This window comes from Chengkuizengella sp. SCS-71B, from assembly GCF_040100845.1.
Lineage (GTDB): Bacteria > Bacillota > Bacilli > Paenibacillales > KCTC-33759 > Chengkuizengella.
Window position 1 is genome coordinate 2,092,501 of sequence record NZ_JAZHSH010000001.1, and the last position, 57,671, is coordinate 2,150,171.

Sequence of the window (57,671 nt, forward strand, 5' to 3'; positions counted from 1 at the left end):
AATGTGATGAAGAGGGATTCCTTTAGTTGATGAGGAATATTGACGTTATGAATGTGGAGATCACTTTAGATAAAATTCCGCTTATAATTTTGGGTTAGTAATCATCTTCATAATGTTTTCACAGTTTAATTTTTAAACGCTTAATTATATGAGGGAGTTTTGAAAGCAGAAGGGGGCAGCAAAAAACTTCACAAGGATTACTTAAATTTAAAAATAGAGGTTGTTCTTTTTTTCTTTTAAATATTTTAATAATAGCAGATGCCCCCATAAACAGGTTTTTGTTTATAAAGGCATCTTTAGTTTAAATTACTGGTTTTTGTCCCAGCCCCTTTAAAATAATTCCAGATTTATCTTATCTTGGAACTATTTTTTAAAAGATTAATTTCAAATATATCCAATGATTTGTAATACATTTAGACGCTCACCTATAGGTGGTTTCTCCTTAATAAGCTGGAGTAGAGTCTCCATCTGGTTACACGATGTTTAAGCTTTGCTTAAACGTGTTCACTCTTGTTTGTTTCTATATTTGCGAATGAAAAAGATTACTGCTATTGTGATTAGTCCTAAAATGATTAAAACAGGTGAGTTGCCTATAACTAGTATAAATAAATTTGCAAAAAAGTGTATCAAACCATTCATAGAGTTGACAAATTGTTCTTTGGTTTTAGCCAATACATTTAAATCTTCATTATTTAATTCGGGGACAATGACTTTATCTTCATTGATGGAAATAGACACACTTGCCAAGGCACTATGATTTTGCAAATAAATCATTCTGCCCTTTATTTGCTCAATTTCTTCTTGAATTCTTGCTAAATCATTCGATATTTTTAACAAATCTTCTGTTTTATCTGCATTTTCCATGAAACCTAAAAGTCTTTCTTCAACGATTTCTTTTGATTTAATTCTTGATTCTAAATCTACATATTCTTCAGTAACATCTCTTCCAGATATGTTTCGATTTCTCACTTTTATACTCAGAGCTTCTACTTCTTCTAAAAATTTAGTAAATTGAGCTTGAGGAATTCTTACATCAAGATGTGCACTTATATTTTGTTCTGAATATCGATATACTGATGAATTTACGATATAGCCATTCATATGTAATAATATTTGTTCTATTTTTTGTTGAGTTTGCAAATAATCCTCTACATCTATAGATAAGTCTGCATTGTAAATAATCATTCTTTGTGTATCTTTTTGAATAGATTCTGACTGAATTTCTTCAATACTCTTATTGGATTCATTAGTTAGAGCTGCATCAGTATCAAATGAAATTGCTTCTTCAAATGCTGCTTCTTCTGACGGTGCTTCATCAGTCAATGCATATCCATCTGCTTCTTCAACACTACTTTCTTTGTATTCAGCACTACTACAAGAAACAAGAAGTACTGAAACTACACCAATTACAAAAATAAACAATATTTTCTTTTTCATCTATATTTCCCCCTTTTTTATAAAGAACGTAGCTAATATATAAAATGTTTCACCCTAAGGAATATTTTCTCAGATGTTAATTCTACGGAATATTTATTTTTCTTAAAATTAAAAACCCAGAAAATGAAACTTAAAATGTAGTTTCATTTTCTGGGTTTGTTTCCATTGCTATGAACACTGAAAAATTACAATTATGAGAGGTAGTATAAGCCAAGAAAATTATTCATCTTCTCTTGGACTTGTAATAACTCTGTAATACCGATCTCCATTTTTTGAATTGTAGTAAACTTGTTTCCGTTCCTTTGAAATAGGATCAATAAAGATCTCATTTGTTTCTTCGTAACCAGCTGGAATTCTATCTCCGTCTCCGTCATCTGCTCTTTTGTCTAAAAGGGGTTGGAGAAGAAGTGCTCCAATGATAATTATAATGGGTGCAAAAGCAAATAGATAGAAAAAGGATTCCATTATTCTTCAGCTACCTTTTCAACTATGACAGCCGTACCATAAGCAGCAACCTCACTTAATTGTCCGTTTGAACCGGAGTCAAAACGCATCATGATGATGGCGTTAGCACCCATTACACTTGCATTTTCTACCATACGATCAATAGCTTGTTTTCTTGAATCCTCGAGTAATACAGTATATTCTTTTATTTCTCCTCCTACCAATGAGCGTAAACCTGCTACAATGTCATTTCCTATTCCTCTTGCACGTACAACAACGCCAAATACAGGACCTTTTGTCTCCTTCACTTCATAACCTTTTAAATTTTCTGTTGTTACAACAATCATGTTATTACCTCATTTCTTTCTCAAAGTGAATGCATTAAAAAAGTACATATGATTTCTTACTATTTATACGATTAGATTCTGTATTGTGTTTCAAATTATTCTTTCCAGTTTATGAATTGAGAAAGTGTTTTCTTTTTTGTGAAATAGGGGTTTTTACCACCCCTTTTCAGGGAGTTCCCCGAATTACATATCTTACCTTTGGAACTACAATAAAAGTATAACAAAAGCTCTTATCGGACCTTTCAAAGAAGTAGTCGAATACTTCATTAGCTTAAGCTTTTGTTGAGGAAGAAAGTATAACAATATTTTATACTTTACTATCCTTTAAATTAATTCTTTTATTTATATTAAAAGATCTGGAGGAGATTAGGATGCAGAGTACAATAAAAAATTGGGAACCAGAAAATAAAACTTTCTGGACACAGTCAGGAAAAAGAGTAGCCACCAGAAATTTATGGATATCAATTCCAGCATTATTACTAGCATTTTGTGTGTGGATGGTTTGGTCAGCAGTAGCAGTTAACTTAAATAGTATTGGATTTAATTTTACTGACAATCAATTATTTACATTAGCAGCATTACCTGGATTAGTTGGTGCAACATTGAGAGTATTTTATAGTTTTATGGTTCCTATATTTGGAGGTAGGAACTGGACGATTATAACAACAGCATCATTACTAATTCCAGCAATTGGAATAGGGATAGCAGTTCAAGATCCATCAACATCTTTTATGACAATGGCTATTTTATCTGCATTATGCGGATTTGGTGGAGGTAACTTTGCTTCTTCCATGGCGAATATCAGTTTCTTTTATCCGAAAGAGGTAAAAGGAGCAGCGTTAGGATTAAATGCAGGTTTAGGTAATTTAGGTGTAAGTGTTGTTCAATTTCTAGTGCCTGTGGTTATAGGACTAAGCATGTTCGGTGTTTTTGGTGGGGAACCTCAAACGATGATAACGGATAGCGGGACGAGAGAAGTTTGGATGCAAAATGCGGCTTACGTTTGGGTTATACCTATTGTAATTACTTGTATCGCAGCCTTTTTCGGAATGAATAATTTAGCTTCAGCTCAAGCTTCTTTTAGAGAACAGGCTGTTGTTTTTAAAAGAAAACATACTTGGATTATGAGCTGGTTATATACGATGTGTTTCGGTTCTTTTATTGGTTATTCCGCAGCATTTCCATTATTAATCAAAACACAATTTCCTGAAGTAAATCCATTACAATTTGCTTTCCTCGGACCATTAGTGGGAGCACTGATTCGTCCTGTAGGAGGTTGGTTGGCTGATAAATTGGGTGGTGCACGTGTTACATTTTGGGATGTTATTGTCATGATATTAGCAACTGGTGGAGTTGTTTACTTCTTAAATGCCGATAACTTCTGGGGATTCTTCCTCATGTTTATGGTCTTATTTGTAACAACTGGTGTAGCTAATGGCTCTACGTTCCGTATGATTCCAGTAATATTTGAACCAAAAGAAGCTGCTCCTGTGTTAGGTTTCACTTCAGCAATCGCAGCATATGGTGCCTTCTTTATTCCCAAAGCATTTGGTACATCAATTTCTGCAACGGGTTCACCAAATGCAGCCTTATACGCTTTTATAGCATATTACGTGATTAGTTTGTTCGTAACATGGTATTGGTATTCTCGAAAAAATGCAGAAATTAAATGTTAAGATGGGGGAATTCCCTGATCTAGGATAAATGAAACATCATAAAAGATTTAAGAATTGAAATTTAAGTGGGGGTTCTATGGTTCTACCCTCACTTAAATTCACAAGAAAGGAGGTTTTCCCAATGGGCAGCTTGCAACCAGAGATTGAGAAGCATTTGGAAGGTATTCGTTTACTAAGCTCAAGTGATTTTGCAGGATTTGCTATCCTAGATCATCAAGAATATATCATTCGTTGGAAATACGTTTCTGGCAATCGAAACGAGCGTTATAAACGAATAAGACTTCGTCCAGGAAAAGGAATTGCTGGGCAAGTCATTAAGCATGGTCGCCCTGTTATATTTGATTCACAATATGATAAAAGGTTAATTGATCTTCGTGAATACCCCATATTACTCGCTGAAAGTTTGGAAGCTGTTGCCGCTGTACCTGTTACTTTGAAACATGCTGTTACTGGAGTATTGATGATAGGCAGCAGAATCCTAAGAGATTTTGATAAACAAACCATTGAATTATTAGAGAGCATAGCGGAACAGTTAGGTTCTATGATTCAAAATTATAACTCAAACGATAGAGAAATATTTCAATCACTTAGAAAACCAAAATCAAATAAAACAAATAGAAAGTTAGGAGGTTAACCCAGAATGAATACGAAAGTAAATCAAAATCAACCCTCCATTCAAAGAGCCTTCGCTTCTAGGTTTGCGATGCATATGTTTTTTACAATACTGATTCTATTCATTATGACGTATGTTGGTTCAAGAATGTTTACGCATATGGATTTAAATCTATATGGTTACATGGTGGGGACGTTAGTGTTTTTAATCGGTTTATTTTATCGCTTTTTAAGTTGGAGTGAAAGACCACCTGCAAAATTAATGATCAAAAAAGGAAAGAAGCTAATTTTTCGCAAAAAAACGGTTAAAACCACAACTACTGATATCGGAATGCAACGTTTCATATGGAATAGAGGTATTTACAGATGGTTCCAACATATGATGATGGGATGGGGAGTGATTATCTCTTGTTTGGTAACTTTCCCATTAGTGTTTGGATGGATGTATTTTACAATGGATGATAATGGAGTTTATACGGTCGTTTTTATGGGGTTAAATTTGATTAAAATTAGTGCGGATGGGTTTTTAGCTTTCCTCTTTTATAACTCCTTAAACATTACAGCAATTATGGTTATTACTGGTGCAAGCATGGCTATATATAGACGTTTGAAAAATATGCAAGCTAGAGCTGAACAAACTGTTATTTTTGATTTTATGCCCTTATATATGCTTCTTTTTGTTAGTATTTCGGGATTATTACTTACAGTTAGCAATGTGTTTTTTCATGGGTTTCTCCAACCTGAATTATCACTAGTACATCAATTTTCAGTAATTGTGACTTTAATTTACTTACCTTTTGGTAAACTTGCCCATATTCCTATGCGACCTTTAGGTATCTATGTCAAAAACTATAGAGAACATTATGCGAAACAGTCCATGAAAAAATGTAAAGTTTGTAGTAGCGAATTTGTATCTACTGAACAATCTAACGATGTTATCGATGTATTAAATCAAAACGCGATTCAATTTAAAAAAGAAGAAGGTTTCCACTTAGCGGAGTTATGTTTACCTTGTCGACGAAATTATCGGATTTCAAAATTTAGTGGTGTAAAAACTCATCTAACAAAAGCAAAGGAGGCGAATCAAGATGCAAGAGGTTAAAGCTCTAAAAGAGATTCCGAAGAATGTCAATCATCCAAATGAAGAACTAATTAAAACTCATTGTAGTTATTGCGGCATGCAGTGTGGGATGAATCTTCGTGTAAATACAAAAACGAATAAAATCATCGGCGTTGAACCTCGCTATGAGTGGCCTGTAACAGAAGGTAAAATGTGTCCTAAGGGAGTCACTGCATATCAACAAACAAATCATAAAGATCGCCTTTTAAAACCATTAATACGTGATGATGCTTCTAAAAAAGGAACGAAAGAGGGATTTCGTGAGGCTAGTTGGGATGAGGCTCTTGATCTTATTGTAAAGAACTTTAAAGCACTGCAAGAGAAACATGGTGATGATACCTTATCAGTATACAGCGGTGTATCAATGACAAATGAAAAATGTTACTTAACAGGTAAATTTGCTAGAGTTGCCTTAAAAACAAAATATATTGATTATAATGGTCGATTTTGTATGGCGAGTGCCGCAGGTGGTTCTTTAAGATCACTAGGGGTGGATCGTGGTTCCAGTTTACCTTGGACAGATTTACATCAAACAGACTGTTTATTCATTGCTGGTAGTAATACCGCTGAATGCCACCCAACATCCATGTATCGAGTTTGGGAGGTACAGAATCGTGGAGGATATCTAATTGTTGTTGACCCTCGTGAAACACCGATTGCTAGACGTGCTGATCTTCATTTAGATTTAAAACCTGGTACGGATTTAGCCTTGGCGAATTGTATGGTCCATTTATTAATTAAAAACGGGCACATTGATGAAGAGTTTATTAATCAACATACTAACGGTTTTGAAGAAACAAAAGAATTAGTAGCATTGTTTACTCCTGAATATACCAGTGAAATCACAGGTGTAAGTCCAGAAAAACTAATAAGAGCTGCAGAAATTTATGGTAAAGCACCAAATGCTATTGTTATGTTTGCTAGAGGAGTTGAGCAGCAATCTAAAGGTGTAGATAACGTTTCAGCTTATATTAATATGGCTTTAGTCTCAGGTAAAATTGGAAGACCTAAATCAGGTGTGGCAACATTTACTGGACAAGGGAATGGACAGGGTGGAAGAGAACATGGTCAAAAATCAGATTTGCTTCCTGGATATAGAAAAATTACGAATCCTCAGCATGTAAAAGAAGTGTGTGAAGTGTGGGGAATTAAACCAGAGGAAATGCCTGGGCCTGGAGTTTCAGCTTATGAATTGTTTGAATTAATGGATAAAAAAGAAATTCGTGGGATGTATTTATTATGTTCAAATCCAGCCGTATCCGCTCCAAATTTAAATTTTGTGAAAAACGCAATGAAAAATTTAGATTTTATGGTTTGTTCAGATTTTTATATGTCTGAATCTGCTGAATTTGCAGATGTTGTGTTGCCTTCTACAACTTGGTCGGAGGATGAAGGAACGGTTACAAATTTAGAAGGAAGAATCATTAAAATCAATAGAGCCCAAAAACCATTAGGTGAGTGTAAAACGGACTGGGAGATACAAATCGAAATTGCCAAACGTTATGGAAAAGGAAAATATTTTGAACATTTGAAAACGGCAAAAGATGTAGCAGACGAATTTAGATTAGCAACTAAAGGTGGAAATGCAGATTATTCGGGGGCAACGTGGGAAAAAATTGAAAAACAAAATGGAGTGTTTTGGCCTTGTAATGAGGAGAGTGTAGATGGAACCCCACATATGTTTTTAGATAAGAAATTTTACCATCCTGATGGGAAAGCCAAAATTTGTGCGCTTCCATACAGACCTCCTGGAGAAGAACCTGATGAACAATATCCACTTAGATTAACTACAGGTAGGGTGGTATATCATTATTTATCAGGAAATCAGACTAGAAGAATACCATTTTTGAAAGATATGTGTCCTGAACCTTATGTAGAAGTTCATCCTGAACTGGCTGCTAAGTATAAGATCGAACATGATCAAGTCATACGTTTATTCACAAGACGTGGAGAAGCAAACTATAAAGTGAAAATAACAGAGGCGATTCGTAAAGATACTGTATTTGTTCCCTATCATTTTGGTCATGAACAATCTATCAACCTATTAACAAATGCAGCTTTAGATCCGATGTCTCGAATGCCTGAATTTAAAGTATGTGCAGCTCAAATAGAAAAACTGTGAGGTGTGAACAATGAAAAAAGTTTTATATATTGAACTCGAAAATTGTATAGGTTGTCGTTCGTGCCTTGCTGCTTGTACACAGTGTGGAGGACATGAACAAAGAAACCGAAATTATGTCATTGATGTAAATCCATTTGTAGACCGTCAAACGATGCCAATGATGTGTTTACACTGCGAAAATCCACCTTGTGCAAGAAGTTGTCCAGTTCAAGCGATTCAAGTGCACGAGACAGGTGCAGTTTTATCAGCAATGACGGAAAAATGCCTTGGTTGTCAAAATTGTACAATCGCCTGCCCATATGGAATTCCAAAATTTGATGTAGAGCAAAACTTAATGTATAAATGTGATTTATGTATAGATCGTACGAAGGATGGTATTCCTCCGATGTGCGCTAGTGTGTGTCCTACCAATACTTTACAATGGGTAACTGAAGAAGAGTTAGCAGTTAAGAAAAGTCAATTTAGATTAAACAATGGAATGATGGCTAGTATGGAAGATCCATATTTAGAAAATAAAACGAATGTACATGTCAGTTTGCCGGGTATATTAGAAGGTAAAGAAAAACTATTCTAATTTACCCCAAAAAGTGAACAAAAATCAAAGTTGTAAATTCCGAATACTTTTCGGGGACCCCAAGCAAGAGTTAACAATAAAAGTGAAGTGAAGCTTTAGTAGATTATACCTAATACTTTTTCGGGGCCCATCAACCGTTTATGAAGTGACTTGTTAAACATTTTGAATAATAAACTCAAATAATCGTTAGGGAGTGAAAAAAATGGATAAGAATAATAAAATCCCTTTTGACGAAGATAATTATACTCATAATATTAATAAAAGTAATGAACGTAAATTAGATCGAAGAGGATTCATGAAAACGATGGTTGGAGCTGCAGGGTTATTTGCTGTTTCTACACTGCCATGGGGTTCTATTGCTGCTACAGAGTTAATGGGTTTAAGAGAGAAAAAATATCCAAAAAAAGAAATTATCGATGTAAAAAAATTAAACATTGGGGATGCATTTGAGTTTGCTTATCCAACGGATCATGATTCAGCATTGTTGGTCCGATTAGGTGAAAATGAATATAAAGCATATCAAAATGCATGTACACATCTTCGTTGCCCAGTTTTTTGGGAACAAAGTAAAAGTGAGCTTGTATGTCCATGTCACCATGGCTTCTTCGATGTAAAAACAGGTTCACCAACGGCTGGACCACCAAGAAGACCACTTCCTGAAATTACAATTCAAGTTGAAGCGGGTAAAATCGTAGCAACAGGGGTGAAACGATATGAAACGTAGTTATAGAGGTGTAATCTTACTTTGTGTCGTACTTTTTTTAAACATTATATTTACTCAAAAAGCAATTCATCAATATTATTTTGAAAATTATACAGCGACAGTTATTTATGCAGTATTAAATCTGGTCTTATTTCCAATAGCACTATTCATCTACCACAAAGAAAAGAATGTTTAAGCTGTGTTCCAAAAAATGAAGGTATGCTTCGCAGTAGTCCGTAATATTTAACTATTTTTGAAGAGGAAGGTGGACTAGGTGAATGATTTTCGTATGGAGATATGTTTCATTCAAAAAAAAGGATTAGCATTATCGGATAAAGTAAAGGGACAGATGAGTCAGTTATTTGGTAAACAAGCAGATTTTTTTATAGATACGAAAGAAAAGGATAACATGGAAATTGCCACAATAGAGATTAGAGGCAAAGGAACCTGGGAAAATGAAGAGCAATTAATTTCCTATATTGAGGAACATTTAGAATTGGAGATATTAACCTCGATATACGGATATAGTGTTCAAGTGTATCCTAACAAAAAAGGCTGTTCTCATTGCGGTTAACCAATTTTAACATTTATGATAAACTGATATAATACCCACAAAAGTGAAGTGAATTTGCATTGAAGATATCCAATTCATGGATGAACTGGTGTCGGAATTGTAGGTGGCAGTTTATGATCGACTTATTACTTTTGCGGGCCCTAAGCTTTTTAAAATATCTATATTCATGGAAGTAGGGATATGATATGACAAAAATTCTCATCGTAGACGATCATGCAGTTGTCAGGACAGGTCTAATGATGTTGTTAGATGCTAATCCACATGTTGAAGTCATTGGTGAAGCTGCCGAAGGTAATGAGGCAATTCAAAAATCTCTTGATTTAAAACCTGATGTTGTACTAATGGATCTTAGTATGCCACAGGGAAAAGATGGCTTGTCAGCTACCACTGAACTTAAAAAATTAATGCCAGAAACAAACATATTGATTCTTACCATGCACGATGATGAAGAGTATTTGTTTCGAGTAATTCAAGCTGGGGCTTCTGGATACATTCTTAAAAGCGCTCCTCATGAAGAATTATTAAATGCCATTCACTGTGTGGCTTCAGGATCTGCTTATTTATACCCTTCAGCGATCAAAACATTAATGGAAGAATATCTTGAGAAAGTAAAACAAGGGGAGAATTTTGATACTTTTGATTTATTATCTGATCGTGAAAAAGAAGTATTAACTTGGGTAGCTAAAGGGTATGCCAATAAGGACATTGGTGAACAATTAAACATTAGTGTGAAAACAGTTGAAACACATAAAAGCAAATTAATGGAGAAATTGAATTTAAGAACAAGGCCGGAATTAGTGAAATATGCTTTAAAAAAGGGGCTGCTTCATTTTGAATAGAAATAATCAATATCCTGATATTAATCAAAATGTAAAACATCTTCTTTCCAATATAGATGCTAGTATCGTTTCTTCAAAAACAAAGGAAAAATTACAAGAAACATTAAACCAATTAGTGGATCTTAAAACCGCACTAGATGAATCGTCTATTGTGGCAGTAACGGATCAGCATGGCATCATTAATTATGTTAATGATAAGTTCTGTGAAATATCAAAATATTCAAGAGAAGAATTAATAGGACGAAATCATCGTATTGTTAATTCTGGACATCATTCTGAAAAATTCATGAGCAATCTATGGAATACGATATTGAACGGCGAAGTATGGAAAGGTGAGATTAGAAATAAAGCGAAGGATGGTTCGCTTTATTGGGTGAATACAACAATAGTCCCTTTTTTAAACGAAGCAAACCAACCTTATCAGTTTTTATCTATTCGTACGGAAATTACAAAACTAAAACAAGCTGAAAAAGAACTTAAAAATATGATGACTAAACTTATGAATGTACAAGAGGACGAAAGAAGGAAAATATCTAGAGAACTACACGATGGAATTGGCCAGCGATTATTTTCTCTACTCATTCAAATTGATCAGATCTCTCATGACATTGAACATGATAACTTAGAAATAATGCGGAATGATGTTTCAAATATCATACAAGAAATTCGCGATATGTCTTGGGAGCTTAGACCTTCTGTTTTAGATGATTTAGGTGTAGTTCCAGCCATTCGTTCTTATTTGAAAGAATATTCACAGCATTATGGTATTGAGGTGCAACTAGACACAAACATAAAAAAACGTTTACAAATAGATATAGAAACTACCATTTATCGTGTAATTCAAGAAGCTTTGACGAACATTGGAAAATATGCAGATGTTTCAGAAGCATTTGTAAAAATGATAGAGGATGAGAACGGGATTGAAGTTAGTATTATGGATTACGGTCACGGATTTGTAAGACAAAGGGATATGAAGGGCGTAGGTTTGTTTAGTATGGAAGAGAGGGCTAGGGCAGTGAATGGTCACTTAGAAATTGATTCTGAGCCTGAAAAAGGTACTCATATTAAACTGACCATAAATAAGTCTCAATTGAATAGTTCTTTGTGAGAGGAAGATGATACATGATAGGAAATAAAGATATTCCTTCAAAATTTAAGAGAAACATAGTACAAGTTCCAGTAGCACAAAAGCTTATATTTAAACATATTCAAGATGTTAATATTGAGAAGGTTTCTTTGAATGAATCGTTTGGGAGGCGATTGGCGCAAGATTTTATTGCACCAATTGACCTCCCTCATTTTCGAAGATCAGGTATGGATGGTTATGCGATCCGATCAATCGATACAAAGGATATCTCCTCCTCAAATCCAACGATTTTTGAAGTTACAGAAACAATTCCATCTGGAAAAGTACCTTCACAATCTATTTCATCAAAACAAGCTGCGAGAATTATGACAGGTGCAATGTTGCCTGACGGAGCGGATGCAGTCATTATGTTTGAAATGACCGAAGAATTCATTGAAAATGATAAAAAATACATTCGTATAAAAAGAGAGATAAACAAAAAACAAAATGTAACTAACATTGGAGAAGAAATCAAATCAGGAACTCCATTAATGAACAAAGGAAGGAAAATTGGTGCTGGGGAAATAACGCTGCTTGCAACTTATGGCTTTCATTCAGTAGATGTATATAAAAAACCTACAGTTGCCATCATTGCCACTGGATCAGAACTTCAAGATATTCAGGAACCTTTAAAGTTGGGAAAAATTAGAAATAGCAATTCTAGTATGATTACCTCTCTTGTATTAGAAGCAGGTGGAAATCCAGTATGTATTGATAAATTGCCTGATGATTTAAATATTGCTAAAAATAAAATATTAGAATTGATTGAAACGGTTGATGTAGTGATTACCACTGGAGGTGTTTCTGTTGGTGATTATGATATCATGTTTGATTTTTTTCAGCAGTGGAATGAAGGGGAAATGATATTCAATAAAGTAGCTATGCGCCCCGGCAGTCCCACAACAGTTGGTGTTTTTCAAAATCACTTTCTATTTGCATTATCAGGTAATCCAGGTGCATGTTTTGTAGGTTTTGAACTGTTTATTCGACCTGTTATTAAAGGAATGCAGGGAAGCGATCAGTTATATCCGAATACTTTCAAGGCGTATCTTGAGGAGGACTTTACTAAAGTGAACGCATTCCAAAGGTTTATCAGGGCAAAGAGTAGGATTGATCAGGGTTCTGTGTATGTTAAACCTATTGGTGAAGATAAATCAAGCATTATGGTTTCCATTAAAGATGCGAACTGCTTAATCGTAATTCCAGCTGGTGGACAAGGATTAAGTAAAGGAGATTTAGTTACAGTTATACGGTTAAAGGAATTGGAGTGATATCATGAACAAACAAAAAGTCATTCAAGTTGTTGGATACAAAAATACTGGGAAAACGACATTAATATGCAGATTAATTGAAAAGTTACAAGCAGATGGATTTACGGTTGGAGCAATTAAACATGATGCACATGAGTTTGAGCTGGATATGGAAGGCAGGGATACTTGGATGTATCAGAAAGCTGGTGCTGAAAGTATTGCGATTACATCTGATAAAGGACACGAAACCTGCATCATACATAAAAAATATACACCACTAAATAAATTATTAACTAATATGAAAGACAAAGATTTGATCTTTGTGGAAGGTTTTAAACTTGAAAAATATCAGAAAATTGTTATGATCAAATCTGAAGAAGATATCGAACTTCTTTCAAGTTTGGAAAATGTCATTGCTGCCGTTACATGGATTCCTGTTAGATGTAATGATCATCCAGTATTTTCTATAGATGATATCAATTCAATTTTGTCCTTAATTTACTCGAAGAAGTAAAGAAAAATCTAAAAAAGGAAGTGTTTTAATTGGTAAAAATATTATTATTTGCTGGTTTAGCTGATGCGGCAGGTGTTCGAGAAATTGAAATAGATATCATTAAACCGAGTATGACAGTTGAAAATGTCAAACAATTGTTAAAAAAACAATATACTTCAACAGCATTCATAAATGAATTGGATAAAAGCTTTGCTTCAATTAATCAGGAATATGTAGATCAAGATTCAGCTGTTACAGATCATGATGAAGTTGCTTTTATTCCACCTGTAAGTGGAGGATGATTGTCCATCCAGTTTAAGAGGCTTGACGTCCATTTACACTTAAACTTTTGATGTTAAGACATCTATCCACCATTACAAGTTAAAACGGGCTTAAACCGGAATCTATTCCATGATTTTAGCATTAAGACGCTCCCCTCTAAAGGTGGTTTCTCCTTAATCAGATGGAGAAGAGTCTCTAGCTAATTTCACGATGTTTAAGCTTTGCTTAAACGAGTTCACTCGTTTTACAACCCCACATTTCTATATTGGAATTGTTTTGCGTTACAATAAATCAGGTAATAAATATAAAACAGCAAAGAAATGGGACACACTTCCTGCAAGTACAAATAGATGCCATACTGCATGATGGTAAGGGAATTTTCTCCAAACGTAAAAAATGGTTCCAGCAGTATACAATATTCCTCCGAGTACTAGCCAAACAAAACCATTAAATATCATGTTTTCATACAAGGGTTTAATACCTATCACAATCATCCAACCCATTAAAACATAAAATATTGTAGATAGTATAATGAACCTTTTTACAAAAAATACTTTAAAGACAATTCCGATAATCGCGAGTCCCCAAATGATACCAAATATAGTCCAACCTAACGGACCTCTGAGTGTAACTAGTACAAAAGGTGTGTATGTTCCAGCAATTAACAAATAGATTGCGGAATGATCTAATATTTCAAATACATTTTTTGTAACCCCTTCTTTAAAACTGTGCAATAAGGTGGAAAATACATAAAGTAAAACCATAGTAGACCCGAATATTGTAAAACTAACAATATGCCAAGGAGATCCGTAGAGGCTTGAAAACACAATTAATAAAACAAGTGCTGCAATACTCAATAAAGCGCCGATGCCGTGTGTAATGGCATTTACTATTTCTTCTTTATGCGAATATTTCATAAAATAAACCCCTTCCATTATTATAATTTGCTACATAAATCATATCTTAATTTACATTCGTAAATCAATCTTTAAAGTTTTTGTTTTCAAATCCCTCACATCTAGGTATAATAATACAGGACGATTTTTGTCGAACAGTGTTTATAAATAAAATCAGGGGGATTTGAAGACTTATGGACTGGCAGGATTTGATTTTTAAATTTGTAGGTGGATTAGGAATCTTTTTATTCGGTTTAAAGTATATGTCAGAAGGCTTACAGAAAACTGCTGGCGACAAATTAAGAAGTTTGTTAGCTAAATACACTACGAATCCGTTGTTAGGTGTTCTAGTTGGGGTAGTAGTTACGATATTAATACAGTCTTCTTCAGGTACAACGGTATTAGCTGTTGGTTTAGTCAACGCAGGTTTAATGACATTAAGACAATCCATCGGAGTGATTATGGGTGCTAACATAGGAACTACGATGACAGCTTTTATCATCGCAGGTGTTAAAATTCAAAACTATGCACTCCCGATAATAGCAGTTGGGGTATTTCTTATCTTCTTTTTAAAGAAAAAATTGTACAATTACATAGGACAAGTCATTTTTGGATTTGGTATGTTGTTTTATGGATTGAAAACGATGGGGAGTGGGGTTAAGCCACTAAAAGACCTTGAAGTGTTTAAGGATTTTATTATTAATTTGGATAATCCAATATTAGGTGTAATTGTAGGAACAATATTTACGGTGATTGTTCAAAGTTCAAGTGCAACGATAGGTATATTACAAACTATAGCTTCGGAGGACTTGATCAATATTAGACAAGCATTACCTGTTTTGTTTGGAGATAATATTGGAACGACAATTACTGCTATCATTGCATCAATTGGTGCTTCAGTAGCGGCAAGACGTGCTGCCGCGGCACATGTAATTTTTAATATCATTGGAGCCACTTTATTTATAATTTTTCTATACCCAGTCACTCAATTAATCATATGGTTAGGGGACTTTACTGGCGCAAGTGTAAGTATGCAAATAGCTTATGGACATGGCTTCTTTAACATAACTAACACATTGATACAATTGCCGTTTGTAGGGTTGTTAGCTTATCTTGTTACAAAACTTGTTCCAGGTGAAATGAAGGAATTAGAGTTTGAAGCCAAATACTTAGACGAACGTTTATTGTCGAATCCATCTGTTGGATTAGGGCAAGCTCAACACGAAATCATTCGTATGGGTGAGCTTGCACGAGAAAGCTTACAGGAAGCCTCAAATTACTTCTTTAATAAAAATGATAAATCAAGAAATATGGTAGAACAAACAGAAGAGTTAATTAATGAACTTGATAAAAAAACAACTGAATATTTAGTGAAAATTCAACAAAATGAACTTAGTGAAAAAGAATCAGGTAAAGCATCAGTTCTAATGCAATCGATCAATGATATTGAAAGAATAGGTGATCATTCAGAAAACATTATGGAACTAGCTGATTTATCCATTCTAAAAAAAGCTGAGTTCTCGGATGAAGCATGTTCTGAATTGAAAAAAATGATTGAGCTTACGGACAAAACGATTCAACAATCCATTGAAAGTTTAGAGAATGATGATAAGAAATTAGCTGAGCAAGTATTAGAAAATGAAGCTGAATTAGATAATATGGAGAAACAATTCCGTAAAGCACATATTAAACGATTAAACCAAAATTTATGTAGTGGAACCTCAGGTGCTGTATTTTTGGATATCTTGAGTAATTTAGAAAGAATGGGAGATCATTCGAAAAATATAGCTCAGTATGTTATTTTCGGTGAGTAATTAGGTTGGTTTTATATATTCAAATTCTAAAAAGTGTGGGCTTGTTGTGACCCACACTTTTTTGTTATATTGATGTTAATAATACAAAAAATAAGAAGTGATGATTGTGAAAAATAAACAAAATTCTCAAAGTAGATCATATTATTTTGCTTATGGTTCTTGTATGAATCGAAGCTCATTTAAAGGAACAGTTCATGAATTTGAAGTATTGGGTAGAGCAGAACTAATGAATTATAAAGTAGCTTTTACTAGGGAATCAGATAAATGGGGTAAGGGAGGAATCGCTGATATTCTTTTTACACCTGACCATGTTATGGAAGGTATACTTTATTTGCTTCCAAATCATCTTATACCTGACCTAGATCGTAGAGAACGTGCTGGGGAAGAGTTTATACATCCTATGTATAGAAGAATCAATGTCAGTGTGTTATTTAATGGAGTTGAAATAAAAGCATTTACTTATGAAGTGATAAATAAAGAAGACTCAGAAATTGCACCAAGTGAGAAATATAAAAATGCCATCATTGCAGGTACAGACTTGTTAAGCAGCAATTATGCATCTAATTTGCGAGCACATATGAGTCAATTAATGAAATAATTGATTTTTAATCCTATTTATAAGGGTTTGTAACATGAAAAAGTGAATTCGTATTGAACTAAGGGTAATAAATGGACTTATTCCATCCTTTTTTGATGATTTTTAAAAAATAGCGGGAAATAAAGGTCTTATATCACTGTTTTTAGTCCAGATTTGATGAAATGATGCGAATTTGGAAATTATAAGACCATAAATTACCGCTATTTTTATTTTTAAGTTAATTTGATAAGAATAGGACCAAAATTTCCATTAGCGTTGCAAAAAAAGCAACATAGTTTGTAAAATAAGTAATTTAGAAAAATTTTACAATTTTCTTTTTGAGAAATTAGGAAAAAAGTGAAGAGGTCAGAAAATGACGCGTTAATCCATTTTTTGGATGTTATTTCTTTCCCTAATTTATCTTTTCTTTGGCTTGATGATACCTACCGATGTATTTAATCTCGGAGGTGGTTTCACCGATCGAGGCACTTTCTGTCTCCCCTTTGAGTTTCGAGTAGGTTTCAGATGAAGTTCACTCAACATAACGGACCACTTTTTATCCCAACAAGTTCGTAGACATTGTAGTACATCCCAGGTACTTAGTTTAGTTCTGCTTCCTAGCTCAATATACATGGCAATTGCATAGGCGATGAGTACAATAAAAATTTGATTCCAAATTCCTTGAGGTTCATAGCTGTATAGTTTTACAAGACGTAGGTGTTGCTTCAACCATTTAAAGAATAATTCAATAAGCCATCGTTGACGATAAATATCTGCAATCTCTGTTGCACTTAAGTCAAAACAAGAGGTAGCTATTCTATATTTACGTTCTTTTTCATCCATAAACTCTACAAGTCTTATGCTTTTTTCCGTTTGTGTATACGCACTTCCTAATTGGATGATCGCGTCCCGAATAATGTGGGTGTCCGGTGGAACAGGCAGTTCTTCCTCAACCCTTAAAACCCCATGCTTTTCATTAATACGCATCACGAAGCGAACATTGTCTTCGATCCACTGATCGAACTGTGCGTATTTTACATAACCACGATCCATAACGTATATGGTGTCGTGATCTTCCACTAGGATATCCATGGTTTCACAATCATTCACATTTCCTGTTGAAGGGATCGCTTTTTCTGGAATGACTCTTCCATTTGGAAGAGAAAGCACACGCATATGAATCTTGACTTGGGTCGATTTATGATTAATCTTCGCCCAATTAGCTAAAGTAGCAGGAAGCTTCAAGCTAGTAGAATCAAGAATCCGAAGTGGGCCGACTCTGCTACAAGCGATAGAAGTTTTAGACTTTACTTTACCGATCATTTCAAAGAATAACGCTTCTAACATTTCTGTAGGTAGTTCTCTTATTCGACGTGAGAGTTGAGACGGACTAATACTTGGTAGATCTAGACTTTGCTGAAGAGCTTCACTGGTACGTAATTCTCTTGAAATTTGTTTATAATTTTCCCAATTCGCAATTTGAGAGGCTAGAAATAACTTGATACTTTTTATCGTAGTTAACTTATGCGTACGATAGTCTGCAATAGGAAAAAGGAAATTTTCCTTCGAAATCAAAGAAAAACATTGACAAATGGTATGGAAATTGTGTATGTTACCCATGGTTGGCTCCTTTTGTTTAGATTATGGGTAACGCGTCCTTATCTTTACAATAGGAGTTTTTTTATGATAATTCCATGAAAATCACATCATAAATTCCATTTTTAGTAAATTATACTCATTTTATTTTCTATGTTATCTTTGATGCAACGCTAGTGCAAAATTTCCCGCTATTTCCGAGGATCACTTTGAAGTCAGACTTAATTCTTATCACATCCTGTGACAAATGTCTAAATCAAAACCTCCTGTTTTGATTTAGACACCTATTCATCCATAAACTAGAAATCCATGTACTCTTTACCTTGGTTTATTAAATCCGGTCCCGCAAAAGTATTAGGATTAATCTTAAAATCATTATTATTTCACTTTCAGGGAATTTATTTTATGATTATGGGGCCCCCGAACCCTACTTAAATTCAGCCACATCCTTGTGACCAACGTAGGATCAGCACTTCCTGTGCTGAAAGAATATTTTTGGGGTGTATTTTGTTATGGGTCCCGCAAAAGTATTAATTTAATCTTCAAAACATTATTACTTCACTTTCAGGGAATTTATTTTATGATTGTGGGGCCCCCAAACACTACTTAAATTCAGTCACATCCTTGTGACCAACGTAGGATCAGCAATTCCTGTGCTGAAAGCAATTTTTGGGGTGTATTTTGTTATGGCCCCGCAAAAGTATTAGGATTAATCTTCAAAGCATTATTACTTCACTTTTGTGGGTATCTTAGTAATAAGGTGAAATCAATAAATAAACGAGTACACCTGTTAAACTAACATATAGCCAAATCGGCATCGTCCATCGTGAAATTTTACGATGACGTTCAATTTGCATATTAAAACCTCGCGTGATGGAGATGAGTGCTAGTGGTACAATCACGATGGACAATAATATGTGTGATAATAAAACAAAATAATAAATATAACGTAAAAGACCTTCTCCACCGTACAATGTAGATTCACTTAAAGAATGATAAGTTACATATGATATCAAGAATAAAAATGTAGTTGAAAAAGCCATTATAATAAAATTACGATGTACTTTAATGTTTTTCTTCTTTATTGAAATTAAAGCTAACAATAAAAAGATAAATGTAAAGCTGTTAAATATAGCATTAAGCATTGGCAGCAAAGTGATATCAAATCCAACTTCAACTTCAAACGAAGGTAGGAAGTATAATAGTGCGACAACAGTCACTAGGATAATGGATAAAGCAATAATGAACGGTGTGAAATTTCGTTGTTTCACAGGTGAATGGTTTGACATAGGTTCCTCCTAATTCATTAATTCATTTCTAATTTCATTGGTCTATAACATGATTGAAATTCCTAATTTAGGATAAACGATTTTGATTTTAAACACAATGATACCTCAACAATAAACATGACATTTTTATGAACTTAGTTTGGGGTGAAATTGTTAACTCTATCCACCAATATGAGACATTTCAACTTTTTTTCTATTCAGTCCCTTTGTTTCTTTCAATCTAACTTCTGAATAACGGTCATCTCGTATATTCCAAATATTAAGAATGTTTTGTTCTATTTCTTTATCTGTAGCTCCGTCTCTTAAAGGAGTTCGCAAATCATGACTTTTATTTGCAAATAAACAAGTGTATAAAAAACCTTCTGCAGATAATCTTGCTCTGGTGCATGAGGAGCAAAATGCTTGGGTAACGGATGAAATAAATCCAATCTCCGTATTAGATCCTTTATATCTATACCTTTTGGCTACTTCTCCAAAATAATTCGCTTCTACAGATTCTAACGGCATTTCTTTATGGATCATATCTAAAATTTGTTTACTTGGAACAACTTCATCTAATTTCCACCCATTGCTATTTCCTACATCCATAAATTCAATAAATCTTAACGTGTGTCCTTTATTTTTAAAATATTTAGCCATTGGTAAAATATCTTGCTCATTTATTCCCTTTTTTACAACCATATTGATTTTTATTGGAAAACCCGCCTCATGAGCATAGTCTATAGCTTCTAAAATAGGCTCTACATTATGCCCTACTCCGTTCATTTGTTTAAAACGTTCTTGATTTAAACTGTCAATACTTACTGTTATTCGATTTAAACCAGCATCTTTTAAAGCAGGTGTGAATTTTTTTAATAATGAGCCATTTGTAGTTAATGCAATATCCTTAATTCCATTTACTTGAGAAATTTGATGGATTAAAGCAGGCAGCTGTTTTCTTAAGAGGGGCTCTCCTCCAGTAATCCGGATCTTTTCAACGCCTATACTTGCAAAGATTTTAACTAGTCTTTCCAATTCCTCGAAAGATAAAAGCTTGTTTTTAGGTAAAAATTCAAAATCAGGCCCAAATATCTCTGCCGGCATACAATAGGAGCATCGGAAATTACATCGATCAGTAACCGAAATTCTTAAATCACGTAAAGGTCTCTGATATGAATCTAATATATTTGAACAATTATTTGTATTTATCATCAATGATTCCTCCAAGTTGAGAGAACGTTTTAATTTAAAGTTAGATTTTTCATAACTTAGTATATCTATTATAATACATTAAAAGGACTTCATGTAGAAATTGTAAAGGATAATGAATATGCATAAATGGGTTACATTGATATTAGCAGGGGGACAAAGTAGAAGAATGGGAACTTCAAAAACTTTTCTCCCTCGTAGAGATCAATTGATGATTGAACACTTAGTATATATATCACAAAAGGTTTCTGAGCACACGATTATTATAAGCCATGAAAATGATGTGCTAAGACTAAATAAATTATTCATACAAAATAAAAATATTTCAGTTTTACAGGATGACCAACAATTTAAAGGACTTGGACCTTTGGCAGGTTTGTATACGGGGATGAGACATGTGAAAGCAGAGTGGTATTTTGTTTTAGCTAATGATATGCCAAATATGAATATTTCTTATTTAAAGGGATTACAGCAATGTACGTTGACTCATTCCGAGTCTGACATCATTATCCCGATAGATAACGGACGTATGCACCCTTTAGCTGGTATATATCGAAATCAAAAAAATGAAATATATGAGTATTTAAAAGATGGTAATAAAAAAATGACAACCTACATTGATTCACTCTTAACATACAAGATATTAGAACAGGAATGGGGAGAATGGACGAATCAAGGAAACATATTTTTTAATATGAATACGCCTGCAGATTTAACAGCCTGGGAAAAAAATATGGATATATAAATACAATTGACACGTATGTGGTTATCTCATAAATATAATGACTCATTGGAGATGATGGTATGGGGAATACAAAACATTCAGGTCCTATCAAAATTTCAAAGAAATTAAATCCCAAACTGTGGGTAAGTAAAGTTCCATTTGGATTTGGCAAGGTCAAACCTCATCATATTAAGGATACTTTAAAAGTGGTTTGGGAAAATAGAGACCAGATGCCCTATGCAGGAAGAATATTAACTCAAGGTGTTTGTGATGGCTGTGCTTTAGGTGTAAGCGGATTAAAAGATCAAACATTAACAGGTCCACATGTATGCACGACCCGTTTAAATGTTCTAAGATTAAGTACTATGCCCGCTATAAAAACAGACGTGTTACACAAAGATATCTCAGAGTTGCAGAAATTAAACAGTGCGGAGTTGAGACAATTAGGACGAATTCCATATCCATTAATTCGAAATGCAGGAGATAACAAATTTCAGCGAATCACGTGGGATCAAGCACTAGATTTTATAGCTACAAAAATGAAATTAATAGACCCGAAACAAATCGCATTTTATTTAACTTCTCGTGGCATCACGAATGAAGTTTATTATACAGCTGCGAAGGCTGCTCGATTAATCGGTACAAATCATATTGATAATGCTTCTCGGATATGTCATTCTCCTTCAAAAACAGCATTAACTCGTTCACTTGGTATAGGGGCATCTAGTTGTAGTTATAAAGATTGGATAGGGACAGATGTATTAATTTTTTGGGGATCTGTTGCAGCGAATAATCAACCTGTTTCAACGAAGTATATGTATGCTGCAAAACAAAAAGGGACCAAAATTATTATCATAAATCCATATCATGAACCCGCGATGGATCAATATTGGATACCTTCGATTACTGAATCTGCGTTATTTGGAACAAAAATCGCAGATGATTTTTATCAAGTGAACATTGGTGGTGACATTGCCTTTATGAATGGGATTATTAAACATTGGTTTGATATGGAGGCTAAAACTCCAGGAACAGCAATTCACCATGATTTTGTAAAAAAACATGTGCAAGGATATGAAAACTTAAAGAACCATATTCAACGAGAAAAATGGGATGAAATAGTGTCTTCTTCAGGAATTTCACATCATCGAATCATACAACTAGCAGAATTATTAGCAAATGCTAAATCTGCTGTATTTGTTTGGTCCATGGGATTAACTCAGCATCGTTTTGGATCAGATAATATATCTCAGGTTGCAAATTTAGCATTATTGCAAGGATTTATAGGAAAAGAGCATTGTGGAGTCATGCCAATAAGAGGTCATTCAGGGGTACAAGGTGCAGGTGAGATGGGGGCAGATCCATTCAGCTTACCAGGTGGTGGATTTGATTCAATCCATAAAAAGCGAATTGAGGAGATATGGGGCTTTAAACTACCTGATTGGCAAGGAGATATCGTGGGGGTATCGTTAGAAAAGACACTCCTTTCTGAAGATAATGAGCAAAAATTAAAGGTATATTATATGTCTGGTGGGAATTTTCTTGAGACAATGCCGGACCCAGCATTTGTTAGAAAGTGTTTAGAAAATGTTGAGGTTCGTGTACATCAAGATATTATATTGAATTCTTCTACTTTGGTAGACAGTAAGGAAGCAGTTATCGTACTGCCTGCTCAAACTAGATATGAACAATCTGGCGGTGGTACTTCAACTTCAACAGAAAGAATGGTTTATTTTTCACCAGAAATTAAAGGCCCTAGAATAGAACAAGCCAGAGCAGAGTGGCAAATTTACGTTGAATTGGTTAAACGAATGAAACCAGAATTTAAAGACCTTATCAACTTCCAAAATACACAATCAATCAGAGAAGAAATAGCAACAGCAAATCGGAATTATGATGGAATTCAGCATTTATCTAAAAAGGGTGATTTTTTTCAATGGGGTGGAGCTTGGTTATGTGAAGATGGAGTTTTTCCTACTGAAGACGGAAAAGCAAAACTAATACCTATCCATTTGCCAGAAATGAGAAAAAATGAAGGTCACTTTAATATTACAACTAGGAGAGGCAAACAGTTTAATTCCATGATCTATGGTTCAAATGATCCTTTTAATTCAGCTGGTAGAAATGATGTTCTTATACATCAGGACGATGCTAAAGAACTATACATTTCAGAAAATGATGCAGTTGTTGTATACAATCAATATGGGTTATTCCACGGTCGAGCTAAATTTGTGAATATTAGAAGAGGAAATGTTGAGGTTTATTGGCCAGAAGGAAATGTTTTAATACCAAAAGGGGTATATGAGCAGCATGCTGGAATACCTGAATACAATACAAAGGTAATAATAGAAAAGGCAGAATCTTTTCATGCTCAAAAAGATGTGAAATACATTGAAAAAAGAATTGAAGATTTAGAAATGGATGTAAGCTGATGGATGTTCATGATGATAAAGTGATGCAAAAAAGGCAGATATTAAAATTTGACCTAAAAAAAATGAATGAACAAGTAAAAGAAGTTTCAGATGATATAGCTATAGAATTTGCGCTTACGATAAAAATAAATGGGAAAGAGTTTGCAACGTTAGTTTGTACACCAACGCATTTAAAAGAGTTAATAATCGGTTTTTTGGCTGGTGAAGGATTGATTCGTTCAATTGAGGATATAAGAGACATAAATATAGATATAAATACGGGATTTGCATTCATAGAATTAAAAAATAAATCTATAAATGTAAGTGATTTTAATGAAAAACGTTTTGTTGGTTCCTGTTGCGGTAAAAGTAGACAATTTTATTTTCAAAATGATGTAAAAACGGCTAAAACAATAAATAGTAAAGTGTCTATGACAGTTTCCCAATGTCTGAATTTAATGTCATTGTTAGAGGATCAATCAAAGCATTTTAAAAAAACAGGAGGAGTCCATCAAGGGGCACTTTGTAATCGGACAGAGATCTTAATATTCCAATCAGATATAGGCAGACATAATGTGTTAGATAAAATATATGGCCAGTGTTTACTGCAAAAAATGACTTTCCACGAAAAATGCATTGTGTTTAGTGGTCGTATCTCTTCAGAGGTTCTTTTAAAGGTTGCTAAAATAGGGGTGGGATTGATCATTTCAAAATCAGCACCAACAAATTTAGCACTTGATTTGGCTGACGATTTAGGGATTACAGTGATTGGATTTGTAAGAGGAAGTAAAATAAATGTGTATACACACTCAGAGCGGATAATAACATGAATTAATTGGGGCTATGAAAGTCGGTATAACTTTAAACGTTATGCCGATTTTTTACTATTTAATTTAGATTTTTATTTTATGTGTTTAAAATATGTGATTTTATAACATGTGTTTTCAAAAAAAGTTCAAACATTTTAGAAAAACACTTGTCTATAGAAATATTAAGTATGATAAAATTTTGTTTGTATTTGTTAAAATGTGTGATTTTATCTCATAGTTATGAAAAAAAGGAGGGGTTAAAAGATGCTGCCAACTGAAAGAAGAAATCAAATACTGGATTATGTTCGTGAAAAAAAATCATTAAAAATTACTCAGTTAAGTGAAATGTTTAGTGTATCTGAAATGACCATTCACCGTGATATAAAACCGTTAGTTGAAGAAGGATTGATTATTAAAACTTTTGGCGGGATTTCGTTGAATCAGGAACGGAACGGAGCTTTTGTTAACAAGCAAGATTGTGTTTATTGTTATAGTCCAATAAATCAAAGGTTAGCCTATCGATTAATTTTACAAGATCAAAGTATTGAAACGACTTGCTGTGCACACTGTGGTTTGTTGCGACACCAACAATTGGGAGATAAAGTATTACAAGCAATTTGCCCAGATTTCTTAGTGCAAACAACGATCAGTGCAACTTCTGCTTGGTACTTAATGGATACTTCTTTGAATCTTGGATGCTGTCAACCTCAAGTATTAGCATTTCAGCACAAAGAACATGCAATTCAATTTGCACTTGGTTTTGGGGGAACCATTTATTCTTTTTCAGAAGCCTTTCATATGGTTTTTAATCAAATGCAAGGTAAGAATAAAGGTTGCTGTGATTAAATTTCTCTTGCTGCTCAATTTAATATGCTACTCTATTTTGGTCCAAAATGTAGATTTAAGTGTCTTAATAGGTATAACATGATACCTACTGATGTTGATCAAAAATTGGGTGGTGCAATCATGCTGTTAGTACATAAAATGTCATTTATAGTAGGGCAATATATTCAACCTAAAACTTCTGATTTATGAGAGAAATTAGAATGAACCTAAAAAGTTAATCAAATTATTGTTGGAGGAAAAAGATGAGATCATTAATATCAATTTTAATAATACTAACTATAGTACTTACAGGCTGTTCCAATGGAAGTTCAGAAAATGAAACACATATCAATATGAACTCTATGGACAATACTATGGAAGAGTCTCTAAGTCCACTTGAGGTGGAAATAAAAACTGATTCTGAAAATGTAGAGGTTGGGAGTGAAGTAACCTTTGAAGCTGTAGTATCTCAAAATAATGAATCAGTAGAAGATGCAAGTGAAGTGAAATTTGAGATTCGAATGAAAGGAAAAGAAGACTCAGAGATGGTGCAAGGACAACACCAAGGTGATGGAGTTTATTCAATTCAAAAAACATTTAATCAAGAAGGAATATATACGATTATATCCCATGTTACTGCAAGAGATATGCATAATATGCCTAGCCTAGTAATAAAAGTAGGTCAAGTAGAGATGTCTCATACTATTGATGAAGACCATTCTGAATCAGATAATCCTATGGATGAATCGACTGAGGGACATACAGATCAGCATTAATTTAGGAGGGGTTTTGTGTATAGATATAGATTAAATACAATCATATTAAGTATTTGTTTTTTATCCATCATATCTGCATGTAGTTTTTCAAGCGAAAAACCGAATGATCTAAATATTGAAGTCGAAAATTTTACTTATACGAATCAAGAAAATGTCCCTTTTGGTTTATCTGATTTAGAAAATAAGGTTTGGATAGCTGATTTTATTTTTACAAACTGTACTACAGTATGTCCAGGCATGACATACAATATGGTTCAGCTACAATCAAAAATGAAAGAAGCGGGTGTAGATGCAGAGATAGTATCTTTTAGTGTGGACCCAAGTATTGATACACCTGAGGTTTTAATGGAATACGTAAGTAAATTCGGAGCAGATTTCTCCAACTGGCATCTTTTAACTGGATATTCGGATGAGATCATCCAAAAGTTTGCGAAAAACTCATTTCTAACCATTGTGCAGAAAGATGAAAATTCTGACCAAGTCATTCATGGAACTGCATTTTATTTGATTGATCAGAAGGGGATAATCTTGACGAAATATGATGGAAATAATCCTGATTTTGATCAAATTATTAAAGATATTAAGTCGTTAGAATAAAAATTTTTTTTGTAGCCCAGAAGCTAAATAACTTTTGGGCTATTTATCATTTCAAGAAGTTCTTTTTCATACATTGGATATATACGATAGATTGTCCATGTGAATAAAGTAAATTGGGGGCGGTATTATGTCTTTATTGGATGAAAAAGAAGGACAAGTCACAATACAAATCTCTGGCATGACATGTGGTAATTGTGCTGCTAGAATTGAGAAATCATTGGGTAAAATCGAGTCCATTCACGAAGCAAAAGTGAATCTGGCGATAGAGCGAGCTTCAGTACGATTTAATCAAAGAAAAATAAGTATAGATCAAATCATTCATAGAATTGAAAAGTTAGGATTTGGTGCAAATATTTATAAAGATATATTAAAGAAACAGATAGATTTCCGTAAAATAGAGTATAGAAGTTTACGGAACAGGTTTGTTATATCAGCCGTATTAACTATGCCTTTATTATGGACTATGTTTACACACTTTTCTTTTACATCTAGTATTTGGGTTCCAGAGTTGTTCATGAATTCTTGGTTTCAATTAATGTTGGCAACTCCAGTTCAATTTGTGATCGGTATGCCATTTTACTTTAGTGCGTATCATGCAGTCAAAAATAGAAGTGCGAATATGGATGTGTTAGTTGTGCTAGGTACTTCTTCTGCTTATTTTTACAGTCATTATTTATCCCTGACTTCTATATCTTCCTCAGTAACAAATCACAATGTACCTCTTTATTTTGAGACAAGCTCTATGATCATAACCGTTGTATTATTAGGTAAATTATTAGAATTGAAAGCGAGAAGTAAAACGCTTCAAGTTGTTCATCGATTACAGGACATTGGAATGAAGGAAACGACGATTATTAGAGATAACATTTCCATGTCTGTTCCAGCTGAAATGATTCAGGTGGGAGATATAATGATTATTCATGCTGGAGAACACATTCCTGTTGATGGAAAAATTCTTGAAGGAAATTCAGCCATTGATGAATCTATGATCACTGGAGAATCAATTCCAATTGAAAAGAAACAAGGAGACTTTACAATTAGTGGCTCAATCAATATGAATGGATTACTTAAGATTGTTGCTACAAGAACTGGCGAACGATCTACGATAGCACAAATGAATAAGTTCATTGAGGAAGCACAGGTCTCCAAACCACCAATTCAACGCTTAGCAGATCGATTTGCTGGAATATTTGTCCCCGTTATTGTTAGTTTATCCTTATTCACTTTTTTCACTTGGTATTATGTAATAAGTTCTGGAGATTTTGCGTTATCTTTAGAACATGCAATTGCAGTGATGGTTATTGCATGTCCTTGCGCAATAGGTTTAGCAACACCCACATCCATTATGGTTGCTACTGGAAGAGCTGCAGAGAATGGAATATTATTTAAAGAGGGGAGTCACATTGAAGCTTTAAATCATGGTAGTGTTATTTTTCTTGATAAAACAGGAACTATAACCGAAGGGAAGCCCTCAGTCACTAAAGTTATTAGTATAAATGTTCCTGAATTATATTTACTGCGAATGGCTGCAGCAGTAGAAACTTATTCTGAACATCCTATGGCTAAAGCTATAGTGAAAGAAGCAAAAAATAAAAGATTAATTTTACCTGATTCGCACTCTATCATTACTTTTCCAGGTTATGGTATAAGTGGAAGTGTTCAAGGTTCTGATGTGATCATTGGTACTAAGCAGTTGTTAGAAAATCAAGGTGTACCTATTGATATAAACAATAGAAGGGTACAACAGCTGCAAGAGCAGGGGAAAAGTGTATTATTTGTATCTATTCAAAAAAAGTTTGCAGGTATGATATATGTTGCTGATACTATAAAACAAAATTCGATTGAAGCTATTCATTTATTAAAACAATTTCGGTTTAAGCTTGTAATGGTAACAGGTGATCATGATTATACATCCAAAGCGATTGCCAAAGAAGTTGGGATTAAACATATTTATTCAAAAGCTTTACCAAAGGATAAAGGTGACTTAGTTAGGCAATGGCAGCAAAAAGGAGAAAATGTTGTATTTGTGGGGGATGGTATGAACGACGCTCCTGCTTTAGCAGCAGCAAATATTGGAATTGCGATGGGAACTGGAACAGACTTAACGAATGCAGCAGCTGACGTAAATTTAATGAAAAATGATTTGTTAGATGTTTCAAAAGCAATAAAATTAAGTAGTAACACGATGAGAAATATTAAACAAAATTTGAGCTTCGCACTCCTTTATAATTTAATAGCTATTCCTTTTGCAATAATGGGATTATTAGAACCTTGGATGGCTGGAGCAGCAATGGCACTAAGTTCAGTTTCAGTAGTAAGTAATTCTCTTAGGTTACAAAAGTTAAAATTATGAAAATAAAATATTTTGATGTATCAATCAGCTAGAAGATAACTGGTGTAGGTATAAAAATTCCTATGCTCACATGAACATAGGATATGGAGTGGAGAGATATTAATTTTTTATCTAAGGAGTATAGAGAATTACTTATTTTTCTATATATGAAGTATCTACAGTACGGTTTCTTTTAAATAAATTTCTAACAAATGGTATTACGTAATAATCTAGACCTATTTTACCAGCATTTGCTCCTGCTACTAGAATAAATATTGTTAAAATAACCATCTGCGGGTTTGTACTTGTTGTACCAGATAATAAGAATGCAAAGTTCATAATGATTCCCATTAGAGCTGCAAAGGTAGTAAAAATACCAAGAAGTAATGCTAAACCTACTAAAAATTCACCCCATGCTACGAGAAAATTGAATAGTTCAACATTGGGAATTGCAAAACCTTCTAGGAAGTTTGCCCACCATGTTTGTACAGCAGGATGTTCGCCAGTTGCTTTACCAACAGCTCCTTTTAAATATCCAGAAGCATCAAAATCTCCATTGATTTTACTCCAACCTGCAGTTAACCATTCCCAGCCTAAGTATAATCTGAAAAATAAAAACACGATAGAAGCATAAATATTGTTTCTTAAAAACTTAACAAACATTTTACTCAGCTCCTTAAGAGTTTTTTGCATTTCTAACCTTTTCATGTGGTAAATATATTTAATTTATATTCATATTTTAAAACGATTGATCTTTAATTAATGTGAAAAACATCACAATTTAAACTTAAAATGTTACAAAATGTTGAATAAATTTCATATTATAACCAAAAAATAGGCTGGGACAAAACCCAATTAAAATGAATAAATCGCATGAAATCAATTTAATAATCCTTGATTTCATGCGATTTTATTTATGGGTATTATGCAAAAATCAGTTAGTTTTCAACTTATGTCCCAGCCTCTTAAATTTTAAATCCTCTAATTATAAGTGTTTGAGAATATGAGTTACCTTTTTTTATTTTGTAATGGAGAAGCTTCTATTTCTTGAACTTCAAGTGCATCTTCTTTTGTTTGAGTTAATTGCTGTTGCATATATTGTATTTGCTGTTCTTGAGACTTGTTTGCTTGAAAATCTAGATTTGTTTGTACCTTTTTTAAATTTGTCAATGCATAATCCAACCGATCTTCAGATCTTTTGATATCCTGTGGACTTGCAGTTGCTTTGGACTTTAATACATCTTGTTGTGATTTTTGCAGCAAAGTAATTGCATCATCTGCTCTCTCTACAGCATTTTGTAAGTTTTGTTGATGCTGACTCTTTTCAGCCATAGTCATACCTCCTTCTTGAATAAGAAACAATATAAACTTCATTTAGTATGTGATAATTTTAAAACAAACATTCGGTATATTTACTTTCTTGATTTGTAAGGAATATTGTTTTGCTGTACTGCAAACCTTAATAAGGTATGATCAAGAATTTGCTACTGTTGGAACAACAAATATGGATTAGAGAAGTTTTAAATTTTGAAGTAATAATAAAGTTTCAATAGATGAATCGAATAGGCTTTTGAGACGTCTTTTAGAGTTCATAGGTAGATGATTTTCTTCTAACTAATGTTATAATATATAATCATGTACATACATAGGAGATGAGTGAACTTTGAAAAAGCTTGAGGGGAAGAAGATTGCAATAGCTGGTGAAAGAAAAGCGGATGAAATCAGCAAACTTATTGAAAATTTCGGAGGTACCCCATTGATACGTCCTGCTCAAGGTACAGTTTTCCTTGATGATTCTAATGTAAAAGCGTCATTACATCGATTGCTGCATGAAAAATGTGATTGGATTATTTTTACAACAGGAATTGGAACGGATAAATTACATAAGCTAGCTAAAGAAACAGGGAATGAAGATCAATTTATACATGCTTTAAAGCAAGCGAAAATTGCTGCAAGAGGATATAAAACAGTGAATGTTCTAAAAAAACTGGGAATACAACCAACCATAAGAGATGATGATGGGACAACATTGGGACTTACTCGAATGTTCGAACCTTATCACTTAGAAGGAAAACATATAGCACTACAGCTTTATGGTGCTCCTGCACCAAAAATGATTGATTGGTTAGAAAAATCAGGTGCTAATTATTTTGAAATATTACCTTATAGACATATACCGCCTGCTGATGAAAAAATGGAACAAATTGTTTCTGAAATTTTGAATGGTGAAGTGGATGTGGTTGCTTTTACTAGTGGACCTCAAATTCGATTTATGGTTGAATATGCTGACAAAAATCAGAAGCGGTCAGAATTCATTCATGCCTTAAATGAGAAAGTATTGGTATTATCTGTTGGAAAAGTGACTGAAGCTGCTATAAGGGAAGAGGGAGTTAGTAGAGTTGTAACTCCTGAAGTAGAAAGAATGGGAAGCATGATAGTTACATTAGCGGAATACTTTGAAAAAAATAAATAATCAGAGGTGTATCAAATGCATAAATATTTTGATGAAACTATTGATCGCAATCAAACGTTTTCATATAAATGGGATGAAAGAAAGAAGCTTTTTGACAGCGAAGAAGTATTACCCATGTGGGTAGCAGACATGGATTTTCGGTCGCCTAAACCTGTAGTGGATGCATTAATTAATAGAGCAGAACATGGTGTTTACGGATACTCATCCTCTCCTAATTCTTATGATGAAGCCGTTATAAGTTGGTTTGAACAAAGGCATGATTGGAAAATCGAAAAAGAATGGTTATCTTATTCTCCTGGAGTAATGCCTACAATTGGATTCTTGATTGCTTGTTTAACTGAACCAGGGGATAAAGTAGTTTTACAATCTCCTGTATACTATCCTTTTTTTGATGTTATAAAAAGAAGTGGGAGGGAAATTGTTGACAATGCCCTTGTTTTAGATGATGATACCTATCGAATGGATTTAGATAAATTAGAAACCCAACTAGATTCTTCTGTAAAAATGTTGTTACTATGTAGTCCGCACAACCCAGTAGGTAGAGTATGGACCAAAGATGAGTTGACACGTTTAGGGGAGATCTGCATAAAACACAACATTATTATAGTTTCTGATGAAATTCATGCAGATTTAGTGTTTAAACAAAGTAAACATATCCCACTAGCTTCCATTAGTGAAGAGTTAGCTCAACAAACCATAACTTGCATAGCACCTAGTAAGACGTTTAATATTGCAGGTTTGCAAGCTTCAAGCGTAGTTATTTCAAATGCTGATATAAGGATTAAATTTAGAAAGGAAATCAGCAAGTACTCTTTAAATATGATGAATACTTTCGGAAGGGTAGCTGCAGAAGTTTCATATAGACAAGGTGGCGAGTGGTTAGAACATTGTTTAGAATACATATACGATAACAATCAGTATGTAAAACAATATGTAGAAACAAATATGCCATTAATTAAAGTCATCCAGTCTGAAGGAACATATCTTGTTTGGCTAGATTGCAGAGATTTGAAAATGAATGGGCAACAATTACGAGAGTTTATGTTGAAAGAAGCTAAAGTAGCATTAAGTGATGGATTCATTTTTGGCGAAAATGGAGATGGCTTTACGAGAATGAATATAGGATGCCCTAGAGAAGTTTTAGTAGAAGGACTTGAGAGGATTAAATCAGCATATATCAAAACCTTTGAATAACATAAGAATTAAACCCGTATAAGAGCTTTAGTTCTAAAGTTTATATGAATATAGAGAAAGGATGATGATATTATGAAAGTCACTTTTTATGGACATTCATGTTTTCTAGTAGAAGGTAATAATAAAAGAATCTTAATTGATCCTTTTTTAAAAGGGAATTCACAGACGTCAGCTTCTCCAGAAGATTTTAACGTAGATGCGATCATATTAAGTCATGGACATGAGGACCATTTTGGAGATTGTTTGCAGATTGCTTCTGAAAATCAATGCCCTATTATAGCGACATATGAATTAGCCATGTATTGCCAATCACAGGGTGCAAAAGTACATCCCATGCATATTGGTGGTGCATTTCAATTTGAAGGATTTAAGGTTAAATTAACTCAAGCATTCCATGGTTCTTCTGTAAATCATGGAGATCATACGATTTATACTGGAATGCCTGCTGGTATTTTATTAACCATGAATGATCATACATTTTATCATGCTGGTGATACAGGGTTGTTTGGTGATATGAAAATCATTGGTGAATTAAATGAGATTGATGTAGCCGCATTACCAATTGGTGACAACTTCACGATGGGACCTGAGGATGCTTTGATTGCTGCAAAGTGGCTTCAGACTAATAGAGTAATTCCAATACATTATAATACCTTTCCTATCATAGAACAGGATGTAGATAGTTTTGCTCAGAATTTAGATGAACAAGGAATCAAGTGTCATATTTTAAATAGTGGAGATAACATTGAAATATAACATGCAAACAGCAGAGAAGAATATATTCTCTGCTGTTTAAATTATTCACTTGTTAACTAATATTCTTCTTTTACTTTTTTTGTAAATAATTTTTTCAACCATGGGAAGAAACCTGTTTCTGTTTTTGAGACATTAGCTTCATTTTTTGCATTTTCAACTTCTGTTTTTAATTCTTCATTATTTTCATTTAAATCAGAACTTTGATTTGCTGTAACTTCAGGTTCATCTGTTTGTAATTGTGAAATCTCATTGTTTAATACAGTCATCTCATCATTGTTGATTTCAAGTGTTTTTTCCTGAATCTCTGACTGTGTTTTTTCATGAACTTCAGCATTTAAAGTGATTTTATCATTCATATTCTCCATAAGTTCTTTTAATTCGTTTATTTCTTCATCTAATCCAGATATTTGGCTGTTTTCATTTTCGAATGTCTTTTCTTGTTCTAGAGAATCGACCAGTTCTGGTTGAGCTTCAACTTCAATATTCTCACTGACTTCTTTCTGAACTGCTGATTTAATTGTTGCAATGTCATCACTATTATTATTTATTTCTGAATCTTCTTCTTTCTTTTCTGACTCAAGTTCAAAACATTTAATGGGTTTTTCTTCCTCAGGTTCAGGACATACAGAAACAGGTTCTGGCTCTGGTTCTGGCTCTGGTTCAGGTTCAGGTTCTGGCTCTGGCTCTGGTTCAGGTTCTGGTTCAGGGACAGGTGGTTCAGGTTCTGGAACAGGTGGTTCAGGTTCTGGAACAGGTGTTGGTACTGTAACACTAGCTGGAGTTTGGGTAGGTGGGGGTACTGTTTTTACTTGTTTTTGCATTATTGTTATCGTTAAGCTGACAACCATTTTTTCTGTAATTGATGTGAATGTTCCTTCATTTTTAGGACCGTATAGTAACGGAGTACGATTGTTAAATAAATCTCTTTCATTAATTGTTACTTGTTCAACTTCACATATTATAGGTGCGTTTATCGGTTGCCATATTGATTGATCGTACTGGGTAAGTTTACGTCCATGGAAACTTTTTGTTGCACTTTCATTGTGATCGAATATTGGGAATACATTTTCTACAGGAATTGCACAATTGAATGGAACATGCACAGTACAATGTCTAATTTTACCACAAACTCCATTATTTGAATCGTATTCTACTGTAGAATATCGTATATTTTTACGAACAAATCCACCAAGAAATAACTTACCTGCTAATTGACAGGGAGTATTTGTATGGGTAATTTCAATAAATTCACATTGAGTAACACAAACTTCTTTGTCAATATCTTTAATATCTAAAGCAGGGCTATCTAATTCAATTTCAGCCTCGATGTCGATTTGAACATCCAACGATCCTAGAACAACATCCCATAGAAAGGTATCTGGTTGTGCTGGTGTAGTCTGAGAAGTACAATTAGAAAATATTGGTCTCACTGTTGCGCTATCATCATATTTATCAAACACTATATTTTACTCCTTTCTCTATAGATTTAGATATTATATTCTTCTTTATATCTTTTTGATTGGTTATTAGCCGATATATATTAAGAAACGGGCTAATTTATATTTTTTATTCTAAAAATATGTTGAAGCCTGTTTCATGGGATTTATAAACTATTTTAAATTAACATGGGTTTTATTTATTAAAAAAAATTCACCTCTAACTATCTAATTAAAGGTGAATTTATAAATTTTAAATTATATTTGTGCATTTCATTATTTTATCAACAAGTGCTAGTTTTAGATGGTAATGTGACAACTTTTTTTTGAGTTAGAGTAATGTTTAATTGGACGACCATTTTTTCTCTTAATGTACAGAAAGTACCTTCATCTTTAGGACCATAAGATAATGGGGTACGATTTTTGAATAAATCCCTTTCGTTAATCGTAACATTGTTAATTGTACATTCTACTGGTGCATTTATAGGTTGCCATATACTTAGGTCATATTGAGTAAGCTTACGACCTTGAAAGCTTTTTTCTGCACTATCGTTGTGATCAAGTTGTGGGAATAATCCTTCAACAGGTACAGCACAATTAAAAGGTACGTTTACAGTAACATGACGAATATCGCCAGATATACCTTGATCACTTACACATCCAACAGTGGAAAAACGTATATTTTTGCGAACAAACCCACCTAAAAATAGCTTTCCAGTTAGATCACAAACTTCAGCAGGACTTGTTACATCAATAAATTCACACTGTGTGAGGCACACCTCTTTGTCAATATCTTTAATATCTAAAGCTGGTGTGTCTAAGTTGATGTCTGCTTCAATATCTAATTGAACATCTACAGTACCTAAAACACAATCTACTTTAAAGGTTTCACTTGGTGCTGGTTTAGTTGTTGAAGTACAATCAGATAGAATAGGGGTAACACTTGCACAATCCTTATCACTCATTTGTTTAACTCCTTTCATTAATTTGAAGTTGAAATGTTATTTCAATAACATCATATTCTGATTTTTGTATTTTGTTTGGACATTTGCACTATTTTTTTAAGAAAAGGCTCCTGTGTATTTTTAAGAATAAATATTGAAATAAAATTCATGTTGATCTCTTTATTAAAGTATTCACACTTGTAGTATATTTGTGAATTTATTAATTTGATTGGGTATGAGCCCATAATTAAAAAAATATTCAAATACCTACCTTTAGTTCATCTTCATTTCATATATAATTAATTTTATTCTTTTGCGGTATTTAAAACATCATTTGATCTGGCTAATGGTGGTTAGAGATGATTGATTAGAGAATGAAATCTTGTTAAGATATAACTAAGTTTGTTTAATGACTGGAGGAAGAGGATATGAATTATAGACAACTAGGTAATAGGGATTTAAACGTAAGTGAAGTTAGTTTTGGTACCTGGGCAATTGGTGGTTCTTGGGGTTCAACAAAAGACGAAGAATCATTAGAGGCACTACATAAAGCAATGGATGAAGGTGTTAATTTTTTTGACACTGCGGATGTTTATGGTGGGGGACACAGTGAAGAATTGTTAGCAAAGGCTACCAAGGGGAAAGAGGATTTAATTCGTATAGGGACTAAATTTTGTCGTTTTGGAGACATTCATGATCCTAATACATATTCAATGGAATCTGTTCGTAATTACTGTGAAACGAGTTTAAAAAAGCTTAATAGAGAAGCTATTGATCTTTATCAAATTCATTGTCCTCCAATAGAAATATTAAGAAACGGCAGCGTGTTTGAAGTATTAAATAAATTACAAGAAGAAGGAAAAATCCGTCATTATGGAGTTAGTGTAGAAACGGTAGAAGAAGGATTATTATGTTTAGAAAACCCAAATGTAGCTGCTTTGCAAGTTATTTTTAACATATTTAGACAAAAGCCTGCTGAAGAACTTCTACCAAAAGCTAAGAAAAATGGAACAGGTATTTTAGTTAGATTACCTTTAGCTAGTGGCTTGTTAACAGGGAAATTCACAGAACAAAGCACTTTTGAAGAAGATGACCATCGTCGTTTTAATGAAAATGGAGAAATGTTTAATGTAGGTGAAACATTTGCAGGATTAGGTTTATCAAAAGGAGCGGAATTAGCAAGTCAATTAACTTGGATTGCAGAGGGTAGGGGGAATATGACAAGAGCAGCGCTGCGTTGGATCCTTGACCACGAAGAAGTAAGCTGCGTCATTCCAGGATTTAAAAATGTGAAACAAGTAGAAGATAATCTACAGGCAATTGACGTTCCTTCATTTACAATGGAAGAAATGAAAAAATTGAACGATTTTTATAAGAGTGAAGTGTTTGACCATATTAGAGGCGTTTACTAGTGAACTCGTTTAAGCAAAGCTTAAACATCGTGAAATCAGATGGAGACTCTACTCCACCTAATTAGGGAGAAACCACCTATAGAGCTGGGCGTCTTAACGCTAAAAATCATAGTTTGAATTAAGATATTAATTCAGACAAAACTATAAACAGTGGACGATGATATAAAATTATAACATTCGTTCACTGTTTTGTGTTTTTTTGTTCATTAATTTTTCATAATGAATTTCTATTATATATTGTATCACACTTAGTAGAAATGTAGACTGTAAAGTGATCTGCATTACGATTACTTGTTTTAAACAAGTAATTTGTTGTAAACAATGATCTTAACAATTAAATTATTCAATTTAACAGTGTGATTGATTTGAGACTAAAGACAAAGGAAGGAATTCATAACAAATGGGAAAAAACTCATTACTAAAATCGTTCATATTCATCATTATGATCATCGCTTTTGTTACAGGTTGTGCTGAGAAACCAGAGGAAACATCATCTGAAATGCCTCCACCGAAATTGTTTGATGTAGACATTCATATTAGTCCAGAAGAAATTCAAAAAGGACAACCTGTTAATATTGAGGCTATTGTTACTCTTGATTCTGAAAAAATAGAAGATGCAAGTGAAGTGAAATTTGAATTTAAGAAAGATCGCAATGAACAATCTACTTTCTCCTATGGAACTCATCAAGGAGATGGTGTTTACGCTGTGGAAGAAACATTTGAAGAAGACGGCGTGTATACGGTAACTGCACATGTGACTGCAAGAAATATGCATAATATGCCTAAGAGTCAGTTCACTGTTGGAGAAGTGGATGAAATGACGGATATGGATTCAGGCGAAATGAATCATGAGAACATGGACGGTACCATGGAGGATTCTAATGAAGGTGGATTAGGAATACATTTAATGGGTACTGAAAATGTGGTTGCAAATAAAGAAGTAGAATTAACAGCACATCTTCAACAAGGTGATCATTTGTTAACTGATGCCAGTGTGCAATTAGAGATTTGGTTAGACGATAATGAGAAACATGAATATGTCGATGCAACTGAGGATATGCAGGGGATGTACAAATCAAATTATACTTTCACTTCCAAAGGTACTTATAATGTTACAGTACATGTTGAAAAGGGTGATCAAATTCATGATCATAAAGAGCATAAGGTAGAAGTTCAGTGATTCTTTAATTCGTCACTTTTACCATTAAAGACTTTGCTAAAATTGAAAATTAAAGAAGGTGTCTAAATGATGGACGCCTTTTTTTTGATATAGTGAAATAACAAGAAATCATATGATCGATGTTTAAATAAAAAGGGGCATATTACAATTTTATTTTAGATTGTTATTTTTGAAAAAAACTAAAACCATTTAATCCAATATTCCGTCTAATAATTACATAAACAGTGAGGGAGGGAAAGTATTGGAGATAGAACAACTTGTAAAAAAGGCTCAAAATAAAAATGATGATGCATTTAATGAATTAATTTCAATACATAAAGTTCAATTATATAAAATTGCGTTCTCTTATTTTAAAAATGAACAAGATTCTCTTGAAGCTATTCAGGAAGTAACATATAGAGCTTTTATTAAAATAAAGAAACTTAAAAATCCTCAGTATTTTTCCACATGGTTAATTCGTATTTTATTGAATTATTGTAATGATGAATTAAAAAGGAAAAAACGAGCAGAAGTAAATGAGTTCGAAACATCTGTTCAACAAGATGAAAATAAAATTCTTACAAAAATAGATTTAGAAAAGATGGTGAATCTATTAGATCCCAAATATCAAGAAGTTATCAAGTTGAAATATGTTCACGATTTAACGATTCCACAAATTGCAGAGGTTGTTGAAAGTCCAGAAGGAACAGTGAAAACCTGGTTAAACAAATCGTTAAAGCTATTAAGAAAACAAATGAAGCGGAAAGGGGGTTCATTTGATGTCTGATCAAGAAGCAAATTTGTTTGGTGGATTAAAAGAACAATATAAAGACTTGCCCATACCTGAAAATATTGATTTATATATTAAAAGAGGGATTTCTAAAGTGAATAGAAAGAGGAAGGTCAGGAGACAATTTAGAATTTCCCTAATCACTGCTAGTTTACTTCTATTTTTATTAATAGGTTCAATAAGAGTATCACCGTCACTAGCAATGTACATGAATAACATTCCTGTTTTTTCAAAGGTGGTAGAGTTAATTTATTTTGATAAAGGTCTTAAATCTGCTGTAGACCATGGTTATGTTCAATCGGTAGGAGAATCAGCTGAGTACGATGATCTGACAGTAACTATTGATCAAGTGATTATAGATGAGGAGAAAATGGTTTTGTTTTATACTGTAAACGAAATTAAAAATTTTAGTAGTGTTCGTGTTTCTACAGATTTGTTTACCCTCGATGATGAAAGATATGCATATGGTAGTCTGGAAATCCTTGATTATAAAACAGGCGTTGACAATTCAGTATTTAATAAAGTTGAATTTGCGTTAAAAGAAGAGATTCCTAATGATTTCATTTTAAAAGTAGATTTGGATGCGGCAGCATGGAATAATAAAGTGAATAGCTTTTCTGAAACATTGAACTTAGAATTTAGTGTGAATAAAACATTGATTGAAAATGAGAGTGAAATAATCTCACTTAACGAAACGGTTGAAGTTGAAGGTCAATGGATTACTTTTGAATCACTTTCTATTTATCCTACACGAACTGAATTAAAGATGAAATTTGATGAAAGTAACACAAAAAAAATCTCAGGTTTTAATGATTTACGAATTGTCGATAATAAAGCCAACGAGTGGAACCCATTAGAAAAAGACAACAGTCCATATTTATTTAAAGAAACAGAGGCTATCCTATTCTTAGAGAGCAGTTACTTTGAAGAACTAGAAGAGATGTATATAACCTTCTCTTCAATAAGAGCTGTAGATAAGGACAAATTGGACTTACTTGTAGACCTTGATGAAGAAATCATAATGAGAGCTCCTGATGATAAAATTTCCTTATACAAGGTAAATGAGGTGAAATTTGGACCTGCAATGGATAAATTAACTACTTATACTTCACTAAATTTTATGATGCAGGATGATTACCAGAGAGATATATTAGAATTTGCATGGGAGTATACTGATATGAAACAAAATTTCTATCTAGCTGCTTCAATCGGAACAATGGGAGAAAAAACAAAAACAGTTGATATTCCTCAAGAAGAATATAATAACCCAATAAAATTAAGAATCGTAGACTACCCTTCGACAATTCATAAAGATGTTCGTTTGAAAATTAAATAATTGGAAGACTAATTAATAGAAGATTGTCCAAAAAATTGGATAATCTTTTTAATTTGTCTCTCTAATAAATTTAGTCCTCTGAATTATTACACAACTATTAGTTCAATAGTATAGTGCTTATGAAAAGAGGTGGGGATATTAATATCAAGGAATCCATCCGTAATGAAGTACAAGAAAAAGATGAGAGAGAAGTTTTACAGGTGAATAAAGGTAAAAATAAAACAAGTTAATTATGGCGTTACGGTTTGATTGTGAGCTTAGTTTTGTTGTTATTAAACATCCTACCGCTACTATTTCTATTTTAGAAAGTATAATTTATAGATCAGGAAGGATGGAAAACAACTATGGAGAGAGAGAAATACAGAAAATCAATAATTATCTTTAGCATTTGTTTTTTAATAGCTACAATCATCACAATTTGGAAGCTTCCAATGTTTTTTGTGGAAGAATCTAATAGAAATGAAATTAACGAACTAATCCAACTCGAAAAAGGATTATTAACTGCAGTCGAACATAATTTTATTCAAAAGATCGAAAAATCAGATGAACAAGAAGGAATAATAATCACAATAGACTCAATTATTATTGATGAAGCTAAAATGATTGTTTTTTATTCTATGGAGGGTGTAAAGGACTATAAAAGGGTTTTTTCTAATTCTGTAGAATTATTGAAAACAAATGGTGAATCGTATGGTGCTGGAAGTACATATGGTTCTCCTGTTCATAATGATGAACAATCCAATATAATTTATGATCGAATTGATTTTTATTTTATTGATGAAAATATACCTGAAGATATGATCCTAAAGTTAAAATTGGAAGTAGGAGATAACTTATCCGAATCAAAAGAATTAGTGAGCACCTGGTCAATTCCATTTCAAGTGGATAAAAAGCAGTTTGAAAATAAAAATAGGTTTTATTTAATCAACCAAACTGCACAAATAGAGGAACAATCAATTACATTTCATGAATTAATAATTTATCCTACACGCTCCGAGCTCAGGGTTTCTTTTGACGACAATAATTCAAAAAAGATTTTTGGACTAGAAGACCTAAGAATCACAGATAACCTAGGGAATGTATGGGGGACTGTAAACAGAGGCTTTTCAGGCACTTATCTGAATGAAAATGAGCATCTTCTTTATTTAGAAAGCAATTACTTTGAATATCCTAAAGAATTGTTTATTGATGTATCTACAATTCGTGCATTAGATAAAAATGCAATGCAATTTCAAGTGGAACTTACTCAAAATGACGAAATAAAAACGTCAAACGATAATATTGAACTTAGCAGTATTAAAGACAGTGATGAAGTTTTAAGTTTAGATTTTACAATAACAAGAAGTGATTCTTTATTATTAAATAAATCCATGTATACAAAAATAGAATCTGATTTTATAGATGCAAGTGGGAAAATGTATAAAGTTGAGTCCACTGGGGATTATGTAAGTGATGAAAATACTGAGAAATTCTTGGTTAACATTCCAAAGTTAGAATATAGCTACCCGCTTACATTTACACTTACTGATTTTCCTTCCACAATAGATGGAGAAGTTCGGATAAAAATTAAATAATATTAAAAGAGGCTGGGACATAAGTTGAAAACTAACTAATTTTTGCATAATACGCATAAATAAAATCGCATGAAATCAAGGATTATTAAATTGATTTCATGCGATTTATTCATTTTAATTGGGTTTTGTCCCAGTTCCTTTTAATAAATTTTTTTTAAATTTTTAAAACTTACGGACGATTAAATTTTGTACGATCGCCAGCTATTTTTTTCCACTTGTCTTTTTCAAGTTTCTGAGCTTTTTTATTATTTTTTCTTTCCAAAAATGCAAGTTCTTTTTTCAGTTTTAAGTAGCTTTCATATCGCGAAGCTTCTAGAATGCCATCTTGGATTGCTATTTTAACTGCACATTTCGGTTCATTATTGTGAGAGCAGTCTTTAAAATGACACTCACTTGCTAATTGTTCAATATCTGAGAAAGTATGGTCAAAGCTATCATCTGCTTCCCAAAGTTGAAATTCTCTCATTCCAGGGGTATCCACCATGATCACATCATTCGGCAATACAAAGAGTTCTCGATATGTTGTTGTATGTTTACCCTTATCATCATTTCTTATATCTTGAATCTCTTGCACTTCTTCTTCCATTAATAAATTTACTAAAGTAGATTTACCTACACCAGATGAACCTGTAAGCGTAATCGTTTGTCCTGCATTCATATAGGGATCTAGTTGTTCAATTCCTGTTTTTTCTACTGAACTAATGACACAAATGGGAACTCCAATCGCAATCGATTCAACTTGGGATACTTTTTCATTAACATCATCACATAAATCCGCTTTACTTAACAATATCACAGGATTTGCACCACTTTCCCATACCATGACTAAATATCTTTCAATTCTTCTCATATTAAAATCGTCATTTAAAGAAATTACGATAAAAACTGTGTCTACATTCGCTGCCACGATTTGTTCCTCTGTTATGATACCTGCTACTTTTCTTGAGAACTTACTTGTTCGTGGTAAAACCGCATGGATGATCGCTTTGTTTTCCCCTTCCATTTGTTGAAGGACAACCCAATCACCAACAGCAGGATAATCTTCTCGTGAAGTGGATTCAAATCTAAATCTCCCTGATACTTCTCCTAATACCTCTCCGATTTCCGTATATACTCTGTATAAACGTTTGTGTTCTAATGCCACACGACCAACTGTAAATTGTTTTTCCTTATATGGTAAAAATTCATTTTCAAAATATTCGTTCCAACCTAATTTGTTTATATTCAATGTAAAAGCCTCCAATTGTTATATACTGTAAATTTTAATTTAAAAAAGACCGTATTATACGGTCATAGTAGTAGATATGAAGATAAATCTATCTATCCATTAAAAAACCGTGAGTTTAATACACAACCCACGGTACAGTAATCAATTGAAGTAATCGAACTAACTGATAATCGTATTACAAATGGAGGGTTGTGTATTGTTCAATGCAATTAACGTATAAACTCGTAATTTGATTGTCATAAAACATTCCTCCCTTGATTTAGTAAGTAATTTCTAAATCAATATACAATAATTTGATGACGTTGTAAAGTCGTTTTTTACTCTCTACCAGGGCAATTGCATTAGACTTGTTTAAAGTAGGTTCAAAATTTTAAGCAAATAATCGTTATCCCAACCTGCTTTTTTTCGTTTGGTTTCGATACCTCGTTTACAGCACAAGGCTATCTAGTATTTTTGGAATGGCTGTAATTTCATTAGATTTTTCATCTACTTTCTGTTGCACAAGTGCCATTCCGTTTTCCGTCGCCCAGGCACTTACAAGATGGATCGCTCTCTTTCCTTGTGTCTTACCGTGAGAGCGACGAACAGATTTACCATCAATGGCAACCACACCTTCAATTTTTTCGATGACCTCTTGAACCCATAACATGAAACATTTTTCAAAGGTATTGGAGCAAATCATTGAAAATACACGTCCGAAAGTATCATGTGATGGAATACCATTTGGAAGTTCCAAGAAAGACGAGAACCAATCCTGTTTCGCGCACCCGAACTCTTCCATCTCCGTCCACTTGTTGGCACCACAAATCGTCGCGGTTACGGCAATTGTTAAAATATCTATTAACTTATGTTCTTTTCGATTTCCTGATCGAGGGTCTTCCAATCATATCCCATATTGATACAGACAAATGTGGAATTTTTATATAAACGAAGACAAATGTCCAATCATGTATATCATCCAATGCATACTATATTTCATCAAATAAATAATCTAATAAAGGTGTGATTTTATTATGAGTTGTAATTGTAATACAGCCCCTTGGAAAAAGAAATGTTGTCCAGATTGTAAAGTTACGATTAATGAATGTTGCTTATGTGAGATCGATGGTTGTATTGTTCAAGATTGTATCGATGGGGCGGGGGCTCCACTATCAGAACAATATGTTTTTTCTGACACCAATGTGGATATCTGTATTAATATCAAAAATGATCCTATTCGTGAATTTGACAGTACTCCTTGTGAGTTCTGTAACTGTGATTTCATGGCAACTTTACGAGACCAAGCTGGTATGGACATCGTAGGCCCCATCCTTATTCAACCGGGACAGAAAAAATCCTTAATCGCAAAACAGGTATGTAAGCTTATCATTACTGGCGTTGCAAATACAGGAGATCCCAGTTTTAATGGGGTGCGTGGAAGTTATAACGGGACGGTGAGATTAGCTGATTAGGATACCTTCTTGAATATTCAATGAGAGGTGTGACTTAGCAACATATCAATGTTGTTCTACAGCAAACCTTAATGTACAAATACTCTATCAATATTGAGTTTGAATGACGTTGTGTGTCTTGAGGCAGACTGAAGAATCTGTCATATCTTGAGGTAACGATGAATTGATGAAGGAGGAGAGAATCAAATGGGGTTTGTTTATGTTGTAAATGCAAATGACGCTACCGTATCCGTAATTGCAACCAGTACGAATAGTGTAATTGCGACCGTTCCTGTTGGGGATGATCCATTTGCCATAGAGATCACGCCGGATGGGAAATTTGTGTATGTTGTAAATGAATTTAGCGATAATACCGTATCCGTGATTGCGACCAGTACGAATAGTGTGATTGCGACTGTTCCTGTTGGGGATGATCCAGAGGCATTAGAGATCACGCCGGATGGGAAATTTGTGTATGTTGTAAATGCAATTGACGATACCGTATCTGTGATTGCGACCAGTACGAATAGTGTGATTGCGACTGTTCCTGTTGGGCTTTTTCCAGGTGCCATAGTGACCACGCCGGATGGGAAATTTGTTTGTGTTGCAAATAGAGATGACGCTACCGTATCCGTGATTGCGACCAGTACGAATAGTGTGATTGCGACCGTTCCTGTTGGGCTTTTTCCATTTGCCATAGTGACCACACCGGATGGAAAATTTGTTTATGTTGCAAATGCAAATGACAATACCGTATCCGTGATTGGTACCAGTACGAATAGTGTAATTGCGACCGTTCCTGTTGGGAATGATCCAAATGCCATAGAGATCACGCCGGATGGGAAATTCGTTTATGTTGCAAATGAAGATGACGCTACCGTATCCGTGATTGCGACCAGTACGAATAGTGTGATTGCAACAATAGACGTTGGAAATTTAGATTTCCAAGTAGGTATGATGATTACGCCGGATGGGAAATTTGTGTATATTGCAAATGAAGATGACGCTACCGTATCCGTGATTGCGACCAGTACGAATAGTGTGATTGCGACCGTTCCTGTTGGGGATGATCCAGAGGCATTAGAGATCACGCCGGATGGGAAATTTGTTTATGTTGCAAATAGAGGTGATGATACCGTATCCGTGATTGGTACCAGTACGAATAGTGTAATTGCGACCGTTCCTGTTGGGGATGATCCATTTGCCATAGTGATCACGCCAAAATAAACCTGACGAGAGAACGGATAGATGGTTACTTCCGTCTAGGTATAGTATTTGTAATACAGCCCCTTGGAAAAAGAAATGTTGTCCAGATTGTAAAGTTACGATTAATGAATGTTGCTTATGTGAAATCGATGGTTGTATTGTTCAAGATTGTATCGATGGGGCGGGGGCTCCACTATCAGAACAATATGTTTTTTCTGACACCAATGTGGATATCTGTATTAATATCAAAAATGATCCTATTCGTGAATTTGACAGTACTCCTTGTGAGTTCTGTAACTGTGATTTCATGGCAACTTTACGAGGCCAAGCTGGTATGGACATCGTAGGCCCCATCCTTATTCAACCGGGACAGAAAAAATCTTTAATCGCAAAACAGGTATGTAAGCTTATCATTACTGGCGTTGCAAATACAGGAGATCCCAGTTTTAATGGGGTCGTGGAAGTTATAACGGGACGGTGAGATTAGCTAATTAGGATACCTTCTTGAATATTCACGGAGAGGGATGGCTTAGTAACATGTCAATGTTGTTCTACAGCAAACCTTAATGTACAAATACTCTATCAACATTGAGTTTTATATGAATGACGTTGTGTGTCTTGAGGCAGACTGAAGACTCTGTCATATCTTGAGGTAACGATGAATTGATGAAGGAGGAGAGAATCAAATGGGGTTTGTTTATGTTGTAAATGCAAATGACGCTACCGTATCCGTAATTGCAACCAGTACGAATAGTGTAATTGCGACCGTTCCTGTTGGGGATAGTCCAGAGACTATAGAGACCACGCCGGATGGAAAATTTGTTTATGTTGCAAATTTAGTTGACGCTACCGTATCCGTGATTGCGACCAGTACGAATAGTGTGATTGCGACCGTTCCTGTTGGGGATGAACCAGAGGCATTAGAGTTCACGCCGGATGGGAAATTTGTGTATGTTGTAAATGCAATTGACGATACCGTATCTGTGATTGCGACCAGTACAAATAGTGTGATTGCGACTGTTCCTGTTGGGGATTTTCCAGGTGCCATAGTGACCACGCCGGATGGAAAATTTGTTTGTGTTTCAAATAGAGATGACGCTACCGTATCCGTGATTGCGACCAGTACGAATAGTGTGATTGCGACCGTTCCTGTTGGGCTTTTTCCATTTGCCATAGTGACCACACCGGATGGAAAATTTGTGTATGTTGCAAATGCAAATGACGCTACCGTATCCGTGATTGCGACCAGTACGAATAGTGTAATTGCGACCGTTCCTATTGGGAATGATCCAAATGCCATAGAGATCACGCCGGATGGGAAATTTGTGTATATTGCAAATGAAGATGACGCTACCGTATCCGTGATTGCGACCAGTACGAATAGTGTGATTGCAACAATAGACGTTGGAAATTTAGATTTCCAAGTAGGTATGATGATCACGCCGGATGGGAAATTTGTGTATATTGCAAATGAAGATGACGCTACCGTATCCGTGATTGCGACCAGTACGAATAGTGTGATTGCGACCGTTCCTGTTGGGGATGATCCAGAGGCATTAGAGATCACGCCGGATGGGAAATTTGTTTATGTTGCAAATAGAGGTGATGATACCGTATCCGTGATTGCGACCAGTACGAATAGTGTAATTGCGACCGTTCCTGTTGGGGATGATCCATTTGCCATAGTGATCACGCCAAAATAAACCTGACGAGAGAACGGATAGATGGAGAAAATACATCCTTTGTATCTAGTTGTAAAATAGAAATAATTGGCCCTCTACAGTAGTTTCCTTGAGGGCTGGATTCTTAATATCTATTTCAAAACGACATTCCCCAGATATTTCTAGGTAGTTTTCTCTTTTTAATTAACAAGTTTAAGGAATAAATTTCCATTCTATCTGATCTATTCGCCTATGCCTTATTCAATCAGTTCAAGTACATTTGATAGAAGATTAGTAAGTAGTATAGAGTCCATGACGAGTACATTAAAACTATGGGTTATATTAGTACTCTCTACGTAAAGTATTAGAAATTAAATAAGAACTATGTTAAAATGATCCATGAAAATTGGAGGGATGAAATATGAAAAGGTTAGACGGTCAGTTAGCTTTAGTAACGGGATCTAGTCGCGGAATTGGTGCAAGAGTTGCAGAAGGTTTAGCAGATAGAGGATGTGATGTCATTGTTCATGGGAGGAAAATTGAAAATACATTACATATGAAAAAAATGATCGAAGCTAAAGGAGTAAAGGTTTATTCAGTAGAAGGTGAATTATCTACTCTCGAAGGTGTCAATCATATTATTCAACAGGTAAAAGAAATAGGTCATATTGATATTTTATACAATAATGCTGGACTTAGTAATATATATAAACCCATTTTTGAATATACAATGGAAGATTGGCAAGAGATTATGCAGGTGAATGTATTTAGTTTAACATTATTATGTAATGCATTTGCTCCTGCCATGAAAGAAAAAGGGTATGGGCGAATTGTGAATGTAAGCTCTGGTATTCAAGATCAACCCCATTTAGTAGCGTATAGTGTATCAAAAGCAGCAGTGGATAAATATACGAAGGATTTATCCTTTGAACTTAAAGATGTAAATGTAAAAGTTAGTTATATTGACCCCGGTTGGATTAAAACTGATTTAGGTGGACCCAATGCGGAAAATGATTTAAGTAGTGTTCTGCCAGGTATGTTAGTACCAGTTTTATTGGATAAAGAGTCTGCTACGGGACAAGGTTTTCGTGCACAGGATTATAGAGGCAAAGAAATTTATTAATATAAACATGAATAAAGTTACAACATTTTCCTCCTTTATACCGTCTATGGATTAAAGGGGGTTTTTTTATAATGAATAAAATAGGGTTCGTTTTATTTAGTAGAAAGTACTTTGACGCAAGTATTAGAATTAGCTGAACAAAACGCAGTAGGAGAAAAACAAATACAATTTGTTTCATTAGTAAGAGATGCAGTAGCTATTCAATCCTATGATCAGTAATGTAGGTTTTTTTGAAAGTGAACACTATCTCGACAAATACTTCAATTCCTTGCTATAATCATGAAATATTGAATTAACTTGAAAGGAAGACGGCTATATATGAAAGTAAAAGTTGTAGAAAATGATCAAGAACTTCAAGATGCATATAAAGTACGAATGGATGTATTTGTTGAAGAACAGAAAGTACCACCAGAAATTGAGATAGATGAATTCGAGGATGAGTCTACACATGTAATTATTTATGATGAAGGAAAACCTATAGCTACTGGACGCATTCGAGAAGCAGATGGTTATGGAAAATTAGAACGAATATGTGTTTTAAAAAGTCACCGTAAATTTGGGTTAGGTAAACTGATTATGGATGAGTTAGAGACTGTAGGGCATAAGATGGATTTAAAACAATTTAAGTTAAATGCACAAACTCAAGCAGAATCTTTTTACGAAAAACAAGGTTATAAAACAGTATCTGGAGAGTTTTTAGATGCAAATATACCACATGTGACGATGGTGAAAACATAATAGAATAAAGTTATAAAGCCCGTCTTAGTCATAACCTAAAGACGGGTTTTATTATGTTTTTATTGATTTAATATTTTAGATTGATCTTTAACGTTAAACTTTATGAATAACCAAACTCCAAATAATAATATAAGTCCAGCAAAAGCTTGTTGAATAGAAATATGTTCATTCAGCAGGAAATATGCAAGTAAAGCTGCTCCTAAAGGTTCCCCTAATATAGACATAGATACAGTTGTGGCATTCATATATTTTAATAACCAATTAAATAGTAAATGGCCAAATACTGTTGGTACGATAGCCAATAGGATAAAAATTCCCCAATCTATTGAAGCATAATTAAATAAAGAATATCCTAAAATTAAATTATAAATATGAAGTGAAAAAGCTGCTGCTAAAAATACAATGAAACTATAAACATAATTGGACATTTTGCGTAGTAATTGTTTTCCAATAAGCATATGTAATGCAACTGCAATTGCTCCTAACAAAGCTAATAGATCTCCAAAGAATGCTTCTGAAGAAACTCTAAAATCTCCCCACCCAATTAAAGCTGCACCTAGAACTGCGATAAACATACCAACCACTGATACAATATTTGTTCTTATTTTGAAAAATAGAAAAGAGCCAATGAGCACAAATATAGGTTCTAATGCTACTATTGCTGTTGAATTTGCTACAGATGTAAATCTTAAAGAACCCATCCACAATAAAAAATGTAATCCTAATAAAAGACCAGATAAAGATAAATAAAACCAGTCATGTTTGGAGAGCGTCTTAATTTCGTTCCAGTATTTCATTACGAATGGCATCATGAATAGGTTAGTAAAATATAAGCGATACATTGCCATAACAGATACGGGTGCATCGGACCATCGAATGAAGATAGAGGAAAAAGAAATAGCTATAATTCCAATGAGTAAAATAATCCAAAGTGGAACGGGGAATGGTTTAGAGTTGTTCATTAAGCTGATTCTCCTAAAATAATTGACTTATTAGAATGGTATGATTTCTATGAAAATATGAAATGAATCCCCATTCTTAACCTCACTTCAAATACATATACATAATATAAATGATTTTTAAGGTGGGGTAAATGGTGATCGAAAAAATAAAAAAATACGTTGAGCTTAAATCAAAACAGAAGCAAATCACAGAGGAACTATCCATTTTACGTGATGACATTCTTTCTTTTATGGAAAAAGTCAATGAAACAGAAATGGATTTTGAAAGTTATCAAGTTAAAGTTGTGCCTCAGGAGAGGAGAGTATATGACGATGATGTATTATATAAATCACTCCCTGATGAGGACTTATGGAGATTAATGTCTAAAGCAGACATCTCAAAAATTAATGGATTATTGAAATTAAACATCATTAAGGATGAGTTATTAAATGGTTCTTATGAAATTAAAAAAGTGACTAATTTACAAATAAGCAAAAAGTAAGGCTTACCTTTGATAAAGTCTCAAAAAATAAAGCAGCTGAAGAATAACAATACTATTTTCTTCAGCTGCTCTTTTGTTTTTTATCTATTAATGTCTACAACAATCAAGGGAAATGAATTATGAGTATTTCCCGGGCGAGCGCATAGAAAGATAAATATTATAATGAATCGACAACAGCATTCATATTTTTTGTACGTTCGTAGGACATCATGTCGAATTAACATTTAATCTGATCAAAATATATGATAGACCAAAGCTTCATGTGGTCTTAATTCTATTTCGTCATTCTCTAAAACAACTTCTGCATCTTGGTAATTGTTGATGATTAGATTTTTCTTTATATTCTGATAAGGTGCAGGAAATCTGAACATTTGATGATGATCAGAATGATTTAGAATGACCATCCATACTTTGTTTTCCTTCTTTCTTGTATACACGTATAAATGCTTGTCTTCTGGCAGTAAATCCTCATATTCTCCATAAACCATAATTTCATACTTTTTTCTGAGAGAAATGAGTTTTTGATAATAATAATAAATGGAATTTGGATCTTTTAAAGTTGATTTTACATTAATTTGTTTATAATTTGGATTGACATTAATCCAAGGGATTCCATTTGTAAAACCAGCATTTTTTGTATCATCCCACTGAACAGGTGTACGTGAATTATCTCTGCTCAGAAGTTTTAAAGCATGGATTACATCTTTAGGGTTTTTCCCTTTGTTCACTTCTTCTTTGTATTTATTTATCATCGCAATATCTTTATATTCTTCAATTGTTTCATAATTAACTCCTGTCATGCCTATTTCTTCACCTTGAAATATATAAGGTATTCCAGGCAATGTATGGAGCATTGTTGCTAACAACTTTGCTGACTCCACTCTATATTTTTGATCATTACCGTATCTCGTAACTTGTCTTGTATGGTCATGATTATTTAAAAATTGCGAATTCCATCCCGAATCTTTTAATGCTTCATACCACTCTTTTTGAATTGATTTGTATTTCACCGTGTCCCATGTAGGCATATCATCTGCAACTTGAAAGTGAAATAAAGTATTTAATTCTTTATTTTCCTCTGCAACATATTGTTGTCCCATCTCAGGAGTGACAAAAGGAACTTCTCCAACTGTCATAATGTCGTAATGTTTTAATACTTTATCATTCATTTCACGTAAATACTCATGGATACCTGGGTTATTTCCAAGGTATTGAATGTTTTCTGGGTTTTCAACATTGGAAAAATCTTTTGGTTTAGCAAGTAAGTTTATCACATCCATTCTAAACCCATCTATCCCTTTATCCAGCCAAAATCTCATCATGTCATAGATAGCCTCACGAACCTTTGGATTGTTCCAATTTAAATCAGGTTGTTGGATGGCAAAGGAATGCATATAATATTGATTTGTTAATTCATCAAACTCCCATACAGAAGGTGTAAAATAAGAACGCCAATTGTTTGGCTCTTGACCATTTTTTGGATCTTTCCAAATGTACCAATCTCGTTTCTCATTTGTTAAAGAAGAACGTGATTCAATAAACCATGGATGTTCATAAGAGGTATGATTTACAACTAAATCCATGATTAATTTCATCCCTCTATTGTGAACCTCATTTAAAAGCAGGTCCCATATTTCCATAGATCCTGCACGTGGTGTAATGTCAAAATAATTACTTATATCATAACCATTGTCAACATCAGGTGATTCATAGATAGGGTTTAACCAGATGACGTCAACTCCAAGATTTTCAATGTAGTCTAATTTTTTTATGAGACCTTGTAAATCACCAAAACCGTCTCCATTGGAGTCATAAAAACTTCTCCAGTAAACTTGATATACAACAGCCTCTTTCCACCAAGTTTTTTTCATGTCATGCCTCCATTTGTAATATGAAGTGGAATTTTTATTAATTGAAAAGCTTTTCAAAATTGTTAATCAAAAATAGAAACATTTTAATTATTACACTTTTTTCGTATACTTGTAAAGAATATTATAAAAAATGCTATATTTAAACTTCCGATACTTCACGTCAATTATGCGGGGGATTTGAAAGTATTTTCAAGGAGGTAAATCATTGTCAGCTACAATACATGATGTCGCCAGAAAAGCAGGTGTATCTATTTCTACTGTTTCAAGGGTTGTTAATAATCCATCTTCAGTTAGACTTGAAAAACGTAAAAAAGTGTTAGAAGCCATCAAAGAATTAAATTATGAACCTAACCCCTTCGCAGCAGGGCTAAGGGACAACAGAACAATGACTATTGCAGCTATTATTCCCGATATATCCAATCCATTTTATTCTTCGCTTTTTCGAGGCATTGAAGATGCAGCAAGAATGAAAAAAAACAATGTCATCATTTGCAATACAGAGCAGGATGATGAGCGTTTTCGAGAATATATGTTGTACTTTAAAAAGAAAAAAATTGATGGTGTTATTTTTACTAGTGCCGTAATTAGTGACTATGTATATGAATCATTTCAGGATTTAAACAAACCAGCTGTACTTGCAGCAACAAAAAGTGAGGACCGTAATTTACCATATGTGAAAGTAAATGATTTTCAAGCTAGTTATGATGCAACTAAATTTTTAATAAAAAATGGTCATCATTCTATAGGAATGATCAGTGGCTCTTTAAGTGACCCCATTGCTGGAAAACCAAGACATGATGGTTTTTTTGAAGCATTGAAAGATGAAAATATTCCTTTTTCTGATCAATCTGTTTCCTTTGGCAATTTAGATTTTGATAGTGGATATGAAGCTATGAGTAAGCTTTATGCTCAAAAACCTGAAATCACAGCAGTGTTTGCAGCATCTGATTTAATGGCTCTGGGTGCGATGTCATTTCTACAAGAAAGAAACATACAAATTCCAAAACACATCTCCATCGTCGGATTTGATAATATTGATTTTTCACGTATGGTATCTCCACCATTAACTACTGTTTCTCAGCCTATTTATGATATTGGGAAAAGTGCAGCAGCTTTATTATTTCAATATATAGAAGAAAAACAGCCTCCTGAAAGTATATATTTGAAACATGAGTTAATCATTAGGCATACTGTATTTAATAAGAATTAGTCTTAAACATAAGGCTCAACCTACTTATTTATAATTTTTACTGATTACTAACATTTGATATTGACGAGTGATTTGTAATCAGTTAAAATTAAATCGTAATCTTGAAAAGCTTTTCAGAATTGAAATTATAGAAACAGTAGATCAAAATTTAAGACTGAATAAGTTCCATATGAAAAAGAAAAAATAGAGGGAGGGTTTAAGGTGAATGAGGGATCACTAAAAGGAGGAGAGATCTAAAGTGAGATTTGTAAAGAAGTACTGGTTGGAAATATTGATGGTACTTCCGTTGTTCGCTTATTTGATTTATTTTACATTTATACCTGTATTTCAAACGATGCAAATTAGTTTTATTGATGATAAAAGCAAGCAAGTTTCATTGATAAATTATGAATCCCTTTTCTCTCATATTGATTTTAACAGCGCTTTGTTTAACACTATTTTCATTACTATCATTGGCATTACTGTGCAGATTGTAATCGCTTTAGTCATTGCTTTGATTTTAAAAAGAAAATTTTTTGGTAGAGGTTTTTTTAGAACTATTATGTTGATTCCGATGGGGGTACCTACTCTTGTTTCAGGTGTAACTCTTCTTTTTGTATTTGGTCAGACAGGTTACTTCAATGAATTGTTATTTCGCTTAGGTATAGTAAGCACCCAACCTTATTGGCTAGGTGGAGGGTTTGAATCATTAGCAGTTATCATTTTTGCAGATATGTGGAAGGTTTTGCCTCTAACCATTCTACTTTTACTAGCTGGATTAGAAAGTATAGGAGAAGATGTTTATGAAGCGTCTTCTATAGATGGAGCAAATGGTTGGAAAAAATTTTGGCATATCACTTTACCGTTACTAAAACCATCGATTACGATGGCAATTATTTTAAGAGCTATTGATTCTTTTAGAATATTTGAATTGCCACTTGTCATGACAGGAAAAAATGTACCTGTGTTATCGACCTTTGCTTATGAAGCTTTTCAAAGAAATCAATATGGATTGTCAGGAGCAGCTGCAGTTATTTTATTATTTATTATTATCATATTTATTTTACTTTATTTCTTTATAGTAGAAAGGAAGGAAGCGAGGGAAAATAGATGAATAAACTAACTTCAGATCGCATTTTCAAATTCATTTCGTTTCCTTTACTTTTATTAATTGCTTTTATGATGATTTTTCCAGTCTATATTTTAGTGAAAGTATCTATTAGTGAACCAAGTGAAGTGAATACTGATCATCCAACTTTTTTAGTTCATGATATTACACTTGAGCATTGGAAAAATATTATTCTTACGGATAAAAAAACAGATTCAGGACAAATCGTATACAAAATCAATATGGATGAACTTACGGTTGAAAGTGAAAAAAAAGAGCAAATTATAATTACCCCAGATGAACAATATACAATAAATGGTGTAACTAGAAAGCTAACTTTTATAGATGGAAAAACATATAAACTCAACCGAACAGAATTACAGAAGGTCAGGGATGTAAGTACTACCAAAAAAATCTTTTTCGGGGAAGAAACGATTCAAAAGTTATATATGCCAATATGGAAAAGCTTTAGCGTTGCAACTCTGACAACAATCATGGCCATTATCATTGCTGCACCAGCATCATACGTAATTTCTAGAATGCCAAAAAGTATAGGTTACATGATTATTTTAGGACTATTATTTACAAGAATGTTTCCTGATGTTGGTATAGCATTACCTATAGCAACTCGATTCGTATCTTGGCAATTGACGGATACAACTTTTGGGTTGATCCTCGCACATTTAATACCTAATTTACCGTTTTTGGCTTGGATTTTAGTAGGTACTTTTCAGGTTATACCTAGAGATGTGGAAAAATCAGCGATGATAGATGGTGCAGGAAGAATAACAACACTTCGTAAAATTATATTTCCAATCGCAGCACCTGGAATTGCTGTAGGGGCCATGTTTGTATGGTTGAATTCTTGGAATGAGTTTTTATATGCTAGATATTTAACTACCGTTGAAGGGACGTTGCCTATTAAAACATTTGAAATTATAACAACTGGTAGTTATTTTACAGCGGCAGCGTATTCTACGATTCTTACAATTCCGATTATTATTATAACGTTCTATTTACAAAGGTATTTAAAATCTGGGATGTTATCGGGTGCTGTAAAGTAAATTTTACTTTCAAAAAATTAGCAAAAACAGGGGGAAAACAAAATGAAGTTTAATAAAATGTTTTTATCTATTTTAGCGGTTATCTTTATATTTGGTGTAGCGATCGTTGGTTGTTCTACAGCAGATGATGAGGTCCAAGCACCAACTGATAATGAAAATACCGAACAGCCAGCAACTGAGAATGAACCACCTGCTGATTCGAATACATTACGTGTTGCTTTCGGTATGGCGGAAACAGAATGGGATTTATTTAATAATGAAATATTACCTGCATTTGAATCTGAAACAGGTATAAAGATTGAGGCAGTTGAATTAAAAGCTGAAGATTTAATAAACAGTCTTACTGCACAAGTAGAATCAGGGCAAATAAATATAGATATGTTTGCTCAAGATATCAATAATTTATCTGGATTAGTGACTAGAGATTTAGTTGAAGATTTATCGCAATATAATGGACAAATTCCCGAAGCTGTCATTCCTGGGATGTTAGAAGCAACTGAATTCGATGGAAAAAGATTGTTTTTACCTTATCGTCCAAATGTAGAAATTGCTTTCTATAACGAGAGTAAATTTAGTGAGTTAGGTTTAGAGGTGCCAACTACTTGGGAGGAACTACTAAATGTTGCAAAAGAAACGAATGATGCAACTGGTCAAGGACGAGTAGCAATCAAAGCAAATTTACAAGCGGATAACATCTTGCATATGTTTGATTTTATTAAACAAGCAGGTGGTGATCCTTACACATTAAATGATGAAGGAAGTGTACAAGCTTTTGAATTTTTACAGGAACTATATCCGTATTTAAATGAGCAGAGTTCAACAGCAGCTTGGGACACGATGAATGAATACTTATTAAAAGATAGCGTATATCTTGGAACAAACTGGCCATTTTACATTCCTGAATTTCATAATCAAGGAAAAGATGAAATAAAAGCGTATAGTGGATGGAGTGGACCTGTGAAAGAGTCACATGTATTAGGTGGAGAAGTGATTGGTATTCCTAAAGGATCTACAAAAGTTGATGAAGCTATCCAGTTTGCAGAATTTTTAATGTCTAAAGATGTGCAGGAATTACTTGTGAGCGAATTAGCCTGGCCTTCTG

At 33.7% G+C, this 57,671-nt stretch carries 56 protein-coding genes (1 of these 56 running past the window's edge); 41 read left to right on the forward strand and 15 right to left on the reverse strand.

The features are described 5' to 3' along the window. Window positions 1-504: 504 nt before the first annotated feature. The 3 genes from VQL36_RS10225 to VQL36_RS10235 form a co-directional block, all read right to left on the reverse strand. The gene (locus tag VQL36_RS10225; protein WP_349249209.1) at window positions 505-1,437 is read right to left on the reverse strand and encodes a DUF4349 domain-containing protein; all 933 of its coding nucleotides are present in this window, start codon (window positions 1,435-1,437) and stop codon (window positions 505-507) included. Between the two features lie 219 nt (window positions 1,438-1,656). Further along, complete coding sequence (locus VQL36_RS10230; protein WP_349249210.1) at window positions 1,657-1,902, reverse strand: hypothetical protein; 246 nt, start codon at window positions 1,900-1,902, stop codon at window positions 1,657-1,659. Then, on the reverse strand, window positions 1,902-2,228 hold the full coding sequence (locus VQL36_RS10235; protein ID WP_349249211.1) for a YbjQ family protein: 327 nt from the start codon (window positions 2,226-2,228) through the stop codon (window positions 1,902-1,904). The genes VQL36_RS10230 and VQL36_RS10235 overlap by 1 nt, the downstream gene beginning before the upstream one ends. 332 nt (window positions 2,229-2,560) lie before the next feature. On the opposite strand from VQL36_RS10235, the gene VQL36_RS10240 reads away from it, so the two are divergent. From VQL36_RS10240 to moaD, 13 genes are all read left to right on the forward strand, one after another. Beyond that, complete coding sequence (locus tag VQL36_RS10240) at window positions 2,561-3,904, forward strand: NarK family nitrate/nitrite MFS transporter (protein ID WP_349251163.1); 1,344 nt, start codon at window positions 2,561-2,563, stop codon at window positions 3,902-3,904. 121 nt (window positions 3,905-4,025) lie between these two features. After that, complete coding sequence (locus VQL36_RS10245; RefSeq protein ID WP_349249212.1) at window positions 4,026-4,538, forward strand: GAF domain-containing protein; 513 nt, start codon at window positions 4,026-4,028, stop codon at window positions 4,536-4,538. A 6-nt stretch (window positions 4,539-4,544) separates the two neighbouring features. Then, window positions 4,545-5,618 carry a hypothetical protein gene (locus VQL36_RS10250; protein WP_349249213.1) on the forward strand — a complete coding sequence of 358 codons (1,074 nt, stop codon included), beginning with the start codon at window positions 4,545-4,547 and terminating at the stop codon, window positions 5,616-5,618. Beyond that, complete coding sequence (locus VQL36_RS10255; protein WP_349249214.1) at window positions 5,605-7,758, forward strand: molybdopterin oxidoreductase family protein; 2,154 nt, start codon at window positions 5,605-5,607, stop codon at window positions 7,756-7,758. The genes VQL36_RS10250 and VQL36_RS10255 overlap by 14 nt, the downstream gene beginning before the upstream one ends. Before the next feature lie 10 nt (window positions 7,759-7,768). After that, window positions 7,769-8,332 (forward strand): 4Fe-4S dicluster domain-containing protein, encoded by a 564-nt coding sequence (locus VQL36_RS10260; RefSeq protein WP_162037516.1) that lies wholly within the window; start codon window positions 7,769-7,771, stop codon window positions 8,330-8,332. Between the two features lie 202 nt (window positions 8,333-8,534). After that, on the forward strand, window positions 8,535-9,056 hold the full coding sequence (locus VQL36_RS10265) for a Rieske (2Fe-2S) protein (protein WP_349249215.1): 522 nt from the start codon (window positions 8,535-8,537) through the stop codon (window positions 9,054-9,056). Next, window positions 9,046-9,231, forward strand: coding sequence for a hypothetical protein (locus VQL36_RS10270; protein WP_349249216.1), 186 nt, complete (start codon window positions 9,046-9,048; stop codon window positions 9,229-9,231). Before VQL36_RS10265 ends, VQL36_RS10270 begins: the two co-directional genes overlap by 11 nt. Window positions 9,232-9,309: 78 nt before the next feature. Further along, window positions 9,310-9,609: a hypothetical protein gene (locus VQL36_RS10275; protein ID WP_349249217.1), complete on the forward strand. Its 300-nt coding sequence runs from the start codon at window positions 9,310-9,312 to the stop codon at window positions 9,607-9,609. A 185-nt stretch (window positions 9,610-9,794) separates the two neighbouring features. Then, window positions 9,795-10,448 (forward strand): response regulator transcription factor, encoded by a 654-nt coding sequence (locus tag VQL36_RS10280; protein WP_349249218.1) that lies wholly within the window; start codon window positions 9,795-9,797, stop codon window positions 10,446-10,448. Next, window positions 10,441-11,556, forward strand: coding sequence for a PAS domain-containing sensor histidine kinase (locus VQL36_RS10285; RefSeq protein WP_349249219.1), 1,116 nt, complete (start codon window positions 10,441-10,443; stop codon window positions 11,554-11,556). Before VQL36_RS10280 ends, VQL36_RS10285 begins: the two co-directional genes overlap by 8 nt. Before the next feature lie 14 nt (window positions 11,557-11,570). Continuing rightward, window positions 11,571-12,845, forward strand: coding sequence for a gephyrin-like molybdotransferase Glp (glp, locus tag VQL36_RS10290; protein ID WP_349249220.1), 1,275 nt, complete (start codon window positions 11,571-11,573; stop codon window positions 12,843-12,845). A 4-nt stretch (window positions 12,846-12,849) separates the two neighbouring features. Next, on the forward strand, window positions 12,850-13,338 hold the full coding sequence (gene mobB / locus VQL36_RS10295; protein WP_349249221.1) for a molybdopterin-guanine dinucleotide biosynthesis protein B: 489 nt from the start codon (window positions 12,850-12,852) through the stop codon (window positions 13,336-13,338). 29 nt (window positions 13,339-13,367) lie between these two features. Beyond that, complete coding sequence (gene moaD / locus VQL36_RS10300) at window positions 13,368-13,619, forward strand: molybdopterin converting factor subunit 1 (protein ID WP_349249222.1); 252 nt, start codon at window positions 13,368-13,370, stop codon at window positions 13,617-13,619. Window positions 13,620-13,880: 261 nt separating this feature from the next. Here moaD and trhA read toward each other — a convergent pair whose 3' ends face one another. Further along, window positions 13,881-14,516, reverse strand: coding sequence for a PAQR family membrane homeostasis protein TrhA (gene trhA / locus VQL36_RS10305; protein WP_349249223.1), 636 nt, complete (start codon window positions 14,514-14,516; stop codon window positions 13,881-13,883). 173 nt (window positions 14,517-14,689) lie between these two features. Between trhA and VQL36_RS10310 the strand changes: the two genes are divergently transcribed. Both VQL36_RS10310 and VQL36_RS10315 read left to right on the forward strand, forming a co-directional pair. Further along, window positions 14,690-16,309 carry a Na/Pi cotransporter family protein gene (locus VQL36_RS10310; protein ID WP_349249224.1) on the forward strand — a complete coding sequence of 540 codons (1,620 nt, stop codon included), beginning with the start codon at window positions 14,690-14,692 and terminating at the stop codon, window positions 16,307-16,309. 106 nt (window positions 16,310-16,415) lie between these two features. Continuing rightward, window positions 16,416-16,907 carry a gamma-glutamylcyclotransferase family protein gene (locus tag VQL36_RS10315; protein ID WP_349249225.1) on the forward strand — a complete coding sequence of 164 codons (492 nt, stop codon included), beginning with the start codon at window positions 16,416-16,418 and terminating at the stop codon, window positions 16,905-16,907. Window positions 16,908-17,303: 396 nt separating this feature from the next. Here the strand turns inward: VQL36_RS10315 and VQL36_RS10320 are convergent, their stop codons facing one another. From VQL36_RS10320 to moaA, 3 genes are all read right to left on the reverse strand, one after another. After that, entirely contained in the window at window positions 17,304-18,461 is a 1,158-nt protein-coding gene (locus VQL36_RS10320; protein WP_349248656.1) for an IS4 family transposase, read from the reverse strand. A gap of 770 nt (window positions 18,462-19,231) precedes the next feature. Continuing rightward, window positions 19,232-19,771, reverse strand: coding sequence for a DUF420 domain-containing protein (locus VQL36_RS10325; protein WP_349249226.1), 540 nt, complete (start codon window positions 19,769-19,771; stop codon window positions 19,232-19,234). Window positions 19,772-19,930: 159 nt separating this feature from the next. After that, on the reverse strand, window positions 19,931-20,962 hold the full coding sequence (gene moaA / locus VQL36_RS10330; protein WP_349249227.1) for a GTP 3',8-cyclase MoaA: 1,032 nt from the start codon (window positions 20,960-20,962) through the stop codon (window positions 19,931-19,933). Between the two features lie 118 nt (window positions 20,963-21,080). Between moaA and VQL36_RS10335 the strand changes: the two genes are divergently transcribed. The 7 genes from VQL36_RS10335 (at window position 21,081) to VQL36_RS10365 (ending at window position 29,454) form a co-directional block, all read left to right on the forward strand. Further along, on the forward strand, window positions 21,081-21,704 hold the full coding sequence (locus VQL36_RS10335; protein WP_349249228.1) for a molybdenum cofactor guanylyltransferase: 624 nt from the start codon (window positions 21,081-21,083) through the stop codon (window positions 21,702-21,704). Between the two features lie 59 nt (window positions 21,705-21,763). Further along, entirely contained in the window at window positions 21,764-24,115 is a 2,352-nt protein-coding gene (locus VQL36_RS10340) for an FdhF/YdeP family oxidoreductase (RefSeq protein ID WP_349249229.1), read from the forward strand. After that, window positions 24,115-24,924 carry a formate dehydrogenase accessory sulfurtransferase FdhD gene (gene fdhD / locus VQL36_RS10345; protein ID WP_349249230.1) on the forward strand — a complete coding sequence of 270 codons (810 nt, stop codon included), beginning with the start codon at window positions 24,115-24,117 and terminating at the stop codon, window positions 24,922-24,924. The genes VQL36_RS10340 and fdhD overlap by 1 nt, the downstream gene beginning before the upstream one ends. Before the next feature lie 243 nt (window positions 24,925-25,167). Beyond that, window positions 25,168-25,749, forward strand: a complete 582-nt coding sequence (locus tag VQL36_RS10350) for a DeoR family transcriptional regulator (RefSeq protein WP_349249231.1) — start codon at window positions 25,168-25,170, stop codon at window positions 25,747-25,749. A gap of 242 nt (window positions 25,750-25,991) precedes the next feature. Then, window positions 25,992-26,504 (forward strand): FixH family protein, encoded by a 513-nt coding sequence (locus VQL36_RS10355; protein WP_349249232.1) that lies wholly within the window; start codon window positions 25,992-25,994, stop codon window positions 26,502-26,504. Between the two features lie 15 nt (window positions 26,505-26,519). After that, window positions 26,520-27,101 (forward strand): SCO family protein, encoded by a 582-nt coding sequence (locus VQL36_RS10360; protein ID WP_349249233.1) that lies wholly within the window; start codon window positions 26,520-26,522, stop codon window positions 27,099-27,101. Window positions 27,102-27,228: 127 nt separating this feature from the next. After that, entirely contained in the window at window positions 27,229-29,454 is a 2,226-nt protein-coding gene (locus tag VQL36_RS10365; protein WP_349249234.1) for a heavy metal translocating P-type ATPase, read from the forward strand. Window positions 29,455-29,586: 132 nt separating this feature from the next. Here VQL36_RS10365 and VQL36_RS10370 read toward each other — a convergent pair whose 3' ends face one another. Both VQL36_RS10370 and VQL36_RS10375 read right to left on the reverse strand, forming a co-directional pair. Next, window positions 29,587-30,096, reverse strand: coding sequence for a DoxX family protein (locus VQL36_RS10370; RefSeq protein WP_349249235.1), 510 nt, complete (start codon window positions 30,094-30,096; stop codon window positions 29,587-29,589). A 345-nt stretch (window positions 30,097-30,441) separates the two neighbouring features. After that, window positions 30,442-30,765 carry a hypothetical protein gene (locus VQL36_RS10375; protein WP_349249236.1) on the reverse strand — a complete coding sequence of 108 codons (324 nt, stop codon included), beginning with the start codon at window positions 30,763-30,765 and terminating at the stop codon, window positions 30,442-30,444. Window positions 30,766-31,096: 331 nt separating this feature from the next. Between VQL36_RS10375 and VQL36_RS10380 the strand changes: the two genes are divergently transcribed. From VQL36_RS10380 to VQL36_RS10390, 3 genes are all read left to right on the forward strand, one after another. Beyond that, window positions 31,097-31,906 carry a uroporphyrinogen-III synthase gene (locus VQL36_RS10380; RefSeq protein ID WP_349249237.1) on the forward strand — a complete coding sequence of 270 codons (810 nt, stop codon included), beginning with the start codon at window positions 31,097-31,099 and terminating at the stop codon, window positions 31,904-31,906. A gap of 15 nt (window positions 31,907-31,921) precedes the next feature. Continuing rightward, window positions 31,922-33,100 carry a MalY/PatB family protein gene (locus tag VQL36_RS10385; RefSeq protein WP_349249238.1) on the forward strand — a complete coding sequence of 393 codons (1,179 nt, stop codon included), beginning with the start codon at window positions 31,922-31,924 and terminating at the stop codon, window positions 33,098-33,100. A 72-nt stretch (window positions 33,101-33,172) separates the two neighbouring features. After that, window positions 33,173-33,856 carry a metal-dependent hydrolase gene (locus VQL36_RS10390; RefSeq protein ID WP_349249239.1) on the forward strand — a complete coding sequence of 228 codons (684 nt, stop codon included), beginning with the start codon at window positions 33,173-33,175 and terminating at the stop codon, window positions 33,854-33,856. Window positions 33,857-33,912: 56 nt separating this feature from the next. On the opposite strand, the gene VQL36_RS10395 is transcribed toward VQL36_RS10390, so the two are convergent. Further along, entirely contained in the window at window positions 33,913-35,316 is a 1,404-nt protein-coding gene (locus VQL36_RS10395) for a CsxC family protein (protein ID WP_349249240.1), read from the reverse strand. 260 nt (window positions 35,317-35,576) lie between these two features. Further along, the gene (locus tag VQL36_RS10400) at window positions 35,577-36,257 is read right to left on the reverse strand and encodes a CsxC family protein (RefSeq protein WP_349249241.1); all 681 of its coding nucleotides are present in this window, start codon (window positions 36,255-36,257) and stop codon (window positions 35,577-35,579) included. Window positions 36,258-36,664: 407 nt separating this feature from the next. On the opposite strand from VQL36_RS10400, the gene VQL36_RS10405 reads away from it, so the two are divergent. From VQL36_RS10405 to VQL36_RS10425, 5 genes are all read left to right on the forward strand, one after another. Further along, complete coding sequence (locus tag VQL36_RS10405; RefSeq protein ID WP_349249242.1) at window positions 36,665-37,648, forward strand: aldo/keto reductase; 984 nt, start codon at window positions 36,665-36,667, stop codon at window positions 37,646-37,648. 400 nt (window positions 37,649-38,048) lie between these two features. Next, the gene (locus VQL36_RS10410) at window positions 38,049-38,828 is read left to right on the forward strand and encodes a FixH family protein (protein ID WP_349249243.1); all 780 of its coding nucleotides are present in this window, start codon (window positions 38,049-38,051) and stop codon (window positions 38,826-38,828) included. A 241-nt stretch (window positions 38,829-39,069) separates the two neighbouring features. Then, window positions 39,070-39,594 carry a sigma-70 family RNA polymerase sigma factor gene (locus VQL36_RS10415; RefSeq protein ID WP_349249244.1) on the forward strand — a complete coding sequence of 175 codons (525 nt, stop codon included), beginning with the start codon at window positions 39,070-39,072 and terminating at the stop codon, window positions 39,592-39,594. Continuing rightward, window positions 39,587-40,933, forward strand: coding sequence for a DUF4179 domain-containing protein (locus VQL36_RS10420; RefSeq protein ID WP_349249245.1), 1,347 nt, complete (start codon window positions 39,587-39,589; stop codon window positions 40,931-40,933). Before VQL36_RS10415 ends, VQL36_RS10420 begins: the two co-directional genes overlap by 8 nt. A gap of 344 nt (window positions 40,934-41,277) precedes the next feature. Continuing rightward, on the forward strand, window positions 41,278-42,507 hold the full coding sequence (locus VQL36_RS10425) for a DUF5643 domain-containing protein (RefSeq protein ID WP_349249246.1): 1,230 nt from the start codon (window positions 41,278-41,280) through the stop codon (window positions 42,505-42,507). Between the two features lie 169 nt (window positions 42,508-42,676). Here VQL36_RS10425 and rsgA read toward each other — a convergent pair whose 3' ends face one another. Beyond that, the gene (rsgA, locus tag VQL36_RS10430; RefSeq protein ID WP_349249247.1) at window positions 42,677-43,735 is read right to left on the reverse strand and encodes a ribosome small subunit-dependent GTPase A; all 1,059 of its coding nucleotides are present in this window, start codon (window positions 43,733-43,735) and stop codon (window positions 42,677-42,679) included. A gap of 427 nt (window positions 43,736-44,162) precedes the next feature. Continuing rightward, the gene (locus VQL36_RS10435) at window positions 44,163-44,618 is read right to left on the reverse strand and encodes an ISAs1 family transposase (protein WP_349249248.1); all 456 of its coding nucleotides are present in this window, start codon (window positions 44,616-44,618) and stop codon (window positions 44,163-44,165) included. Window positions 44,619-44,748: 130 nt separating this feature from the next. Between VQL36_RS10435 and VQL36_RS10440 the strand changes: the two genes are divergently transcribed. The 6 genes from VQL36_RS10440 to VQL36_RS10465 all read left to right on the forward strand — a co-directional run bounded on the left by VQL36_RS10440 (window position 44,749) and on the right by VQL36_RS10465 (window position 49,893). Then, window positions 44,749-45,186 carry a hypothetical protein gene (locus VQL36_RS10440; protein ID WP_349249249.1) on the forward strand — a complete coding sequence of 146 codons (438 nt, stop codon included), beginning with the start codon at window positions 44,749-44,751 and terminating at the stop codon, window positions 45,184-45,186. A 186-nt stretch (window positions 45,187-45,372) separates the two neighbouring features. Then, on the forward strand, window positions 45,373-46,392 hold the full coding sequence (locus tag VQL36_RS10445) for a beta-propeller fold lactonase family protein (RefSeq protein WP_349249250.1): 1,020 nt from the start codon (window positions 45,373-45,375) through the stop codon (window positions 46,390-46,392). A 286-nt stretch (window positions 46,393-46,678) separates the two neighbouring features. Then, on the forward strand, window positions 46,679-46,852 hold the full coding sequence (locus tag VQL36_RS10450) for a hypothetical protein (RefSeq protein ID WP_349249251.1): 174 nt from the start codon (window positions 46,679-46,681) through the stop codon (window positions 46,850-46,852). 205 nt (window positions 46,853-47,057) lie between these two features. Then, window positions 47,058-48,074 carry a beta-propeller fold lactonase family protein gene (locus VQL36_RS10455; protein ID WP_349249252.1) on the forward strand — a complete coding sequence of 339 codons (1,017 nt, stop codon included), beginning with the start codon at window positions 47,058-47,060 and terminating at the stop codon, window positions 48,072-48,074. A 379-nt stretch (window positions 48,075-48,453) separates the two neighbouring features. Continuing rightward, on the forward strand, window positions 48,454-49,155 hold the full coding sequence (locus tag VQL36_RS10460) for an SDR family oxidoreductase (RefSeq protein ID WP_349249253.1): 702 nt from the start codon (window positions 48,454-48,456) through the stop codon (window positions 49,153-49,155). A gap of 318 nt (window positions 49,156-49,473) precedes the next feature. Beyond that, window positions 49,474-49,893: a GNAT family N-acetyltransferase gene (locus tag VQL36_RS10465; RefSeq protein WP_349249254.1), complete on the forward strand. Its 420-nt coding sequence runs from the start codon at window positions 49,474-49,476 to the stop codon at window positions 49,891-49,893. Window positions 49,894-49,952: 59 nt separating this feature from the next. On the opposite strand, the gene VQL36_RS10470 is transcribed toward VQL36_RS10465, so the two are convergent. Further along, window positions 49,953-50,855: a DMT family transporter gene (locus VQL36_RS10470; RefSeq protein WP_349249255.1), complete on the reverse strand. Its 903-nt coding sequence runs from the start codon at window positions 50,853-50,855 to the stop codon at window positions 49,953-49,955. A gap of 134 nt (window positions 50,856-50,989) precedes the next feature. Here VQL36_RS10470 and VQL36_RS10475 point away from each other — a divergent pair, with 134 nt between their 5' ends. Continuing rightward, entirely contained in the window at window positions 50,990-51,337 is a 348-nt protein-coding gene (locus VQL36_RS10475; RefSeq protein ID WP_349249256.1) for a hypothetical protein, read from the forward strand. Between the two features lie 233 nt (window positions 51,338-51,570). On the opposite strand, the gene VQL36_RS10480 is transcribed toward VQL36_RS10475, so the two are convergent. Continuing rightward, window positions 51,571-53,208 carry an alpha-glucosidase gene (locus VQL36_RS10480; RefSeq protein ID WP_349249257.1) on the reverse strand — a complete coding sequence of 546 codons (1,638 nt, stop codon included), beginning with the start codon at window positions 53,206-53,208 and terminating at the stop codon, window positions 51,571-51,573. A gap of 205 nt (window positions 53,209-53,413) precedes the next feature. Here VQL36_RS10480 and VQL36_RS10485 point away from each other — a divergent pair, with 205 nt between their 5' ends. The 4 genes from VQL36_RS10485 to VQL36_RS10500 form a co-directional block, all read left to right on the forward strand. After that, window positions 53,414-54,418, forward strand: a complete 1,005-nt coding sequence (locus VQL36_RS10485; RefSeq protein ID WP_349249258.1) for a LacI family DNA-binding transcriptional regulator — start codon at window positions 53,414-53,416, stop codon at window positions 54,416-54,418. A 238-nt stretch (window positions 54,419-54,656) separates the two neighbouring features. Beyond that, entirely contained in the window at window positions 54,657-55,511 is an 855-nt protein-coding gene (locus tag VQL36_RS10490) for a sugar ABC transporter permease (protein WP_349249259.1), read from the forward strand. Continuing rightward, window positions 55,508-56,569 carry a carbohydrate ABC transporter permease gene (locus tag VQL36_RS10495; protein ID WP_349249260.1) on the forward strand — a complete coding sequence of 354 codons (1,062 nt, stop codon included), beginning with the start codon at window positions 55,508-55,510 and terminating at the stop codon, window positions 56,567-56,569. Before VQL36_RS10490 ends, VQL36_RS10495 begins: the two co-directional genes overlap by 4 nt. A gap of 42 nt (window positions 56,570-56,611) precedes the next feature. Beyond that, on the forward strand, window positions 56,612-57,671 hold the 5' portion of the coding sequence (locus VQL36_RS10500) for an extracellular solute-binding protein (protein ID WP_349249261.1). Its footprint extends 218 nt past the window's final position; only the first 1,060 of its 1,278 coding nucleotides appear in the window; it begins with the start codon at window positions 56,612-56,614; its stop codon lies beyond the right edge, outside the window.

What these genes read in the sequence shown, in the direction of transcription:
- VQL36_RS10465 (WP_349249254.1), top strand. Translation starts at nt 49,474, where the DNA reads ATGAAAGTAAAAGTTGTAGAAAATGATCAAGAACTTCAAGATGCATAT.
- VQL36_RS10445 (WP_349249250.1), top strand. Translation starts at nt 45,373, where the DNA reads ATGGGGTTTGTTTATGTTGTAAATGCAAATGACGCTACCGTATCCGTA.
- VQL36_RS10410 (WP_349249243.1), top strand. Translation starts at nt 38,049, where the DNA reads ATGGGAAAAAACTCATTACTAAAATCGTTCATATTCATCATTATGATC.
- VQL36_RS10470 (WP_349249255.1), bottom strand. Translation starts at nt 50,855, where the DNA reads ATGAACAACTCTAAACCATTCCCCGTTCCACTTTGGATTATTTTACTC.
- VQL36_RS10310 (WP_349249224.1), top strand. Translation starts at nt 14,690, where the DNA reads ATGGACTGGCAGGATTTGATTTTTAAATTTGTAGGTGGATTAGGAATC.
- VQL36_RS10280 (WP_349249218.1), top strand. Translation starts at nt 9,795, where the DNA reads ATGACAAAAATTCTCATCGTAGACGATCATGCAGTTGTCAGGACAGGT.
- VQL36_RS10350 (WP_349249231.1), top strand. Translation starts at nt 25,168, where the DNA reads ATGCTGCCAACTGAAAGAAGAAATCAAATACTGGATTATGTTCGTGAA.
- VQL36_RS10365 (WP_349249234.1), top strand. Translation starts at nt 27,229, where the DNA reads ATGTCTTTATTGGATGAAAAAGAAGGACAAGTCACAATACAAATCTCT.
- VQL36_RS10245 (WP_349249212.1), top strand. Translation starts at nt 4,026, where the DNA reads ATGGGCAGCTTGCAACCAGAGATTGAGAAGCATTTGGAAGGTATTCGT.
- VQL36_RS10255 (WP_349249214.1), top strand. Translation starts at nt 5,605, where the DNA reads ATGCAAGAGGTTAAAGCTCTAAAAGAGATTCCGAAGAATGTCAATCAT.
- VQL36_RS10265 (WP_349249215.1), top strand. Translation starts at nt 8,535, where the DNA reads ATGGATAAGAATAATAAAATCCCTTTTGACGAAGATAATTATACTCAT.
- VQL36_RS10450 (WP_349249251.1), top strand. Translation starts at nt 46,679, where the DNA reads ATGGCAACTTTACGAGGCCAAGCTGGTATGGACATCGTAGGCCCCATC.
- VQL36_RS10325 (WP_349249226.1), bottom strand. Translation starts at nt 19,771, where the DNA reads ATGTCAAACCATTCACCTGTGAAACAACGAAATTTCACACCGTTCATT.
- VQL36_RS10375 (WP_349249236.1), bottom strand. Translation starts at nt 30,765, where the DNA reads ATGGCTGAAAAGAGTCAGCATCAACAAAACTTACAAAATGCTGTAGAG.
- VQL36_RS10455 (WP_349249252.1), top strand. Translation starts at nt 47,058, where the DNA reads ATGGGGTTTGTTTATGTTGTAAATGCAAATGACGCTACCGTATCCGTA.
- mobB (WP_349249221.1), top strand. Translation starts at nt 12,850, where the DNA reads ATGAACAAACAAAAAGTCATTCAAGTTGTTGGATACAAAAATACTGGG.
- VQL36_RS10370 (WP_349249235.1), bottom strand. Translation starts at nt 30,096, where the DNA reads ATGTTTGTTAAGTTTTTAAGAAACAATATTTATGCTTCTATCGTGTTT.
- VQL36_RS10400 (WP_349249241.1), bottom strand. Translation starts at nt 36,257, where the DNA reads ATGAGTGATAAGGATTGTGCAAGTGTTACCCCTATTCTATCTGATTGT.
- VQL36_RS10460 (WP_349249253.1), top strand. Translation starts at nt 48,454, where the DNA reads ATGAAAAGGTTAGACGGTCAGTTAGCTTTAGTAACGGGATCTAGTCGC.
- VQL36_RS10230 (WP_349249210.1), bottom strand. Translation starts at nt 1,902, where the DNA reads ATGGAATCCTTTTTCTATCTATTTGCTTTTGCACCCATTATAATTATC.
- VQL36_RS10355 (WP_349249232.1), top strand. Translation starts at nt 25,992, where the DNA reads ATGAGATCATTAATATCAATTTTAATAATACTAACTATAGTACTTACA.
- VQL36_RS10250 (WP_349249213.1), top strand. Translation starts at nt 4,545, where the DNA reads ATGAATACGAAAGTAAATCAAAATCAACCCTCCATTCAAAGAGCCTTC.
- VQL36_RS10420 (WP_349249245.1), top strand. Translation starts at nt 39,587, where the DNA reads ATGTCTGATCAAGAAGCAAATTTGTTTGGTGGATTAAAAGAACAATAT.
- VQL36_RS10235 (WP_349249211.1), bottom strand. Translation starts at nt 2,228, where the DNA reads ATGATTGTTGTAACAACAGAAAATTTAAAAGGTTATGAAGTGAAGGAG.
- glp (WP_349249220.1), top strand. Translation starts at nt 11,571, where the DNA reads ATGATAGGAAATAAAGATATTCCTTCAAAATTTAAGAGAAACATAGTA.
- VQL36_RS10270 (WP_349249216.1), top strand. Translation starts at nt 9,046, where the DNA reads ATGAAACGTAGTTATAGAGGTGTAATCTTACTTTGTGTCGTACTTTTT.
- VQL36_RS10495 (WP_349249260.1), top strand. Translation starts at nt 55,508, where the DNA reads ATGAATAAACTAACTTCAGATCGCATTTTCAAATTCATTTCGTTTCCT.
- VQL36_RS10335 (WP_349249228.1), top strand. Translation starts at nt 21,081, where the DNA reads ATGCATAAATGGGTTACATTGATATTAGCAGGGGGACAAAGTAGAAGA.
- trhA (WP_349249223.1), bottom strand. Translation starts at nt 14,516, where the DNA reads ATGAAATATTCGCATAAAGAAGAAATAGTAAATGCCATTACACACGGC.
- VQL36_RS10340 (WP_349249229.1), top strand. Translation starts at nt 21,764, where the DNA reads ATGGGGAATACAAAACATTCAGGTCCTATCAAAATTTCAAAGAAATTA.
- VQL36_RS10405 (WP_349249242.1), top strand. Translation starts at nt 36,665, where the DNA reads ATGAATTATAGACAACTAGGTAATAGGGATTTAAACGTAAGTGAAGTT.
- fdhD (WP_349249230.1), top strand. Translation starts at nt 24,115, where the DNA reads ATGGATGTTCATGATGATAAAGTGATGCAAAAAAGGCAGATATTAAAA.
- VQL36_RS10225 (WP_349249209.1), bottom strand. Translation starts at nt 1,437, where the DNA reads ATGAAAAAGAAAATATTGTTTATTTTTGTAATTGGTGTAGTTTCAGTA.
- VQL36_RS10385 (WP_349249238.1), top strand. Translation starts at nt 31,922, where the DNA reads ATGCATAAATATTTTGATGAAACTATTGATCGCAATCAAACGTTTTCA.
- VQL36_RS10260 (WP_162037516.1), top strand. Translation starts at nt 7,769, where the DNA reads ATGAAAAAAGTTTTATATATTGAACTCGAAAATTGTATAGGTTGTCGT.
- moaA (WP_349249227.1), bottom strand. Translation starts at nt 20,962, where the DNA reads ATGATAAATACAAATAATTGTTCAAATATATTAGATTCATATCAGAGA.
- VQL36_RS10440 (WP_349249249.1), top strand. Translation starts at nt 44,749, where the DNA reads ATGAGTTGTAATTGTAATACAGCCCCTTGGAAAAAGAAATGTTGTCCA.
- VQL36_RS10390 (WP_349249239.1), top strand. Translation starts at nt 33,173, where the DNA reads ATGAAAGTCACTTTTTATGGACATTCATGTTTTCTAGTAGAAGGTAAT.
- VQL36_RS10425 (WP_349249246.1), top strand. Translation starts at nt 41,278, where the DNA reads ATGGAGAGAGAGAAATACAGAAAATCAATAATTATCTTTAGCATTTGT.
- VQL36_RS10480 (WP_349249257.1), bottom strand. Translation starts at nt 53,208, where the DNA reads ATGAAAAAAACTTGGTGGAAAGAGGCTGTTGTATATCAAGTTTACTGG.